Source organism: Streptomyces sp. NPDC059785 (assembly GCF_042732375.1).
Lineage (GTDB): Bacteria > Actinomycetota > Actinomycetes > Streptomycetales > Streptomycetaceae > Streptomyces.
In genome coordinates, this window is sequence record NZ_JBHWHV010000006.1 from 111087 (window position 1) to 168757 (window position 57671).

Below are 57671 nucleotides of genomic sequence, written 5' to 3' on the forward strand. Positions count from 1 at the left end.
GCTGGAACTCCAGCGGCGTACCGCGGTTCCAGGAGGCGTCGAACTCCTCGCCGGTGGAGAAGGCCACGCCCACGTAGTGCACCTTGACCTTGTCACCGGCCTTGGCGACCGGCCCGTCGCCCTCCCAGATGTCCTTGATCTCGAGGTCCGCCGGGGGCTCGCCACCCGGGAAGTCGACCTCGGGCTTGTCGATGCTCACTCAATACTCCTTGTTGCGCGGCTTGGTCCCGGACGGTGTCGCTATGACACCTGTGTCAGACCGTTCCGAGGATATCCACTACGAAGACCAGCGTGTTCTTGGCCAGCTCACTGCTGGGGGACGAGCCGTAACCGAGCGAGGGCGGGATCACCAGCAGAACCCGGTCACCCACCTTCTTGCCGACCAGACCCTTGTCCCAGCCGGGCACCACGGCACCGGTACCGATCTGGAAGGCGGTCGCACCGTTGTGGTTCCAGGAGGAGTCGAACGTCTTGCCGTCCTCCCACTTGACCCCGGTGTACTGGGCGATCAGCCCCTGACCCGCCTCGACCTTCTTCCCGTCACCCTCGATCAGCACCTGCTGCTTCAGCTCTTTGGGAGCCTTCTCGCCCTTGGGAATGGTGATGGTCGCCGCCTTCTGCGACTGGGCCTTCACCTCCGGCATGCCCGACGCGGACGCGGCCTGCTTCCCCTCGGCCTCCGCCTTGGAGTCCACGGAAGCGGCACCGACCGCGTCGACCACCCAGACCAGCACATCCGTCTTGGCGATACCCGAGGACGTGTTCAGGTTCTCCCCGATCAGATCGCCCGCGGTGCCCTGCACCAGGACCCGGCTGCCCACCTTCTTGCCCTTGACACCGTTCAGCACCTTGTCGGGCAACTGCTGGCTCTGCTGGCCGATCTGCTCAACAGCCTGCTGACGGGGCGTGGAACCGCTGCTCGCCGACGTCCAGGTGGACCCGAGCTCCTTGGCGCCGTCCCACTTCTCCACCGCCCAGTCCAGGCGCACGAAGTCCGACTTCTTGATCACCTCTCCGTCGCCCTCGGCCACCGTCTTGGTGACCGTGGTCTCGGACGGGTCGTCCTTGGGAAGGGCGATCTTCGGCTTCTCGCCCACCTTCCCCTTGACCGTGGCGACCGCGCCGGCACCGCCTTCGCTGTCGTCGCCGTCAGACCCGCACGCGGCGGCGGTGAACAGCAGGGCGGGCACGGCCAGCAGCGCCACGGCACGGCGCTTCACGTAGTAGTTCATCAGTCCAACTGGGGGATCGGAAGCGGGGCAATGGCCGCCACTCTACGACGTACGCACAGCCGCGCACGGAATACCGCGACACACGGCGCTCCCGGCCGCGTCCGGCCACCGCCCGCCGAACCCCTCCATCAGGCCCCCGGCACACGACGACGCCCGGCGCCCCGGGGCAACCGCACCCCCGGAAGCACCGGGCGTCCCGACGACACCGCCGGCTCACATACCAGCGATCAGCTTCTCCACCCTGTCGTCGACCGAACGGAACGGGTCCTTGCACAGCACCGTGCGCTGCGCCTGGTCGTTCAGCTTCAGATGCACCCAGTCGACCGTGAAGTCACGGCGCTGCTCCTGGGCCCGCCGGATGAAGTCGCCGCGCAGCCGCGCACGCGTGGTCTGCGGCGGCACCGACTTGCCCTCGAAGATCTTCAAATCGTTGCAGATCCGGGTCGCTTGACCCTTCTTCTCCAGCAGGTAGTACAGCCCACGACGACGGTGGATGTCGTGGTACGCCAGGTCTATCTGCGCGACCCGCGGATGCGACATCGTCATGTTGTGCTTGGCCCGGTACCGCTCGATGAGCTTGTACTTCATCACCCAGTCGATCTCGGTACCGATCCGGTCCAGGTCCTCCGACTCGATCGCGTCGAGCGCCCGGCCCCACAGCTCGAGGACCTGCTCCACCGTGCCGGTGCGGATGCCCCGGCGCTCACAGAAGTCCACGGCCTTCTCGTAGTACTCGCGCTGCACCTCCAGCGCCGACGCCTCACGACCACTGGCGAGACGAACCTTGCGACGGCCCGTGATGTCATGGCTGACCTCACGGATCGCCCGGATCGGATTCTCCAGCGTCAGATCACGCATCACCGTGCCCGCCTCGATCATGCGCAGCACCAGATCCGTGGCACCGACCTTCAGCAGCATCGTCGTCTCGGACATGTTCGAGTCACCGACGATCACATGCAGCCTGCGGTAACGCTCCGCGTCCGCGTGCGGCTCGTCACGCGTGTTGATGATCGGCCGGGAACGGGTCGTCGCGGAGCTGACACCCTCCCAGATGTGCTCGGCACGCTGACTCACGCAGTACACGGCACCGCGCGGCGTCTGAAGCACCTTCCCCGCCCCGCACAGCAACTGCCGCGTGACCAGGAACGGAATCAGGATGTCCGCCAGCCGGGAGAACTCCCCGTGCCGGGCCACCAGATAGTTCTCGTGGCACCCGTAGGAGTTGCCCGCCGAGTCGGTGTTGTTCTTGAACAGATATACGTCGCCCGCGATTCCTTCCTCGTGCAGGCGCCGTTCGGCGTCGACCAGGAGTCCTTCCAGAATGCGCTCGCCGGCCTTGTCGTGGGTGACCAGCTCGGTCACGTTGTCACATTCCGGTGTCGCGTACTCCGGATGTGATCCCACGTCGAGATAAAGGCGGGCACCGTTCCGCAGAAAGACATTGCTGCTGCGGCCCCATGACACGACACGGCGGAAGAGGTACCGCGCCACCTCGTCGGGAGACAGGCGGCGCTGTCCCCTGAACGTACACGTGACGCCGTACTCGTTCTCCAGCCCGAAAATGCGGCGGTCCATGACTGAACATTACGCCCGATCCCCGGAGCTGAAACGGGGTTCGGCAGCACGGTTTGGATCATTTTCCGATGAACTCGCAACCACCCCTCCCCCGGCGGGAGCTGCGAGGACCCGCCCCGTCACCAGCAGAACCAGCAACGACACCGCACCCGCCGCGCCCGGCACCGCGAACCCCCACAGCGCCCCGCCCCGCTCCACGACCGGCCCCGCCAGACCCGTCCCCACCGACGCACCCACCGTGAACGTCGTCACAAGCCAGGAGAAAGCCTCGGTGACCGTGCCGCGCGGCGCGTGCCGGTCCACGATCACGAACGCACACGCGATGCACGGCGCCAGGAACACCCCCGCGAGCGCCGTCAGCGCCGTCATCGCCACCGCACCCGGCATCAGCGTCAACGGCAGGTAGCACACCGCCAGAAGCGCCACCAGCGCGCGCAGCCGCCGCTCCGGCGCACCGCTCCACTGCCGCGCCCCGTACACCGACCCGCCCACCAGAGCACCGAGCCCCAGCGCCGCCATCAGCCACCCGTACACCGCGTCCCCGCCGTGATCGTCCGCGTACGGCACCGCAGCCACCGTGATCGAACCCAGCGCCACCCCCACGAACAGGAACGCGCCCAGCAGCGCCAGCAGACCCGGCGAACGCAGCGCGCCCAGCCAGTGCGCCTCACGCGGCGCCGAACGCCACGCCCGCGAAGGCGGCGAGACCACCACCCACAACGCACCCAGGACCCCGATGACGTTCAGCACCAGCAGCGCCGCCCGCGCCGACCACAGCGACACGCACAGCGTCACCAGCAACGGCCCGACGGTGAACATCACTTCCTGCGCCACCGCGTCCATCGCGTACGCCGTGTGCACCCGCTCCTCCCCGCGCAGTACAGAGGGCCACAGAGCACGCAGACCGCCCTCCAGAGGAGGCGTGAAAAGACCCGCCACGGCCATCGACGCGTACGCGGGCGGCAGCGAATCCGTACCGGCCAGGGCGAACACCGTCATCCCCAGCGCGGACACCAGCGCAGCGGGAAGCTGCACACGCGGCTGCCCGTACAGGTCCACGAGCCGGCCCAGCAGCGGCTGACCGACCGCGTTCGCCACCCCGTAGACCGCCGCCAGCGCCCCGGCCAGGCTGTACGTGCCGCCCTCCGCACGCACGAAGAGCACCACGGCGATCGCCGCCGTCGCGTTCGGCAGCCGCCCCACCAGGGTCCCGGCGAGCAGCCGCGCCGCATGCCTCGCCCTGAGGATCTCCAGGTAACCCGCGGCCATTCTCCCTGCCTCCCGAACCGGCGGAGACCGCCTTCAGCGGCCAAAGTTTTACGTATAACGTCGCCGCCCATACGTACCATGAGCCCAGCCCACAGGTCCAGCAGAAAGACAGGTCGACGGTGGCAGCAGGCAGCACCCGCCCCACGAGCCGGGACGTCGCCCAGGCCGCCGGCGTCTCCCAGGCCGCGGTCTCCCTCGTACTCGGCGACAAATGGCGCGGACGCGTCTCCGAAACCACCGCCGACCGCGTCCGCCGCGCCGCCACCGAACTCGGCTACCGCCCCAACCTCGCCGCCCGCAACCTCCGCCTCGGCCGCACCCGCACCGTCCTCCTCGTCGTCCCCGCCCTCACCACCGAATTCTTCGCCGGCGTCTACACCGGCGCCGCCCGCATCGCCGCCCGCCACGGCTTCGGCGTCGTCCTCTACCCCTCCCCCGAAGGCATCGGCCCCGCCCGCGACCCCTTCGGCTCCGCCCCCGCCGCCCTCGACGGCGTCCTCGCCTCCTCCATGGCCGCCGACGCCCTCACCGCCCTCCGCGGCGACCAACTCCCCCTCGTCATGCTCGACAGCGACCCCGAAGGCAGCCTCGGCGCCGCCACCGTCAACCTCGACATCGCCGACGGAGTACGCCAGGTCACCGACCACCTCCTCACCCTCGGCCACCGCCACTTCCTCCACCTCGCCGCCGACATCGCCTCCTGGACCTTCGACGTCCGCGCCCGCGAACTCGCCACCCGCCTCGCCCGCGTCCCCGGCACCCGGCTGCGCACCGCCCCCGCCCCCATCACCATCGACGACGCCCGCGCCGCCGCCGAAACCGCCCTCGCCACCCCCCACGACCGCCCCACCGCCGTCGTCTGCGACGACGACAAACTCGCCGCCGGCGCCTACAAAGCCGCCCGCCGCCTCGGCCTGCGCGTCCCCGACGACCTCTCCGTCACCGGCCTCGACGACCTCGCCCTCGCCACCGCCATCGACCCCGAACTCACCACCGTCCGCCTCGACGCCGAACTCTTCGGCGAACGCGGCATGGCAGCCCTCCTCGCCGTCCTCGAAGGCCACACCCCGACCGGCGGCGACATCCCCGTCCAACTCGTCGTACGCGGCTCCACGGCCCCGCCGAGGCAGCACTGAACACCCAGCACCGAACACCGCCGGAAAAGGCGAGTGCCCCGGCCGGGACGGCCGGGGCACAGCAACAAACATGTGAAGCGCAGAGGAAAGACCGGAAAGACTCCTACTCGTCGTCCTTCGAGATCCCGCCGCTCTCCGCTTCCTCGGCGTCCTCCGCCTCGGTCGCCGTCGACGCGCCACCCGCCTCAAGCAGCCGCCCCAGCTGACCACCCGTGATCCGCTTGAACTTGCGCTGCTGCGGACGCGTACGATCCAGCACCGCGACCTCCAGGCGCTCCGCGGGAATCTCCCGCTCACCGCCGTTCGGCTCCCGCGACAGCGACTGCACCGCCAGCTTCAGCGCCTCCGCGAGCGACATACCGTCCTGATGACGCTGGTCCAGATAACTGCTGATCTGCTCCGCATTACCACCGACCGCCACCGAACCGTGCTCGTCCACGATCGAACCGTCATGCGGCAGCCGATAGATCTGATCACCCTCCGGGGTCTCACCGACCTCGGCCACCACCAGCTCCACCTCGTACGGCTTCTCGGCCGCCGAGGAGAAGATCGTGCCCAGCGTCTGCGCGTAGACATTGGCGAGACCGCGCGCGGTCACGTCGTCCCGGTCATAGGTGTAACCCCGCAGATCGGCATAGCGCACACCACCGATCCGCAGATTCTCGTACTCGTTGTACTTGCCGGCCGCGGCGAAGCCGATCCGGTCGTAGATCTCGCTGAACTTGTGCAGCGCACGGGACGGGTTCTCGCCGACGAAGACGATGCCGTCGGCGTACTGCAACACGACCAGACTGCGGCCGCGGGCAATGCCCTTACGGGCGTACTCCGCCCGGTCGGCCATGGCCTGCTGGGGGGAGACATAGAACGGCGTCGACACCGGTTATCCGTCCCTTTCTGTCGAAGTCACTGGGTCACCAACAAGAGGACATCAGAGCAGCGGGGCCCGCGGGCCGTCCGGCTCCTCCAGACGGCGCTCCAGGATCGCGCGGGCGATGTCCGCCGACTCCGCGTCCGTCAGCCTGCGGAAGCCCTCCTCGGTGATCACCGTGACGATCGGGTAGATCCGGCGGGCGACATCCGGGCCACCCGTCGCCGAGTCGTCGTCGGCCGCGTCGTACAACGCCTGCACGACGAGCGTCGTGGCCTGCTCCTCCGTCAGATCCTCGCGGTACAGCTTCTTGATCGCACCGCGCGCGAAGAGCGAACCCGAACCGGTGGCGGCGTATCCGTGCTCCTCGGAACGGCCACCGGTGACGTCGTACGAGAAGATCCGGCCACGCTCGCGGTCCACGTCGTACCCCGCGAACAGCGGCACCACGGCCAGGCCCTGCATGGCCATGCCCAGGTTGGAACGGATCATCGTGGACAGGCGGTTCGCCTTGCCCTCCAGCGAGAGCGTGGTGCCCTCGACCTTCTCGAAGTGCTCCAGCTCGAGCTGGAACAGCTTCACCATCTCCACAGCCAGACCGGCCGTACCCGCGATGCCCACCGCCGAGTACTCGTCGGCCGGGAACACCTTCTCGATGTCGCGCTGCGCGATGACGTTGCCCATCGTGGCCCGCCGGTCGCCGGCCAGGACCACGCCGCCGGGAAAGGTGACGGACACGATCGTCGTGCCGTGCGGTGCCTCGATCACTCCCTGCACGGGCGGCAGTTGCCGCTTGCCCGGCAGCATCTCCGGCTGGTGATCGGACAGGAAGTCCATGAACGAGGACGACCCGGGCGTCAGGAAGGCAGCCGGTAGACGCCCGGTGCTACGAGTGTTGGCTTCCACGGGGTTCCTTCCAGGTAGGCGGCAGCCCGACGAACAGCATCGGGATCGTCTCCCAACTTGCCGATGGCCGAATTGCAGTTGAAGCACAGTACGCCACGGACCTTACCCGTCTCGTGGCAGTGATCCACATGTACGGCCGGAGCTTTCAGGCAGATAACACAGAGACCCTTTTGAGCAGCGACCATCTCGTCGCGCTGGGCTTCGGTCATGCCGTATTGGCGCTTGAGGTGGCCCGCGCGCCCCTCGGCGGCCCGACACGCCTTGCAGCGCGTCGAAAGCCCGTCCGAGGCCGTTGCATTGCGGTGCCACTCGCTCCACGGCTTGACCTCGCCACAGACCCGGCAGAGCTTGTGCCCGGCCGGAACGTCCACCTTCTCCCGTACCAGCTTTCCCATGGCCTCCCGGCGGCGCCGATAGTGCGCGGCGCTGTACTCCGCCACGCACTCCCGGCACCGCACCTGGAGACCATCACGCCGATTCGCGTCTCGCGCGAAGGCCGCGACGGGCAGCTGCCGCTTGCAGCCCGAGCATCGCTTCGCTTCTGATTCGCCAGCCATCCCAATCCCCCCGAAGCCTTCGAATCAAAGGCGAATGCAAGCCCACACCCGTCACTCGCCGCCTTTTTGCACGAAGCTTCGCACGAAGTCCTCGGCGTTCTCCTCGAGTACGTCATCGATTTCATCGAGGACGGAGTCCACGTCGTCGCTCAGTTTCTCCTGGCGCTCCTTGAGGTCCTCGGAAGCCTGGGCGTCCTGTGCCTGCTCCTCGACCTCCTCGGTAGAGCGCGTGGCCTTCTGCTGTCCGCCGCCGGTGTCCTTGGTCGCCATAACCCTCACCCCGCTCGGTTCGACGTTCTTGATCAGACCCTACAAGCAGGGTCCGACATCGGCCCCGCAGTTGCTACAACGTCCGGGGACCACCTCGATGATTCCCGGACGGCGCCTTTTTCCACCCCGTTCGGCCGCCCCTGGACAGCGGGCGGCTGAGCGGCCGCTCAGCCGCCCGACAGGACCCTGACCAGGTCTTCTGCCGTGCGACAGCGGTCCAGGAGCTCTTTCACGTGATTACGCGTTCCGCGTAGCGGCTCCAGGGTTGGGACGCGCTGGAGGGAGTCGCGGCCGGGGAGGTCGAAGATGACCGAGTCCCAGGAGGCCGCGGCCACGTCGTCGGCGTACTGCTCCAGGCAGCGGCCGCGGAAGTAGGCGCGGGTGTCCTCGGGGGGCTTGGTCCTGGCGCGTTCGACATCGGTCTCGTCGAGCAGCCGTTTGATCTTGCCGCGGGCCGCGAGACGGTTGTAGAGGCCCTTCTCGGCCCGTACGTCGGCGTACTGGAGGTCGACGAGGTGGAGCCGGGCCGCGTCCCAGTCGAGATTGTCGCGGCGCCGGTAGCCCTCCATGAGCTCTCGTTTGGCGACCCAGTCGAGCTCTCCTGACAGGCTCATGGGGTCGTTCTCGAGGCGGTTGAGGGTGTCTTCCCAGCGGGCGAGGACGTCCTTGGTCTGGTCGTCGGCGTCGGCTCCGTAGCGCTCCTCGACGTATTTGCGGGAGAGCTCGTAGTACTCCATCTGGAGCTGTACGGCGGTGAGTGTACGGCCGCTGCGGAGCGTGACGAGGTGCTTGAGGGAGGGGTCGTGGGAGACCTGGTGGAGGGCGCGTACGGGCTGGTCGACGGCGAGGTCGACGGCGATGAAGCCGTCCTCGATCATGGACAGGACCAGGGCGGTCGTGCCCAGCTTGAGGTAGGTCGAGATCTCGGAGAGGTTCGCGTCGCCGATGATCACGTGCAGGCGGCGGTACTTCTCAGCGTCCGCGTGTGGTTCGTCGCGGGTGTTGATGATCGGGCGCTTGAGGGTGGTCTCCAGGCCCACCTCGACCTCGAAGTAGTCGGCGCGCTGGCTGAGCTGGAAGCCGTGTTCGTGGCCGTCCTGGCCGATGCCGACGCGTCCCGCGCCGGTGACGACCTGGCGGGAGACGAAGAACGGGGTGAGGTGGCGCACGATGTCCGAGAACGGGGTCTCCCGTTTCATCAGGTAGTTCTCGTGCGTGCCGTAGGAGGCGCCTTTGTTGTCGGTGTTGTTCTTGTAGAGGTGGATCGGCTGGGCGCCGGGGAGCTGGGCGGCGCGTTCGGCGGCTTCTGCCATGATGCGTTCGCCGGCCTTGTCCCAGAGGACGGCGTCGAGGGGGTTGGTGACCTCCGGGGCGCTGTACTCGGGGTGTGCGTGGTCGACGTAGAGCCGTGCTCCGTTGGTGAGGATGACGTTGGCGAGGCCGATGTCCTCGTCGGTGAGCTGGCTGGAGTCGGCGGCCTCGCGGGCGAGGTCGAAGCCTCGCGCGTCGCGCAGCGGGTTCTCCTCCTCGAAGTCCCAGCGGGCGCGTCGGGCCCGGTGCATCGCCGCCGCGTAGGCGTTGACGATCTGGGACGAGGTGAGCATGGCATTGGCATTGGGGTGGCCGGGGACGGAGATTCCGTACTCCGTCTCGATGCCCATTACTCGCCGTACGGTCATGCGGCCCTCCTTGCCCGGCGGCGTCCTCGGTCGGGGACGCTGCTCAAGTACCGCTGGTGCTCCGGTGCGTGTGCGGTGCCCGTCCCCGCACTGCGCGACTCGGCGGTACGAAAGAGCCTAGAACGCCTTTGCGCTGGTGGGGAGATCATTTGCGTCATTGCCTTGCTCCGGGTGTGCCCTGGAAAGCAGTCGGCTGCGGGTACCCGTTGTGGGCACCCGCAGCCGCCCTGTTTTTTACAGGTACTGACCGGTGTTCGCCACCGTGTCGATGGAGCGTCCGGTGTCGGCGCCCTGCTTTCCGGTGACGAGGGTACGGATGTACACGATCCGTTCGCCCTTCTTGCCGGAGATGCGGGCCCAGTCGTCGGGGTTGGTGGTGTTGGGCAGGTCTTCGTTCTCCTTGAACTCGTCCACGCATGCCTGGAGGAGGTGGGAGACGCGCAGGCCCTTCTGGTTCTGTTCGAGGAAGGCCTTGATGGCCATCTTCTTGGCGCGGCCGACGATGTTTTCGATCATGGCGCCGGAGTTGAAGTCCTTGAAGTAGAGGACTTCCTTGTCGCCGTTGGCGTAGGTGACCTCGAGGAAGCGGTTTTCCTCGGATTCGGCGTACATCTGTTCCACGGCAGTCTGGATCATGCCGTGGACGGTGGCGGCGCGGTCGCCTCCGTGTTCGCCGAGGTCGTCGGTGTGCAGCGGGAGCCGTTCGGTGAGGTACTTGCCGAAGATGTCCTTGGCGGCCTCGGCGTCCGGGCGCTCGATCTTGATTTTCACGTCGAGCCGGCCGGGGCGCAGGATGGCGGGGTCGATCATGTCCTCGCGGTTGGAGGCGCCGATGACGACCACGTTCTCCAGGCCTTCGACGCCGTCGATCTCGGCGAGGAGCTGGGGGACGATGGTGTTCTCCACGTCCGAGCTGACGCCGGATCCGCGGGTGCGGAAGAGGGATTCCATCTCGTCGAAGAAGACGATGACGGGGGTGCCCTCGCTGGCCTTTTCGCGGGCGCGCTGGAAGACGAGGCGGATCTGCCGCTCGGTCTCGCCGACGTATTTGTTGAGGAGCTCGGGGCCCTTGATGTTGAGGAAGAAGCTCTTGCCCGCGGCCTGGCCGGTGACTTCGGCGACCTTCTTGGCCAGCGAGTTGGCGACGGCCTTGGCGATGAGCGTCTTGCCGCATCCGGGGGGTCCGTAGAGCAGTACGCCCTTGGGCGGGCGCAGTTCGTGCTCCCTGAACAGGTCGGGGTAGAGGTAGGGGAGTTCTACGGCGTCGCGGATCAGTTCGATCTGGTTGCCCAGGCCGCCGATCTGTTCGTAGCCGATGTCCGGGACCTCTTCGAGGACGAGTTCTTCGACCTCGCTCTTGGGGACGACCTCGTAGACGTAGCCGGAGCGGGGTTCGAGCAGGAGGGCGTCGCCGGGCCGGATGGTGACGTCCAGCAGGGGCTCGGCGAGCCGTACGACTCGTTCCTCGTCGGTGTGTCCCACTACGAGGGCGCGCTCGCCGTCCTCGAGGATCTCCTTGAGGGTGACGATGTCGCCGACGCTCTCGTACTCCATGGCTTCGACCACGTTGAGTGCTTCGTTGAGCATCACTTCCTGGCCGCGCCTGAGTTCTTCGAGCTCGACGCTGGGGCTGACGTTCACCCGGAGCTTGCGGCCGCCGGTGAAGATGTCGGCCGTGCCGTCCTCGTTCGCCGTGAGGAAGACACCGAAGCCGGCCGGTGGCTGTGCGAGCCGGTCGACTTCTTCCTTGAGGGCCACGATCTGGTCGCGGGCCTCGCGGAGTGTGTTGGCGAGCCGCTCGTTCTGTGCGGACACGCCGGCCAGATTGGTCTGCAGCTCGACGATCCGCTCTTCGAGAATCCTCGTATGCCGCGGAGAGTCGGCGAGCTTGCGCCGCAGGACGGCGATCTCCTGCTCAAGGTAGGCAATCTGCCCGGCGGGGTCGTCGGACCCTCGTCCCGGGCGGATGCCGCGGTTCATGTCGTCGTCGTGGGCTGCCACGGTCCTCACCTCCTCCAAGGGGAGCTGGACGCTTCCAGACCCTACCTGGGTGGGTGTCGATTAAAACCCCTAGATCACAAAGACTGTCGGGGTGTGTCCGATCTTCACCCTTGCGCTCTCCCTCACGCCAGGGGAATACCCACCCATCATGATTGGAAAGCGGGCGGAGGTAGGGTCGAAGTGTTCAACACCCGTCAGAGCTGGCCCGACTTGTCCGCGAATCGGAGCGCTCGACGCAGGAAACGGCAGGAGAATGACCGTGCAGCAGGAGGCAGGAGCCGACGCCGAGGCGCTCGAGGTCTGGATCGATCAGGATCTCTGTACCGGCGACGGCATCTGTGCCCAGTACGCTCCCGAGGTCTTTGAGCTGGACATCGACGGTCTGGCGTATGTGAAGGGCTCGGACGACGAGCTGTTGCAGACGCCGGGGGCCACAACGCCGGTGCCCCTGCCGCTTCTGCGGGATGTCACCGACTCGGCGAAGGAGTGCCCGGGCGACTGCATCCATGTACGGCGGGTTTCGGACAGGGTCGAGGTGTACGGACCAGACGCGGAGTGAGCCGAGTGGCCCGGCGGGCGGTCGGCGCCGGGGCGGCGAGTGGTCTTCCTCACGTGCATGACCTTCCTCACGCGCGCGGGCCGCTTCATGTGTGCGGGCCGCTCCACGCGCGCGCGGGTCGTGTCACACGCTGTGGGCCTGGGGCGCCGTGGAGCGGACGAACGCGCCGTTCTTCCACTGCCACTTGGCGTGATCGGTGACGTCGGGGCAGCAACTGGGCACGTCGGCCGAGGAGTAGCCGAGCACGGTCGCGGTGACGGCGCCGTCGCGGACGGCGAAGTCCGTGACGTTCTGCCGGTCCTTGGGGTCGATGAGGGTGGCGACCACGCGGGGCTTGGCCGCGCCGGGTGCCTGGGTGAGGACGTAGACGCCGTTGGGCGGGGTGCCCATGCCGGCGTCGCAGCGGACGACGGCCACGGTCTCGGGGCTGCCGTCGCCGTCGAGGTCGCCGGATGCCTTTTTCTGCACGACCAGCTTCACGGGTCCGCAGTCGAGCGGGAAGTCGGCGCGGGCCGGGTCGGGGGCCGCGGCGGCGGTCTGAGTGTGGGTCTTCGCGCCGGTCCCGGGCTGGGCGGCCGTGGCCGCGTCGGGCTGGAGGAACGAGGACAGCGCGACGACTCCCGCCAGGGCGGTGGCGGTGGCGAGCCAGTGCAAGGGGCTGGTGTGCGTGTGCGCCAGTTCCGGAACCGGGGATTGCTGCACGAGGAGCGTCTCCTGTGAGGACTGTGCCGGTGGGGGTGGCCAGCATGGTGCCACACGTCACACCGGGGCGGAACGGCGGGGTCGTCTCTTGTGGCGGTGAGCCGGGGCGGAGCGGGGGAAAAGTGCTGTGGCCGAGTTCCCGGGGGCGTCCGGGAACTCGGCCACAGTCGTGGTGCGTTGGAGGATCAGCGGGCGGTGCCGCCGTCGGCGTTCGGGCCGGCGTAGTCCTCGCCGTAGGCGCCCTTGGCGGGGCGGCGGCGGCGCATGGGCGGTTCGACGCCGTCCGCGAGGCGGCGGGCGGTGAGCAGGAAGCCGGTGTGGCCGATCATCCTGTGGTCCGGGCGGACGGCCAGGCCCTCGATGTGCCAGTTGCGGATCATCGTCTCCCAGGAGGTGGGCTCGTTGAAGCAGCCGATCTCCCGGATGGACTCGACGGTCCGGGCGAGCTGGGTGGTGGTCGCCACGTAGCAGCACAGGATGCCGCCGGGGACGAGCGCCTTGGAGACGGCCTCCAGGCACTCCCAGGGGGCCAGCATGTCGAGGATGACCCGGTCGACGTCGGTGTCGGAGAGGTTGTCCTGGAGGTCGCCGACGGTGAGCTGCCAGGCGGGGTGCGGGCCGCCGAAGTAGCGCTCGACGTTGGCCTGCGCGATCTCGGCGAAGTCCGCGCGGCGCTCGTAGCTGTGCAGCATGCCCTGGTCGCCGATGGCGCGCAGCAGGAAGCTGCTGAGCGAGCCGGAGCCGACGCCGGCCTCCACGACGCGGGCGCCGGGGAAGATGTCGGCGAAGGCGAGGATCTGCCCCGCGTCCTTGGGGTAGACCACGGCGGCGCCGCGGGGCATGGACAGGACGTAGTCGGGGAGCAGGGGGCGCAGCGCGAGGTAGGCGACGTTCCCCGTGGTGCGGACAACGCTGCCCTCGGGTGCGCCGATCAGTTCGTCGTGCGGGAAGGAACCCTTGTGGGTGTGGAAGTTCTTCCCGGCCTCGAGCGTGAACGTGTAGTGGCGGCCCTTGGGGTCGGTCAGCTGAACCTGGTCCCCGACCTTGAAGGGCCCGCGTCTGCGGGCGGCACCGGTCGGTTCGGACATGTGACCAGCCTACCGGTCCCGGCGGAAGCCGCAGACCACGGGCGCCGGGGGCGGGTTTCTACGTGGAGGGGCGGGCCATGGCTTTGACGAAGGCGCGCTCGACGTCGGCCGCGGAGAGGACGCCGTAGATCTCGCCGGAGTCCTCGACGACCAGGTACTCGGTGGCGGGGGTGGCGCGCAGGACGTCGAGGAGCTGTTCGCCGGCGAGTTCGGCGGAGACGCGCATGCCCTCGGTGAGGTCCTGGGCGAGGCCGCTGACCGCGACCCAGGGGCGGCGGTGTTCGGGGACGCCGACGATGGCGGCCTCGCGGACCAGGGAGAGCGGTTCGCCGTCGGCGTCGACGACGACGAGGGCGCGGGCGCCGACCTCGTTGGCGCGGCGCAGCGCCTCGGAGAGCGGGGTGCTGGTCTCCACGGGGACGGCGCGGCGGGTGAGTGAGCGGGCGCGTAGTTCGGGCAGGTGTTCGCGGAGCCGGGCCATGCGCAGACTGTTCCCGGCGCCGGTCCAGATGATCGCGGCGAGGATCGCGGCGAGCAGGGCGTCCATGACGGTGTCCATGCCGCCGATGTCCTCGGGGGCGTCGCCGAGCGCGCCGGACTGGGTGAGCAGGGGCAGTCCGATGAGTACGGAGACGGCGAGGGCGCGGCCGACCCAGGCGGCGGCGACGGTGCCGCTCATGGGCTTGCCGGTGATCTTCCAGACGACCGCGCGGAGCATGCGGCCGCCGTCGAGGGGCAGGCCCGGCAGCAGGTTGAAGGCGGCGACGATGAGGTTGGAGATCATCAGGCCTGCGAGCAGGACGCCGGGGACGGTGCCCGGTTCGACGGTCTGCATGGCGAGGTAGAAGACGCCCGCGAGGACGAGGGAGAGCAGGGGGCCGACGAAGGCCAGCACGAATTCGCGGCCCGGGGTGTCGGACTCCTTCTCGATCTCCGAGACGCCGCCGAAGAACTGGAGCTGGATCCGGCGGACCGGCAGTTTGAAGCGGAGGGCTGCGACGGTGTGGGCGAGCTCGTGGACGAGGACGGAGGCGTAGAAGGCGACGGCGAAGAAGAGGGAGACGAGGTAGCGCAGGCCGCCGAGTTCCGGCAGTACGCGGTCGAGCTGGCCGCCGAAGACCCAGGTGATCAGTGCGGCTACGAGGAACCAGCTCGGTGCGACGTACACGGGTACGCCGAAGGGGCGGCCCATGAGCAGCCCGCCCCCGGGTTCCCGGGACCGCCGCGCAGGCCTCCGGCCCGGCCCGGCCCCGTGCCCACCGGCCCCGACCCCGGCGGACGCCTCGGCACGGTGCTCGGCGGGCCGGGGGCCGGGGGCGCCGTGGGCGGATGGGGCGACCGGGGACGGGGGCGCGTCGGGGGGCGGGGGCTGGGGGGTGTCGTGCGTCGCGGGGGCCGGTGCGGCCGGCTGGGAGTCGGGGGCGGGCTCGCTCGGAGAGGGCCGGCTCGGGACGGCTTCACCGGCGGGTGCACTCGGAGAGGGCCGGCTCGACTCGGGGTGCAGGGACCGGGGGGCGTCGCCGTCGGCGGGGCCCGTGGGCTGGGGGGAGGTCTTCTGGCCCGCCGGGCCAGGGGGCTGCGAGGAGGTGTCCTGGCCCGCCGAGCCAGGGGGCTGGGCGGAGTCTGGGTCCTTCGGGGCCGCGGTACGGGTGCCGCTGTCGCCCTCCGGGCTGGTGCGCTGGGAGGGGTGCTGGTCCCGCGAGCCCGCGGAACGGACGCTGCCGTCACCCTCCGAGCCCGCCGAACCAGCGCTGCCGTCGCTCTCTGAGCCCGTCGGCCGGGAGGTGTCCTGGCCCTGCGAGCCGGCAAGCCGAGCGGGGTCGTGGCCTTCCGGGCCCGCCGAACCAGCGCCGCCGTCGTCCTCCGGGCTCGTCGGCCGAGCGGTGTCCTGGTCCTTCGGGCCCGCGGAACGGACGCTTCCGTCGTCCTCCGAGCCCGTCAGCCGGGACGGGCTCTGGCCCTCCGGACCCACGGTACGAGCGCTGCCGTTGCCCTCCGAGCCCGTCGGCCGGGACGTGCTCTGGGCCTCCGGGCCCGCGGAACCGGCGCTGGCGTCCTTCTCCGAGCCGGTCGGGCCCGGCGGCCGGGGCGGGTTCTGGCCGTCCGAGGTCGGAGGGGCGGCCGGGTCGTGGTGGTTCGGGTTCGGTGCCGTCGGCGCCGTGGGGGCGTCGTGCTGGTCCGTGAGGGGACGCGTGGTGTCCGTGGCCGGAGGTGCCGTAGGGCCCGTCCGGCGCCCGGCCGCCGCGTCGTTGCCGGACCGCGGCTTCCCGCTCCCGCCGCTCTCGTCCACGATGTCCCCTCGTTCGAAGCGTCTGCCCGCTCCCGGTCACGCAGGGCGGGAGGGTCTCTGGTCGATGGTATGCGGCCGTCGCGGTACGTTCCGCCCCGGCACCCCTTCTGTTTCCCCAGCCGTCCCGGCCGCCTCACGCGCGGCGGACGGAGGGCCGGGCCTACGGCGCGGCTGCGTCGATGTCAGTGTCCGGCCGTAAGGTCTGTGGTCATGGAGACGAGCACCGAGGACACGGCGGGCACCGGCGCCGGCGGTTCCGCACGGACGGCCGCGGCCGACCGGACCGGCGTGACAGGCGTGCCTGCCGTGGCAGGCACGCCCGGCGTGACAAGCGTGCCCGACACGGCAGCCGTGCCCGACGCGGCAGGCACCGAAGACGGCTGCACCCCCGCCACCACCACGGCCGCCGCCTCCACCCCCGCCACCGCCGAGCCCATAGATACGCAGGGCACGACGCCCGCCACCGCACCCGACCCGGCCGCCGCCTCCACGCCCGACGCCTCCGCACCCGACCCGGCCGTGGCCGCAGCCACCCCGTCAACCCCCGCCAACCGTACGAGCCCCTCCCCCGCTCCCCCCTCCTCGCTCTCGCCCTCGCGGGCCAGTGACTTCATGCAGTGTCCGTTGCTGTACCGCTTCCGGGTGATCGACAAGCTTCCCGAGAAGCCCAGCGAGGCCGCCACGCGGGGCACGCTGGTGCACTCGGTGCTCGAGCGGCTCTTCGACGCGCCGGCCACGGAGCGCACCGCGCCGCGGGCCAAGTCCCTGATCCCCGGCCAGTGGGACCGGTTGCGGGAGACCCGGCCCGAGGTGACCGAGCTGTTCGCCGACGATCCCGAGGGCGAGCGGATGGCGCGCTGGCTGGGCGAGGCGGAGCGGCTGGTGGAGCGCTGGTTCACGCTGGAGGACCCGACCCGTCTGGAGCCCGCCGAGCGGGAGCTGTTCGTGGAGGCCAGTCTCGATTCGGGGCTGAAGCTGCGCGGCATCATCGACCGGGTCGACGTCGCGCCGACGGGCGAGGTCCGGATCGTCGACTACAAGACGGGCAAAGCCCCCCGCCCCGAGTACGCCGAAGGGGCCCTGTTCCAGATGAGGTTCTACGCCCTGGTCGTCTGGCGGCTGAAGCGGGTGGTGCCGCGCCGGCTCCAGCTCGTCTATCTCGGCAGCGGCGACGTGCTGACGTACGACCCGGTCGTCGCGGACCTGGAGCGGGTGGAGCGCAAGCTGCTGGCGCTGTGGGAAGCGATCCGGCTGGCGACCGAGACGGGTGACTGGCGGCCGCGGCCGACCAAGCTCTGCGGCTGGTGCGACCACCAGGCGGTCTGTCCGGAATTCGGGGGTACGCCCCCGCCGTATCCGCTGCCGGTCAGGGCACCCGGGGCCGCTGTGGCCGAGCAGGGCAGAATGGGGCCGGACTAGCGAAGGAGACTTACGTGGCCATCCGCGTCCTACTGGTCGACGACCAGCCCCTGCTGCGTACCGGCTTCCGGATGATCCTGGAGGCCGAGCAGGACCTTGCGGTCGTCGGCGAGGCCGGAGACGGCCTCCAGGCCCTCGATCAAGTACGTGCGCTCCAGCCCGATGTGGTCCTGATGGACATCCGCATGCCGCGGATGGACGGGGTCGAGGCGACCCGGCAGATCACCGGCCCTGGCCGGGACGGACCGGCGAAGGTGCTCGTGCTGACCACCTTCGACCTCGACGAGTACGTGGTGGAGGCGCTGCGCGCGGGTGCCAGCGGTTTCCTGCTGAAGGACGCGCCGGCCAACGAGCTGGTGCAGGCGATCCGGGTGGTCGCGGCGGGCGAGGCGATGCTCGCGCCGAGCATCACGCGCCGCCTCCTGGACAAGTACGCGGGGCATCTGCCCTCGGGTGACGAGCCCGTTCCGGACACGCTGCACACACTGACCGAGCGCGAGGTCGAGGTGCTGAAGCTGGTGGCACGCGGGCTGTCGAACGCGGAGATCGCGGCCGATCTGTTCGTCAGCGAGACCACGGTGAAGACACATGTGGGGCACGTGCTGACCAAGCTGGGGCTGCGCGACCGGGTGCAGGCGGCGGTGTACGCGTACGAGAGCGGGCTGGTGCGGCCCGGCGCGCAGTAGCCAACCCGCCCCACCCGTTGTCCACGCACGGAACGCGCGCCGATACGCCGAGGGCGCCCCAGCCCGCTGTCGGGAGGGGGCGCCCTCGGCGTATCGGCGGGGTTTCGCTGCCCGCCCGGCTCCGTTCAGCCGGTCACAGGCCCCGGCCCAGTTCCCAGAGCTGGAGAGTGGAGGAGGAGTTGATCGCCCACTCGGCACCCGTGATGTCGTCCCGGGCCGCGATGTACTGCTTGCCCTGCCAGACGGGGAGCAGCGGTACGTCCGCGGCGACGATGTCCTGGGCCGTGGTGAGGCTCTTCGCGGCGTTCAGCCGGTCGGCCTCGCGACGGGACTCGGGGATCAGCGTCTTGCGGATCTCGTTGTTCACGTACGGGGAGTTGAGGGTGTTGTCCGCGTCGAGGAACGGGGTCAGGTAGTTCTCGGCGTCGGGGAAGTCGGGGAACCAGCCGAGGCCGTAGATGTCGTACTTGCCCTCGCGCTGCGCCGGCCGGTAGGTCTCCCAGGCGGTGCCCTTGATGTCGACGTCGAACAGGCCGCTGTCGTTGAGCTGCTTCTTGAGGATCTCGAACTCGGACTTGGTGGCCGAACCGTAGTGGTCGGTCGTGTAGTTGAGGGTGAGCTTCACCGGGGTGGTGATGCCCGCCCGGTCCAGGATGTCGGCGGCCTTGGTCTTGCTCGGGTCCCCGTACTTGTTGAAGAACGAGTTGGAGTGGCCGGTGACGCCCGCCGGGACCATCGAGAACAGCGGCTGGGCCTGGCTGCCGTAGACCTCGGAGACGAGTTCGCCGCGGTCGATGACCTGGGCGAACGCCTGCCGGACGGCCTTGGACTTGACCGACGGCTTGGAGGTGTCGAAGCCGATGTAGCGGATTTCGAGTCCGGCCATCTCGACCAGGTTGATGTCGCCGCCGGATTCCTTGGAGAGCTTGTCGATCTGCTCCGGGGACATCGAGCGGGTCATCAGGTCGATGTCGCCCTTCTTCAGGGCGGTGCCCATGGTGTCCGCGTCGGCGAAGGAGCGCAGTTCGACCTTCTCGTTCTTCGGTTCCAGGAGCCCCTTGTAGTTGGGGTTCTTGGTGAAGACGGCCTTGACGAGCTCGTTGTTCTTGACCTCGGACTCGAGCGTGTAGGGGCCCGAGCCGTCGATCTGGAAGCCCTCGCGGAGCTTGCCCTTGTTGTAGTCGTCGGGGTTGACGATGCCGGCGACCGGGGTCGACAGCTTGAAGGGGAAGGTGGCGTCGGCCGTGTTGAGGTGGAAGATCACCTCGCGGTCGCCCTGCGTCTCGACGGTGTCGATGGTGGAGAGCAGCGCGAAGACACCGCTGTCGGCCTTGATGGACCGGGCGCGGTCGATGGAGAACTTGACGTCCTTGGCGGTGACGGGGTCGCCGCTGGCGAACTTCAGGTCCTTGCGGAGCGTGCAGGCGTAGCGCTCATTGCCGGTGTCCGTGAAGCCGCACTGCTGGGCGGCTTCCGGCTGCGGCTCGCCGTCGCCGCGGGGCTGGGCCATCAGGGTCTGCACCGTCTGGCGCAGGATGTTCCAGGCGCCGACGTCGTAGGCGTACGCGGGGTCCAGCGGCGCGGGCGTCTCGCTGGTGGCCGTGAACCGGTCCGTGGTGCCGACGACGATCGCTTCGCCGCTCTTGCCCCCGCTGTCCGACCCGCCACAGGCGGCGAGCACCGGGCCGAGCAGGCCGACGATCGCCGGCAGCACCAAAGTCTTGCGGTTCATGCTCGAGTTTCTCCAGAGCTGTCGAGTCCGTGTACCCGGCATGCAGGGGTGGGTGCCGCGGATCACGGGGGTGTTGTGGCGATGTTCTCCCGAGGAGATTAGTCCGCGCTCGCGAGGCGGTTCACAGGCAGTGCGAGGACCGTGCCATCACGCTGCGAAACCGGGCGTGGACACACCGAAAACCCGACAGAGGAAGGATTAGTGCAGCCTTTCACCAATCGGTACACAAGGGCACACCGAACCCCCGTGAAAACCGGGGTTCGGCACACGACCGCCACCATGTCGACCCCCGCGCAAGTGGGGAACGTCACATGTCCAACTCGGCGGGTGGTCAACGGAATTCGGCCATCCGTCCGAGATCCCGAATACCCGGGTCCCGGACGGACAACCGGTCCGGTCGCGTCGACCGTTCGTACACGCTGAGTGATCGTTCCGGGGGCGTCCGTCAGGTGGCGTCCGTCGTCATCAGACCGTGCAGGAACGGCAGATCGACCTCTTCCAGCGAGGTGACCACGGTCCGCCGGGCCGCGGGGGCGATGGGTGCCACGGAGGGCACGGCGACGACCCGGCAGCCCGCGGCCTCGGCGGCGGCGACGCCGGTCGCGGTGTCCTCGATGACCGCGCACCTGGCCGGGTCCGCGCCGAGCCCGGAGGCCGCCAGGAGGTAGGGGTCGGGGAACGGCTTGGTGCGCTCCACCTCGTCGCCCGCGACGGTCAGCGCGAAGTGCTGCGGGCCGAGAAAGGCCAGCACGCGGTCGATGATGCGCCGGTGCGAGGCGGAGACGAGGGCGGTGGGGACCTCGTGCGCGGCGAGTTCGGCGAGCAGCCGGGCGGCGCCCGGCATCAGCGGCAGTGCCCGTCCGATGCGGTCCTCGAACCCGTCGTTGAGCAGGACGGACAGCTCGGCCAGGGTGATGTCGGCGCCGGTGGCCTCGATGAGGAAGCCGGCGCTGCGGGCCATGGGGCCGCCGACCACCACGTGCCGCCAGGCGTCGTCGAGGGTGTGCCCGAGGGATGCGAAGACCTCGGCCTCGACGTCCCACCAGAAGCCCTCGGTGTCCACCAGGGTTCCGTCCATGTCGAGGAGTACGGCCTGGAGGGCTGAGCCTTCGGCCGTACCGATACTGAGCGCGGGGACCGTACTGGTCATCCTGGCGCACCTCCTTGAGGGACGATCAGGCCGGCTGCCCGCTCCGTCACGGAGGGGCAGCCGGCCTGCAGTGGACCGACCAGTGTACGACTTGTCCGACCAGAGTGCCTGGAGATGCCGCCGGGCCTGCTCTGACGCATTCCCGGGGGTGCTGCGGCGCCGGTCAGCGTGCGTTGAAGTATTTGGCCTCGGGGTGGTGGATCACGATGGCGTCCGTGGACTGTTCGGGGTGGAGCTGGAACTCCTCGGAGAGGTGGACGCCGATGCGTTCCGGCTCCAGGAGGGTGGCGATCTTGGCGCGGTCCTCCAGGTTGGGGCAGGCGCCGTAGCCCAGGGAGAAGCGGGCGCCGCGGTACTTGAGGTCGAACATGTCCTCGATGGCGGTGGGGTCCTCGCCTGCGAAGCCGAGTTCGGCGCGGACGCGCGCGTGCCAGTACTCGGCGAGGGCCTCGGCGAGCTGTACGGACAGGCCGTGCAGCTCCAGGTAGTCGCGGTAGGCGTTGGCCTCGAAGAGTTCGGCGGTGCGCTCGCCGATCTTCGAGCCGACGGTGACGACCTGGAAGCCGACGACGTCGGTGTCGCCGGACTCCTCGGGCCGGAAGAAGTCGGCGAGGCAGAGCCGGCGGCCGCGGCGCTGGCGGGGGAAGGTGAAGCGGGTGCGTTCGTTGCCCTGTTCGTCCAGGACGATCAGGTCGTCGTCCTTGGAGACGCAGGGGAAGTAGCCGTGGATGACGGCGGCTTCGAGGAGGTTCTCGGTCTGGAGCCGGTCGAGAAGGCCGCGCAGCCGGGGCCGGCCGTCGGTCTCGACCAGTTCCTCGTAGGTCGGTCCGTCGCCGGTGCGGGCCTGCTTCAGGCCCCACTGGCCCTTGAACAGGGCGCCCTCGTCCAGCCAGGAGGCGTACTCCTTGAGCTGGATGCCCTTGCTGACGCGGGTGCCCCAGAACGGCGGGGCGGGGACGGGGTTGTCGGTGGCGACGTCGGAGCGGACGTGGCCTTCCTCGGGGCGCTCTTCTACGACGGTGGCGGCCGTGGCCCGTACCCGGCGCTGCTTGAGTTCGGGCAGGGCGGCTCCGGGGACGCCGCGCTTGACGGCGATCAGGGCGTCCATCAGGCGCAGGCCCTCGAAGGCGTCGCGGGCGTAGCGGACCTCGCCCTCGTAGATCTCGTGCAGGTCCTGTTCGACGTAGGCGCGGGTGAGGGCGGCGCCGCCGAGGATGACCGGGTAGTCGGCGGCCAGCTTGCGCTGGTTGAGCTCCTCCAGGTTCTCCTTCATGATCACGGTGGACTTGACCAGGAGTCCGGACATGCCGATGACGTCGGCGGCGTGCTCCTGGGCGGCCTCCAGGATCGCGGAGACGGGCTGCTTGATGCCGAGGTTGACGACGTTGTAGCCGTTGTTGGACAGGATGATGTCGACGAGGTTCTTGCCGATGTCGTGGACGTCGCCGCGGACGGTGGCGAGCACGATGGTGCCCTTGCCCTCGGCGTCGGACTTCTCCATGTGCGGTTCGAGGTGGGCCACGGCCGACTTCATGACCTCGGCGGACTGGAGCACGAACGGGAGCTGCATCTGGCCGGAGCCGAAGAGTTCGCCGACCACCTTCATGCCGTCGAGGAGGGTCTCGTTGACGATGTCGAGGGCGGGGCGCTCTTCGAGGGCGGTGTCGAGGTCGGCTTCGAGGCCGTTCTTCTCGCCGTCGATGATGCGCCGCTTGAGGCGCTCCTCCAGGGGCAGCGCGGCCAGTTCCTCGGCCTTGCCGGCCTTGAGGGACTTGGCGGTGGCGCCCTCGAAGAGCGCCATCAGCTTCTGGAGGGGGTCGTAGCCCTCGGCGCGCCGGTCGTGGATGAGGTCGAGGGCGGTGGTGACCTCCTCCTCGCTGAACCGGGCGATCGGCAGGATCTTGCTGGCGTGCACGATCGCCGAGTCCAGGCCCGCCTTGACGCATTCGTCGAGGAAGACGGAGTTGAGCAGGATGCGGGCGGCCGGGTTGAGGCCGAAGGAGATGTTCGACAGGCCCAGCGTGGTCTGGACGTCGGGGTGGCGGCGCTTGAGTTCGCGGATCGCCTCGATGGTGGCGACGCCGTCCCGGCGGGATTCCTCCTGGCCGGTGCAGATGGTGAAGGTCAGGCAGTCGATGAGGATGTCGGACTCGTGGATGCCCCAGTTCTCCGTCAGGTCCTCGATGAGCCGTTCGGCGATGGCGACCTTGGTCTCGACGGTGCGGGCCTGGCCCTCCTCGTCGATGGTCAGCGCGATGAGCGCGGCGCCGTGTTCCTGCGCGAGCCGGGTGACCTTGGCGAAGCGGGAGTCGGGGCCGGCGCCGTCCTCGTAGTTGACCGAGTTGATGACGGCGCGCCCGCCGAGCTTCTCGAGCCCTGCGCGCAGGACGTCGACCTCGGTGGAGTCCAGGACGATGGGCAGGGTGGAGGCGGTGGCGAAGCGGCCGGCCAGTTCCTCCATGTCGGCGACGCCGTCGCGGCCCACGTAGTCGACGCACAGGTCGAGCATGTGGGCGCCTTCGCGGATCTGGTCGCGGGCCATCTCGACGCAGTCGTCCCAGCGGCCTTCGAGCATGGCCTCGCGGAACTTCTTGGAGCCGTTGGCGTTGGTGCGCTCGCCGATCGCCAGGTAGGAGGTGTCCTGGCGGAAGGGAACGGTCTGGTAGAGGCTCGCGGCGCCGGGCTCGGGGCGCGGTTCGCGCGGGGTGGGGGCGAGGTCGCGGACGCGCTCGACGACCTGTCGCAGGTGTTCGGGGGTGGTGCCGCAGCAGCCGCCGACCAGGGACAGGCCGTACTCCTGGACGAAGGTCTCCTGCGCGTCGGCGAGCTCCGGGGCCGTCAGCGGGTAGTGCGCGCCGTCCTTGCCGAGGACGGGGAGGCCGGCGTTCGGCATGCAGGACAGCGGGATGCGCGAGTGCCGGGCCAGATAGCGCAGGTGCTCGCTCATCTCGGCGGGGCCGGTGGCGCAGTTCAGGCCGATCATGTCGATGCCGAGCGGTTCGAGCGCGGTGAGCGCGGCGCCGATCTCGGAGCCGAGCAGCATGGTGCCGGTGGTCTCGACGGTCACGGAGACGACGAGCGGCAGGTCGTGCCCGGTGGCGTCCAGGGCGCGGCGGGCGCCGAGGACGGCGGCCTTGGTCTGGAGCAGGTCCTGCGTGGTCTCGACGAGCAGCGCGTCGGCGCCGCCGGCGATCATGCCTTCGGCGTTGCGCTGGTAGGCGTCGCGCAGGGTGGTGTACGGGGCGTGGCCGAGGGTGGGCAGCTTGGTGCCGGGGCCCATGGAGCCGAGTACCCAGCGCTGCTGTCCGGTGGAGGCGGTGAACTCGTCGGCGACCTCGCGGGCGATGCGGGCGCCGGCCTCGGACAGCTCGTACACGCGCTCGGGGATGTCGTACTCGCCGAGTGCGGAGTGGTTGGCGCCGAAGGTGTTGGTCTCGACGCAGTCGACGCCGACGGAGAAGTACGCCTCGTGGACGGAGCGGACGATGTCGGGGCGGGTCAGGTTCAGGATCTCGTTGCAGCCTTCGAGGTTCTGGAAGTCCTCGAGGGTGGGGTCCTGTGCCTGGAGCATCGTGCCCATCGCGCCGTCGGCGACCACGACGCGGCTGGCGAGGGCCTGGCGGAGGGCGTCGGTTCGGCTTCTGCTGTCGGCGGCTGCGGACGACACGGATGACGGGTTCGGCAACGAGGCCATGGAAGATGCTCCCTGGGGTGCGACGGCTGTCGGCTTTGCGCTTCTCATGGAAGGCGCACGTCGCCAGGGTAGCCCGGGGCACCGCGGATCGGTCAGAGGCGTCCACAGGACGGACGGGTGTGGCGGGTGCGGCGGTGCCCGGCACCGGCGGACGTCGGGGGCGCGCGATGGCGGAAACACGCGCCGACCACCATTAGCGGTGGGTCGGCAACGACCGGTAGTGTTCGACATTGCCGAACGGCGGCAGTGAGGACGCTCGCCGGCGGCTGATGGGGACGGAGGGCAGGACGGCGATGGCACGGAACATCCAGTCGCTCGAACGGGCGGCCGCGATGCTGCGGCTGCTCGCGGGCGGGGAACGGCGGCTCGGCCTGTCGGACATCGCCTCGTCGCTGGGCCTCGCCAAGGGCACGGCCCACGGCATACTGCGCACCCTCCAGCAGGAGGGCTTCGTCGAGCAGGACCAGGCGTCGGGGCGCTACCAGCTCGGCGCGGAGCTGCTGCGCCTGGGCACCACCTATCTCGATGTGCACGAGCTGCGGGCGCGGGCCCTGGTGTGGACGGACGACCTGGCGCGCTCCAGCGGCGAGAGCGTCTATCTCGGGGTGCTGCACCAGCAGGGGGTGCTGATCGTGCACCACGTCTTCCGTCCGGACGACAGCCGCCAGGTGCTGGAGGTGGGGGCCATGCAGCCGCTGCACTCCACGGCGCTCGGCAAGGTCCTCACGGCGTACGACCCGGTGGCGCACAGCGAGGCCCTGGAGGCCGAGCGCAAGGTGTTCACGCCCCGTACGGTCGCGGACCTGGAGGACTTCGAGGGCGTCCTGGACCTGACCCGGGCCCGGGGGTACGCGGCCGACGTCGAGGAGACCTGGACGGGTGTCGCCTCCCTCGCCGCGCCCATCCACGACCGGCGGCGGATGCCGGTCGGCGCGGTGGGCATCACCGGGGCGGTGGAGCGGTTCTGCCGGGACGGCGAGGTGCGTCCCGAGCTGATCGCGGCGGTCCGTGACTGTGCCCGCGCGGTGTCGCGGGACCTGGGCGCGGGGCGGTTCTGAACCACGGATTCTTGAGGCCGGGAGCCGGGCGGTTCCCGCACGGGGGCCGGGGCGCCGCGGGGCGTCCCGGCCCCCATGCATGTTTACGCCTCCGGCCGGGCAGCTCGATCGATAGCCCGCGCCGATCAATAACGATCGTGGTTTCGATTACAGAACCCTTGACGAGCTGGTGAACCCGGAGCAAGACTCCCGTCCATCGGTCGGCATTGTCGAACACCTGACGGCAATAGGAGTTAGAGTGTGACAACGCCAGAGGCCGGCCACGCTCTCGATTCCCGAGAGCACGAACCACCGGAGGGACCCGGGGTTCGGCTTCCCCTGGACGAAGGACAAAGGAGTCGCGGGTGTCCAGCTCCGACATCTTCATCGGCGAGACGATCGGTACCGCCGTACTCATCCTGCTCGGCGGCGGCGTGTGCGCCGCCGTCACCCTGAAGCGCTCGAAGGCGTTCAACGCCGGCTGGGTGGCGATCACCTTCGGGTGGGGCTTCGCGGTCCTGACCGGCGCCTACCTCGCGGGCGGCGTCTCCGGCGCGCACCTCAACCCGGCGGTCACCATCGGTCTCGCCATCGAGGGCGGCACCAAGTGGAGCGACGTGCCGCTGTACCTGGCCTCGCAGCTCCTCGGCGCGATGATCGGCGCCGTGCTCGTGTGGGTCACGTACTACGGACAGTTCCACGCCCACCTCACCGACCCCGAGGTGCTGGCCGCGCAGCCGGTCGAGGAGGGCCTGGTCGACCAGAAGACCGCGCCCGCCGCAGGCCCCGTGCTCGGCGTCTTCTCCACCGGCCCCGAGATCCGCAACGCCGTGCAGAACCTGGCCACGGAGATCGTCGCGACCGTCGTCCTGGTGCTCGCCATCCTCACCCAGGGCCTGAACAACGACGGCAACGGGCTCGGTGTCCTCGGCGCCATGGTGACCGCGTTCGTCGTGGTGGGCATCGGCCTCTCGCTCGGCGGTCCGACCGGGTACGCCATCAACCCCGTCCGCGACCTGGGCCCGCGCATCGTGCACGCGCTGCTGCCGCTGCCGAACAAGGGCGGCTCCGACTGGGGCTACGCCTGGATCCCGGTGGTGGGGCCGCTCATCGGCGGCGCCATAGCCGGCGGCCTGTACAACGTGGCCTTCAAGTGAGCCACCGGCCGACCACCCAGTCCCCACGCACCGACGCCACCCGAGACCTCCAGGAGCACACCGTGACCGACGCACACACCGCCGGCCCGTTCATCGCCGCGATCGACCAGGGCACCACGTCCAGCCGCTGCATCGTCTTCGACCGGGACGGCCGCATCGTCTCCGTCGACCAGAAGGAGCACGAGCAGATCTTCCCCAAGCCGGGCTGGGTCGAGCACGACGCGGCCGAGATCTGGACCAACGTCCAGGAGGTCGTCGCCTCGGCGGTCGAGAAGGCCGGCATCACCCGCGACGACATCAAGGCCATCGGCATCACCAACCAGCGTGAGACCACGCTGCTCTGGGACAAGAACACCGGCGAGCCCGTCCACAACGCGATCGTCTGGCAGGACACCCGTACCGACGCGCTCTGCAAGGAGCTCGGCCGCAACGTCGGCCAGGACCGCTTCCGGCGCGAGACGGGCCTGCCCCTGGCCTCGTACTTCGCGGGTCCGAAGGCCCGCTGGCTGCTCGACAACGTCGACGGGCTGCGCGAGCGCGCCGAGGCCGGAGACATCCTCTTCGGCACCATGGACAGCTGGGTCATCTGGAACCTGACGGGCGGGGTGAACGGCGGCAAGCACGTCACCGACGTCACCAACGCCTCCCGCACGATGCTGATGAACCTGCACACCATGCAGTGGGACGAGAAGATCTGCGAGTCCATCGGCGTCCCGACGCAGATGCTGCCCGAGATCCGCTCCTCCGCCGAGGTGTACGGCGAGATCACCGGCGGCCGGCTGGGCGACCTGCTCGGCGGCATCCCGGTCGCCTCGGCGCTCGGCGACCAGCAGGCGGCCCTGTTCGGCCAGACCTGTTTCGCCGAGGGCGAGGCCAAGTCCACCTACGGCACCGGCACCTTCCTGCTGATGAACACCGGTGACAAGCCGGTCAACTCCTACAACGGCCTGCTGACCACGGTCGGCTACCGCATCGGCGACCAGAAGGCGGTCTACGCCCTGGAGGGCTCGATCGCGGTCACCGGCTCGCTCGTGCAGTGGATGCGCGACCAGATGGGCCTGATCAAGTCCGCCGCCGAGATCGAGACGCTCGCGTCCTCGGTCGAGGACAACGGCGGCGCCTACTTCGTACCGGCCTTCTCCGGCCTGTTCGCCCCGTACTGGCGCTCCGACGCCCGCGGTGTGATCGCCGGTCTGACCCGGTACGTCACCAAGGCGCACATCGCGCGCGCCGTGCTGGAGGCCACGGCCTGGCAGACCCGTGAGATCACGGACGCCATGACCAAGGACTCCGGCGTCGAGCTCACCGCCCTCAAGGTCGACGGCGGCATGACCTCCAACAACCTGCTGATGCAGACGCTCGCCGACTTCCTGGACGCGCCGGTGGTGCGCCCGATGGTCGCCGAGACCACCTGCCTCGGCGCCGCCTACGCCGCCGGCCTGGCCGTCGGCTTCTGGTCGAGCACCGACGACCTGCGCGCCAACTGGCGCCGGGCCGCCGAGTGGACCCCCAACATGGCCGCGGACACCCGCGACCGTGAGTACAAGAGCTGGCTCAAGGCCGTCGAGCGGACCATGGGCTGGATCGAAGACGACGAGAACTGACAAGAACCGAACGAGGAGCACAACCCTCCATGACCAGCCAGTCCACCCTGCAGTCCGTGCCTGCCCTCGGTACGCACCCGGCCTCCGGCTCCCTCCCGAGCCGCGCCGAGACCCGGGAGCAGCTCTCCAAGGCGACGTACGACCTCCTCGTCATCGGCGGCGGCATCCTGGGCATCTCCACCGCCTGGCATGCCGCGCAGTCGGGGCTGCGGGTGGCCCTGGTCGACGCCGGCGACTTCGCCGGCGCCACCTCCTCCGCCTCCTCCAAGCTGCTCCACGGCGGTCTGCGCTATCTGCAGACCGGCGCGGTGAAGCTGGTGGCGGAGAACCACTTCGAGCGCCGTGCGGTCTCCCGCCAGGTGGCCCCCCACCTGGCGAACCCGCTCACCTTCTACCTCCCCGTGTACAAGGGCGGGCCGCACGGCGCGGCGAAGCTCGGCGCGGGCGTCTTCGCCTACTCCGCCCTGTCGGCGTTCGGCGACGGCGTCGGCCACCTGCTCTCCCCCGGCAAGGCCCAGCGGGACGTCCCGGAGCTGCGCACAGAGAACCTGAAGGCCGTGGCCGTGTACGGCGACGACCAGATGAACGACGCGCGGATGGCGCTGATGACGGTCCGCGCGGCCGTCGACTCCGGCGCCGTGGTGCTCAACCACGCCGAGGTGACGGGCCTGCGCTTCACCCGGGGCCGGGTCACCGGCGCGGAGCTGAAGGACCGCACCGACGGCACGGAGTTCGGGGTCGACGCCCGGCTCGTGCTCAACGCGACCGGCCCGTGGGTCGACCACCTGCGCCGGATGGAGAACCCGGACGCGGCGCCGTCGATCCGGCTGTCCAAGGGCGCGCACCTGGTCCTCAAGCGCACCTCCCCCTGGAAGGCCGCGCTCGCCACCCCCATCGACAAGTACCGCATCACCTTCGCCCTCCCCTGGGAGGACATGCTGCTGCTCGGCACCACCGACGAGGAGTACGAGGGCGACCCGGCCGAGGTCGCGGTCACCGAGAAGGACACCGCCCAGATCCTGGACGAGGCCGCCTTCTCCATCCGCGACCAGCAGCTGTCCCGTGACCTGATCACGTACGCGTTCGCGGGTCTGCGGGTGCTGCCGGGCGGTCCCGGTGACACCTCGAAGGCCAAGCGCGAGACGGTCGTCACCGAGGGCCGCGGCGGCATGCTGTCCGTCGCGGGCGGCAAGTGGACCACCTTCCGGCACATCGGCCGTACGGTCATGCAGAAGCTGGAGACGCTGCCGGGCCGGCCGCTCGGCGACGACTTCGAGCCGATCAGGGAACTGCCGAAGAAGCTGCCGCTGCCCGGTGTCGCCAACCCGCGCGCGGTCGCGCACCGGCTGCTGGTCGACGCTCCGGCGCCCGGCCCGCGGATGGGCGCCGACACCGCCAAGCACCTGGCCACCCACTACGGTTCGCTGGCCTTCGACATCGCCCGCCTGGCGAACGAGAACCCGGAGCTCGGCGAGCGCGTGCACCCCGACGCCCCGGAGATCTGGGCGCAGGTGGTGTACGCCCGTGACCACGAGTGGGCCGAGACGGCGGACGACGTGCTGCGCCGCCGTACGACGCTGACGATCCGCGGCCTCGCCACGGACGAGGTCCGCGGCAAGGTGCAGGACCTGCTCGACAAGAAGTAGGAGCCGGCCCGCCGAGCGGGTACGGGCAGGTGAGGGGCGGCTCCCGGAGGGGCCGCCCCTCACGTGTGTGGGCCCGCCTCACGGGGCAGTGATCCGTTCACTCCCCCGTGCAAGGGGGCTGCGGGCGCCCCCTGCGCACGCCGTAAGGTTGGGACGTACGCGAGGGCACGTCGGAAGGAGGCGCTGGGTGATCGAGCTCGAGGGGGTTCCCGAGCTGATCGACCCGGTCATGGTGGCCGCGTTCGAGGGCTGGAACGACGCCGGGGACGCGGCATCGGCCGCGGTCGCGCATCTGGACAGGGAGTGGAAGGGCGAGGTGTTCGCGGCGCTCGACGCCGAGGACTACTACGACTTCCAGGTCAACCGTCCCACCGTGTGGCTGGACAGCGGCGTACGCAAGATCACTTGGCCGACGACGCGTCTGTCGGTGGTCCGCGTCGGCGGCGAGAAGCCGCGCGACCTGGTGCTGGTCCGGGGCATCGAGCCGTCGATGCGCTGGCGCTCGTTCTGCAACGAGCTGCTGGGCTTTGCGCACGAACTGGGCGTGGAGCTGGTGGTGATCCTGGGCGCGCTGCTCGGCGACACCCCGCACACCCGCCCGGTCCCGGTCAGCGGGGTGACGTCCGATCCGGACCTGGCCCGCACCATGGACCTGGAGGAGACCAAGTACGAGGGCCCGACGGGCATCGTCGGCATCCTCCAGGAGGCGTGCACGCACGCGGGCGTGCCCGCGGTGTCGCTGTGGGCGGCGGTCCCGCACTACGTGTCGCAGCCGCCGAACCCGAAGGCGACGCTGGCCCTCCTCAACCGTCTCGAGGACCTGATCGACCTGCGCATTCCGCTGGGCGAGCTGCCGGAGGACGCGCGTGCCTGGCAGTTGGGCGTGGACCAGCTCGCCGCGGAGGACAGCGAGGTCGCCGAGTACGTGCAGACGCTGGAGGAGGCCCGGGACACCGCCGAGCTGCCGGAGGCGTCGGGCGAGGCGATCGCCCGGGAGTTCGAGCGTTATCTGCGGCGCAGGGACGGCGGCGGCCCCGCGGCCCAGGCCGGCGGGCACGCGACGGAGAGCGGTGACTCCCCCACGTTCCTGCGGGACGCGCCCAGCGGCCGGACCCGGCCGCCCAAGCCGCAGCGTCCGGAGCCCGGCCCCGCGGCCGGGGACGACGACGCAAAGGACGACGCCAAGGGCGACGACCCGGCGGAGGGGCCCGACTCTCCGGAGGACTGACGGCCTGTGCCGGACATGAAGGGGCGGTGCGCACGCGGCGCACCGCCCCTCGGCGTTCGTGTGCCCTGCGCATCGCCCTGTGGCGTTCTCGCATCCTGCGTATCTCGCAGCCTTTGGCCGGAATGCTACGTGACACTCGTTTCAGGTCGGATTGCACGGGGTTCCCCTTTCAACTTGTTCCTAAACCAAGTTGGCCGATGTGGGGTGGACGAGTCGCCGTGGGCGTGCCAGGTTGGGCCCCGAAGACGCGGCCCGGGGACGGGACATGGCACCCCGTCATGCCGCTGTTCCGAGCACCCGCACGGACCGAAGGGAGCGGTACCCGATGACCGACCAGGTACAGCCGACGCAAGGCCCGGGAGCGTCCGGTCCGGGACCCGACGGAGCGGGATTCACCTACCGAGGAGCCGAACCGGAACTGATCGTCGTGGCGCGCCCCGAGGCTCGGCTGAGGGCCGGCACGGAGGGTGTCCGCTCGGCGGCGGGGTCGGACGTATCGGCCCTCAACATGTTCCTCACCGACGAACAGCTCGCCCTGGAACCGCTGTTCGGCAGCGAGGAGCGGCTCCAGCAGTCCTCGTCCGCGGGCGCGGAGAGCTCACCCGAGCTCGCGCTGTACTACCGGGTGCGCGGCGTCCAGAGCCGCGCGCAGGAGTTACGGGCCCGGATCGCGGCGCTGCCGGAGATCGACACGGCGTATGTGAAGCCGGGCGCGGTGCCCGCCTCGCTGGGGCCGATCGGGCAGAGCGGGGACGAGAACGGACGGCTGAAGGAGGGCGCTCCGGTGACGCCCGACTTCAGCGGCCGCCAGGGCTATCTGCGTCCGGCGCCCGAGGGCATCGACGCGCAGTGGGCCTGGCAGCGGCCCGGCGGCGCGGGGCACGGCGTGACGGTGATCGACGTGGAGGGCGCCTGGCAGCTCGGCCACGAGGACCTGGCCGCCAAGCTGGCCGGCGTCGTCGTGGGCACCCCGCTGACCGACCTGGCCTGGCGCAACCACGGCACCGCCGTGATCGGTGTGATCGGCGGCGACCGCAACGAGTACGGCATCACCGGGATCGTCCCGGACACGGTGACCGCGGCCGCGTCCTTCCAGGGCATCGGCACCGCCTCCGCGATCCACGCGGCGGCCGACCGGCTGGGCCCCGGTGACATCGTCCTGATCGAACTCCACCGGCCGGGACCGCGCTTCGACTTCGAGGGGCGCGACGACCAGCGGGGCTACATCGGGATCGAGTGGTGGCCGGACGACCTGGCGGCGATCCGGTACGCGACGTCCCGGGGCGTCGTCGTGGTGGCGGCCGCGGGCAACGGCGGCGAGTCGCTGGACGACGCGCGGTACGAGCGCCGCCCCGACGAATTCCCCGAGTGGTGGCGCAATCCCTTCAACCCCTCCAACCGGTCCTCCGGCGCGATCATGGTCGGCGCGGGCGCACCGCCGCCCGGTACGCACGGCCGCGACCACGGCCCGGACCGCTCGCGCCTGGCGTTCTCCAACTACGGGGCACGCGTGGACGCGCAGGGCTGGGGACGGGAGGTCACGACCACCGGCGGCTCCTGGGACCGGCCCGGCGATCTTCAGGGCGGACCCGAGGAGATCGCCTGGTACACGGACACATTCTCCGGGACCTCCTCAGCCTCCCCGCTGGTGGTCGGCGCACTGGCCTCCCTTCAGGGCATGCTGAAGGCGGCGGGGCAGCAGCCGATGTCCCCGGAGCGGGCCCGCGCGGTGCTGCGGGCCACGGGTTCCCCGCAGCAGGACGCGCCGGGCCGGCCCGCTTCGCAGCGGATCGGCAACCGGCCCGACATCAAGGCGGCAGTCACTCATCTGCTGCCGGGCGCGGTCGGCTCGGGCCAGGCCGAACGGTACTGGGACGAGCTGCTGCCGTATCCGCGCGAACTACCGCCCAGGCTCCGCCTGTTCGTGGCCGGCGCCTGGCGCAACCTCAACAACCCCTCCCCCGAGATGCGGCAGGCGGTGCACACCGCCTTCGCGGGGGGACACCCCGACGTCCGTGTCTGGTTCTCGGACGACGAGGTCGTCGGCCTGGTGATCACGGGCTGAGGATCTGGCCGTCACGGACCGACGGACCGCAACCAACCATTGATGGAAGGTGGCACCCGCATGAGCATCACCCCGCAGATGAGCCAGCAGGGGCAGCAGTACCCGAGCACGTCGCCGTACCAGCAGCAGGGCCAGGGCATGCAGCAGCAGCCCTTCGGGCAGCAGTCCCCCTTCGGGCAGCAGCAGTCGCCCTTCGGCCAGCAGCAGTCGCCGTTCGGCCAGCAGCAGCCGATGGGCATGGGCGGGTCGCTCGAGCAGCTCCAGCAGCTCGGCCAGCAGCAGCCCTACCAGCAACTGCTCCAGCAGCTCGGCCAGCAGCAGGGGTACGGCCAGCAGCAGGGCTACGGGCAGCAGCAGGGTTACGGTCAGCAGCAGGACCAGCAGGAGGAGCAGGTCCAGCAGCACCTCCAGCAGGTCACCCAGCAGGCGGTGCAGCAGGTCTCGACGCGTCAGCTGGTCGCCGGCCAGGCGAACGGCTACATCGACATCGTGCACCCGCTTCCGGGCCAGCCGCGGCAGATCTTCCTGCGGATCCACAACCAGCTGCGGGTTCTCAACAACCCGACCCCGCAGGCGCACGACGAGATCCAGGAAGCCTTCGCCTTCGGTCACCAGGTCATCGGTATCTGGGACAGCCAGTCCCCGACGATCCTGCGCAGCGTCCGGGTGCAGAAGTTCCTCTGACCGTCGGTCCGTGACCGGCAGAGAACCGAACAGCACGGCAGTGCACAGCACGTCAACGACAAGCGCTTCAGCGACAAGCACGTCAGTGACACCGGCGAGAGAAACGCGGGGCGCCTCCTCCCCTCCGGGAGGGAGCGCCCCGCTCCTGTGTTCCGCGGTCCGGCTGTCGCCGGATCAGCTCAGAGGGCCACGCCCAGCAGCGCGTCCACGGCGCGCGACACCAGGCCGGGGGCGCCCTCGTCCGTGCCGCCGTGCTCGTTCTGAAGGGCGGCCCAGCGGTCCACGGCGGCCAGCGCGGCCGGCGCGTCCAGGTCGCTCGCGAGGGCGGTACGGATCTCCTCGACGAGTTCGTCCGCGGGCGGTCCGTCCGGGCGGGACACCGCGGCGCGCCAGGTGCCGAGGCGGGCGACGGCCTCGGCGAGCACGGCGTCCGTGTACTCCCAGTCGGACCGGTAGTGGCGGGAGTGCAGGGCGAGCCGGACGGCCGCCGGGTCCACGCCGTCGTGCCGGAGCCGGGAGACGAAGACCAGGTTGCCCTTGGACTTCGACATCTTCTCCCCGTCGAGGGCGACCATGCCGGCGTGCACGTACGCCTTGGCCATGGGGAACTCGCCGGTCAGCACCTGGGCGTGGGAAGCGCCCATCTCGTGGTGCGGGAAGGCGAGGTCGGAGCCGCCGCCCTGGACGTCGAAGCCCATGCCGAGGTGGTCGAGGGCGATGGCCACGCACTCGATGTGCCAGCCGGGCCGGCCGCGGCCGAGCGAGCCGCCGTCCCAGCTCGGCTCGCCCTCGCGGGCGGCCAGCCAGAGCATCGGGTCGAGCGGGTTCTTCTTGCCCGGCCGGTCCGGGTCGCCGCCGCGCTCGGCGGACAGCAGCCGCATCGCGGCCGCGTCCAGGTGGGAGACGTGCCCGAAGTGCGGGTCGGACTCCACGGAGAAGTAGATGTCGCCGTCGAGCTCGTACGCGGCGCCGGCGTCGCGCAGCCGCTCGACCAGCGGGACGATGCCCGGTATCGCCTCGACGGCGCCGATGTAGTGCTTCGGGGGCAGCATCCTGAGGGCGGTCATGTCCTCGCGGAAGAGGGCGGTCTCCTGCTCGGCGAGCCGCTCCCAGTCGACGCCGTCGCGCTCGGCCCGCTCCAGGAGCGGGTCGTCGATGTCGGTGACGTTCTGGACGTAGTGAACCTGCCGCTTGGTGTCGAGCCACACGCGCTGCACGAGGTCGAACGCGTTGTAGGTCGCCGCGTGACCCAGGTGGGTGGCGTCGTACGGCGTGATGCCGCATACGTAGATACGGGCGACGGGACCGGGGTCGAGGGTGACGAGCCCACCGGTCGCGGTGTCGTGGATCCTCAGGTCGCGGCCCTGACCGGGCAGGGCGGGGACCTCAGAAGCGGGCCAGGCATACATGTCTTGAGCCTAACCGGACGGATGTTCCGTATACGAACCGGACCGGCCCTGATGGCCGAGAAGGCCGCCTTGCGCGAAACCTGCCGGTGTGCTGAGGCCCGGCCGTGCGGGCCACCGGCCCGCAGGGGCCCACCGCCCCGACCGGACCGCAGGGGCCCACAGAACCGCATGAGACGGACGAGCCGCCCCTCCGGCAACCACGCCGGCACGACGCCCGGCCCGCCCGGCACGACGCTGATCCCGTACGGCAAGACGCCCGTCCCGCCAGTCAGGACGCCGCCCCCGTGGCACGGGATTCCCGGTCCAGCACGGACGCCCGCGATCCGGCCCGGAGGCCGGGCGCCGGACGCCCCGCCAAGGCGTCCGCCCGCGGCTGTCCGGCCCCGAGCCGCGACAGCACGACGCCGTCCCGCCTGGCGGGATACCCGTCTCGTCCGGCAAGATGCCCCGCCGTGTCGGCCGCCCCCGGCCGTCCGGTCCCCAGCCGTGGACTCACACCGGTGGCCACGGGATGGCCGGCCACTCGCCGGTCGGTTCGGGGTGTCTGCCGGAGGTGAGCATCGCCGCCACGCGGGTGCGGGTGGCGTCCACCTCGGCGGGCGTGATCAGTTCGGCCAGGCGGGTGGCGAGCGGGGCGTCGGGGGCCAGTCCGTCCCGCAGGCCGGTGAGAACCTCGACCGCCTCCGTGGTCAGCGGCTCGCCCGCCCAGCCCCACAGCAGCGTCCGCAGCTTGTTCTCGGCGTTGAAGGTGACGCCGTGGTCGATGCCGTAGAGCCGGCCCCCGCCGCCGGGCAGCAGGTGCCCGCCCTTGCGGTCGGCGTTGTTGATCACGGCGTCGAGCACGGCGAGCCGCCGCAGCCGCGCGTCGTCGGCGTGCACGAGGAGCGCCGTGCGCCCCTCGCCGACCTCGGCGAACCCGATGGCCTTCCAGCCCTCCGCGGGTTCCTCGTCGTCCACCAGGGCGAGCAGTTCGGTCTCGGGCTCGCCCTCGATCCACAGCTGGCACATGCCCTCGCCGTACGGCCCGTCACGCAGCACGGTCGGCGGCACCAGGCCCCAGCCGGTCGCCTCGGAGACCTCGTAGGCCGCGACCTCGCGCTGCGCGAGCGTGCCGTCGGGGAAGTCCCACAGGGGCCGCTCCCCGGCGACCGGTTTGTAGACGCAGTGCGCCTCGCGGCCCTCGTGGGAGACGGAGCAGTACAGCACGGCGTTCGACGCCTCACGGATCTGTCCGCTCACCGTCAGCTCGCCCTCGGCGAGCAGTTCGGCGGTGGTCACGCTCCGCGGCGGTATCCGTTCTGGCGCGGACATACGTGTCCCTCCGGGTCGAGCGGCAGGCTGCACAGCGGGCACGGCGGCCGGCCCGCGTTGACGACGTCGAGGGCGCGCTTGGCGAAGGCCCTGGCCTGCGCGCCGGTGAGGCGGACCCGGAGCATCGGCGGACCGTTCTCCTCGTCCTGGAGCAGCCGCTCCTCGGCCTCGGCGAGGTCCTCCTCGGATTCCGCGTCCAGCTCGACCAGCGCCTGCGCCTCGACGATCATCCGCTGCTCGTCGCCGTCCCAGGCCAGTGCCATGGTGCCGACGCGGAACTCCTCCTCCACCGGGGTGTCCAGCGGGGCGGTGTCCGCGACCTCGGCGGAGGCCACGGCCGGTACCGGCGCGCTGCCGCCGGTCCGCCGTACGACCTCGTCGAGCAGTTCTTCCATGCGCTCGGCGAGCGCGGCCACCTGGGTCTTCTCCAGGGCCACGCTGGTCACCCGGGGGCCCGCGGTGGCCTGGAGGAAGAAGGTACGGCGTCCGGGCAGCCCGACCGTACCGGCCACGAAGCGGTCCGGTGGGTCGTAGAGGAACACCTGACGGGACACGTCCTGTCTCCATTGGATCGGGGCCGGGCGGCCGGGTCTCGGCCGTCACCGGTCCGCATCGGTTGCTGACAACTGCTGCGCCGCTTGGACCGCTTCACCCTACTGCGGCCGACGATCACGGTGCGCCCGCACCGCCCCCGACCGGGGCGTCGCCGCCCGCGGACTCCTCCCGCGGCGCCAGCGAGGCGAAATCACCGGTGTCGCCGAGGCGAACGAGAAACGGCCGCATTCGTGTGTAACGGATCGCGGTGATGGAACACGGTTCCACAGAGATCCGCTGGAAGAGGTCGAGATGAAGTCCGAGTGCGTCCGCCACGAGCGACTTGATGATGTCGCCGTGCGAACACATCAGATACACCGCGTCACCGCCGTGCTCGCGCTCCACGCGCGCGTTCCACTCGCGTACGGCCTCCGCGGCCCGGGTCTGCATGGCCCGCATCGACTCGCCGCCCGGGAACGCCGCCGCGGACGGGTGCGCCTGCACGACCTGCATCAGCGGCTCGTCGTTCAGCTCGGCGAGCTTGCGGCCGGACCAGTCGCCGTAGTGGCACTCCCCGATGCGGTCGTCGGTGTGCGGGACCAGGCCGGGGCGGGCGTCGAGCAGCGGCGCGACGGTCTCCTGGCAGCGCTGGAGCGGACTGGTGACGACCTCGGCGAGGGGCAGCCCGGCGAGCCTGCCGGGCAGGGCGGCGGCCTGTGCGGCGCCGCGCTCGTCGAGGGCGACACCGGGGGTCCAGCCGGCGAGGAGGCCCGCGGTGTTGGCGGTGGAGCGTCCGTGCCGGACGAGGATCAGCGTGGGCATGCCGCCCAGCCTAGGCTGCTCCCGGCCATGGTCCGCGGGCGGACGAAAGGGGAACACGTTCTGTGATCGCCGACTGTGCCATCTACCGGGGCGGCCACCGTTCGGGGAGTTCGGAGGACCTGTCCGACGCGCTGGAGAAGGCGCGCGCCGAGGACGACGCCTTCCTCTGGATCGGCCTGCACGAGCCGACGGAGGACGAGTTCGACCACGTCACCCGGGAGTTCGGGCTGCATCCGCTGGCCGTCGAGGACGCCTTGAAGGCGCACCAGCGGCCCAAGCTCGAGGTGTACGACGACTCGCTGTTCATGGTCCTGAAGCCGGTGACGTACGAGCCGGACAGCGACACCGTCTCCTCCGGCGAGGTGATGATCTTCCTCGGCGACTCCTTCGTGGTCACCGTGCGCCACGGCGAGGGCTCGTCGCTGAGCGGGGTGCGCAAGCGCCTGGAGCAGCACCCGGACATGCTCCGGCAGGGCCCCACGACCGTGCTGTACGCGATCGCGGACGCGACGGTCGACCACTATCTGGACGTCGCGACCGAACTCCAGACGGACCTGGAGGAGCTGGAGACGGAGGTCTTCTCCCCGGCCGCCGGCGGTTCCCGGCACACGGCGTCCCGGATCTACACCTTCAAGCGGCAGGTCCTGGAGTTCCGCAGGGCGACGGGGCCGCTGGCGCTGCCGCTGGCCCGGCTCGCGGGCACCGGCACGCTCGGCCCCGGGGTGCCCTTCGTGGACGCCGACGCGCATCCCTTCTTCCGCGACGTCAACGACCATCTGACCCGGGTGAACGAGTCGGTGGAAGGCCTGGACCGGCTGGTGTCCGACATCCTCTCCGCGCACCTGGCGCAGATGAGCGTCCGGCAGAACGACGACATGCGGAAGATCTCCGCCTGGGCGGCCATGGCCGCGGTCCCGACCATGATCGCGGGCATCTACGGCATGAACTTCGACCACATGCCGGAGCTGCACTGGATCTGGTCGTACCCGGCGGCGATCTCGCTCATGGCGGTCCTGGAGGTCGTGCTCTACCGCCTGTTCAAGCGGCGAGGGTGGCTCTGAGGCCACGCCCTTCGGGGAGGCGGGGTGTCAGGCGGACTCAGGTGGCGGGCGAAGGCGGTCTCAGGCGAACTCGGGGGCCGTCGTGGCCGGCCCTCCCAGGGCGTCACGGCGCTCGGGCATCTCCAGGGAGACCATCCGCCGCCAGCCGCCCAGCCGCTCGTAGGCGTACACGGCGTGGATGCCCGCGGCGAGCAGGGCCGCCCTGGCCCCCGTCCAGCCGAGGATGCGTCCCATGTGGTCCATGACCGCGAGGCTGACGTCCCGGTAGACCCGGATCTCGGCGAGCGCGCACGCCCGCAGCGTCCGCTGGATGTCGCGGCCGTGTCCCGCGTACGCGAAGCGCAGCAGTTCCTCGTGGCAGTAGGCGAGGTGGTTGTCCTCGTCCCGGGAGATCATCCGGACCGCGCGGCCGATGCCGGGGTCGTCGCCGAAGTGCTTGCGCAGCAGTTCCATCTGTTCGGCGGCGCGCTGTTCGGTGACCCTGCTGTGCGCGAGGTAGGTGACGATGTCCTGGACGGTGAGCGGCCGGTCGGCCCGGAGCCTGTCGTGGGGGAGCCCGATCCCGTGCCGCTCCAGGAGCATCGTGTAGTCGGTCTCGGGAGGTACCTCGACGGGCCGCAGACCGCGCTTCTTCAGCAGTGCGTGGAAGATCCGCCCGTGCTTGTCCTCGTCGGCGCCGTGCCGGGCGATCCGGGGCGCGAGCGCGCGCTGGCTCGCGGGCACCAGCGCGGCGATGCGCCCGTTCTCCCAGCCGCCCTGCGACTCGCCGCCGGCGGCGATGGAGCAGAAGAGCCGGAACGACTCGTCGTTGTCGAGGATTTCCCTGAAGAGACTCCTGGCCGAAAGCATCACTGCCCACCTCTCTGCGCACGGCTGTCGCAAAGAACGAGTCAAAGGCGGCCGGGGCGGGGCGGCAACACCTGCGCCGGACAACTCGGCCGAACGGCGGAGGACCGGGTTGCGGCGGGACGCCTCCAGGGCGTAACCGACGGGGCGGGTGAGGCGTTGTCCCGGTGACGGCCGTGGCGGGGAAGACCCCCGAGCCCCCACCACGGCCGCGAAAACCTCCCCCGCCCGGCGTCCTCACGGGCTGTGCGTCACGCGAGTCCGGCCCGTTCCAGGGCCTCGGACCCGGCCCGCAGCGAGGCGATCCGCTCCTCCAGCGTGAAGCCCGCGGGTGCCAGCGTGAGCGTGGTGACCCCGGCCGCCGCGTAGGCGTTCATCCGGTCCGCGACGCGGTCCACGGAACCCAGCAGCGTCGTCCGGTCGATCAGCTCGTGCGGTACGGCGGCGGCCGCGCCCTCCTTGTCACCGGACAGGTACTTGTCCTGGATCTCGGCGGCCTCCTTCTCGTACCCCATGCGCTGGGCGAGCCGGTTGTAGAAGTTCTGCTTGCGGCTGCCCATGCCGCCCACGTACAGGGCCGTGTACGGGCGGAAGGTGTCGGCGAGCGCGGCCAGGTCCTTGTCCTCGCCGACCGCGAGCGGCAGCGTCGGGCAGACGTCGAAGCCCTCCATGGTGCGGCCGGCCCTCTCCCGGCCCGCGCGCAGATGCCGGACCGCGGTGTCCTCCAGGTGCTCGGCCGAGGGGAAGATCAGCAGGGCGCCGTCGGCGATCTCGCCGGTCTGCTCCAGGTTCTTCGGGCCGATCGCGGCGATGTACAGCGGGATGTGCTCGCGCTGCGGGTGCACGGTCAGCTTGATGGGCTTGCCGGGACCGTCCGGCAGCGGCAGCGTCCAGTGCTCGCCCTCGTAGGACAAGCGCTCACGGCTCATCGCCCGGCGGACGATCTCCACGTACTCGCGGGTGCGGGCCAGCGGCTTGTCGAACTTCACCCCGTACCAGCCCTCGGAGACCTGCGGGCCCGAGACGCCGAGGCCGAGGCGGAACCGGCCGCCGGAGAGCGAATCCAGGGTCGCGGCGGTCATCGCCGTCATCGCGGGCTGGCGGGCGGGGATCTGGAAGATGGCCGAGCCGACGTCGATGCGCTCGGTCTGCGCGGCGACCCAGCTCAGCACGGTCGCCGCGTCGGAGCCGTACGCCTCGGCCGCCCAGCAGACGGCGTATCCCAGCCGGTCGGCCTCCTGGGCCACGGCGAGATTGTCCGCGTCCATTCCCGCGCCCCAGTAGCCGAGGTTGATCCCGAGCTGCATGGCCGATACCCCTTACCGATCAGTAACGTCGCTTCCGCCGCAGACACTAGCGCGCCGTCCGGCGCGGCGGCAGGGACGGGTTCAGGACCGCGTCGCGCCGGTTGTCCACAGGGTCACGACGCGGCGAGTTCAGGCCAGTAATCTCGGCGTTCATGGAGCAGAGGCATCTCGGCCGTACCGGCCTGCGCGTGTCCCGGATCGGACTCGGCACCCTGACGTGGGGCCGGGACACCGACGAGCACGACGCCGCGGACCTGTTGAAGGCGTTCTGGGAAGCGGGCGGGACCCTCGTCGACACCGCGGACGTGTACGGGGACGGCGAGGCCGAGTACGTGCTGGGACAGCTCATAGAAGCCCTGGTGCCGAGGCGCGACCTGGTCATCTCGACCAAGGCGGGGAGCGTGCCGGACCCGGACCGGCGCTTCGACGGCTCGCGCGGGCACCTGCTGTCCGCCCTCGACGCCTCGCTCAAGCGCCTCGGCACCGACTACGTGGACCTGTGGCACGTGCACGCCTTCGACCCGCTGACCCCGCTGGACGAGACCCTGCACGCGCTGGACCTGGCGGTCAGCAGCGGCCGCGCGCGGTACGCGGGCGTGTCCGACTTCTGCGGCTGGCAGCTCGCCAAGGCCGCCACCTGGCAGCTCGCCGCCCCGGGCACCCGCACCCGTATCGCCGGTACGCAGCTCGAGTACTCCCTGCTCCAGCGCGGGGTGGAGCGCGAGGTGCTGCCCGCCGCCCTCGATCTGGGGGTCGGGCTGCTGCCCTCCTCACCGCTCGGCCGCGGCGTGCTCACCGGCAAGTACCGGCACGGCACGCCCGCCGACTCCCGGGGCGGCTCGGAGACGCTGGCGCCCTTCGTCGCGCCGTACCTGGACGAGGCGGCCGGGCACATCGTCGACGCGGTGGCGACCGCCGCCGACGGGCTCGCCGTGACCCCGCTCCAGGTCGCCCTGGCCTGGGTCCGCGACCGGCCGGGGGTCGCCGCCCCGGTCATCGGCCCGCGCAACCTGCACCAGCTCACGGAGGCGTTGTCAGTGGAGACCCTTAGTCTTCCTGACGAGATCTGCCGGGCGCTCGACGACGTGTCGGCACCGGTGCACCACTATCCCGATCACGACTGGAGCACGCTGTGACCACGGAGCCCGAGACCACGGAGGAAGCCGAGCCGGGGACCCCGGGCGCGGGCTCACGGGACGGCGCCGCCGACGACACCGCGCCCCCGGCGGAGGGAGCCGCGGACACGGACGCATCGGACACGGACACGCCGGACTCCGACGCAAGGGACGGCCAGGAGAGTACGGAGGGCACGGACGGTACGGAGGGCACGGACGGTACCGAGGGCGCGGGGGGTACCGAGGGCGCGGGCGACGCGGAAGGCGCGGCCGAGCTGTCCGAGGCCGAGGCCGAGCTGGCGGCCCAGCGCGAGCTGCGGGAGCGGATCGAGCGGCGCAAGGCCGGGAAGCAGGGGCCGATCGCGGCCGGCGGCAAGCTCAGCGGGACGGCCGCCGACCTGCTGGCCGCGGTGCGCGCGGTGGAGAGCGGCGAGAAGCCGGTGGCCACGGCGTTCACCGAGCCGGCGCCGGCGCCGCGCAGGTCGGCCCCCGAGCCCGTGCGCCGCCCCGAGCCCGTGGCACCGGCGGCGAGCGCGCCCGCCGCCGAGACGGTCGGCGCCGTGCGGGCCGTCCTGGCGGAGGGCGGCGCCCCCGAGGCGCTGGCGCCGCAGGCCGCCGCCGTGCTCGGCGAGGGCGCCGACGCCGAACTGCGCGCGGATCCCTGGCAGTTGCTGCGGGTCGCCGGGGTGCGGCCCGAGCAGGCCGACGGATTCGCGCGGGCGCTGCTCGGCGCGGAGTGCCGCCCTGACGACGAGCGGCGCGGCCGGGCGGTCACGGTGTGGCTCCTGGAGCAGGCGGCCCTCGCCGGACACACGGCCCTCGAGGCCCCGGCGCTCACGGCGGCGCTGGCCCAGCGGTCGGTGCCCGACCCGGACGCGGCCGTGCAGGACACCGTCGCCGAGGGCGAGGCCCTGGTCTTCCAGGACGCTCTCGAAGCGACGGCGCCCGCCTCCCCTTCCCCCTCCAGGGCGCAGGACGACTCGGAGGACGGCGAGGAGCGCCCGGTCCGCGTCCTGATCGGCCTGGAGCGGTACGCGCTCGCCGAGGAGAGCCTCGCCGACGGTCTCGCCCGCGTGATCAACTCCCTCGCCAAGGAGTCCGCCGTCACCTGGGAGCCCGTCGTCGCGTCGGCGTCCCGCTCCGCCGCCGAGCTGTTCCGCGCCGTCGCGGACCACGGGCTCGTACTGCACACGGGCGGCGAGGCCGCGCGCGCGGAACCGGCGGAGCTGCTGACCGCGGCCCGCGCCGCGGGACTGCGGGCCTACGCGGCCGCGCACACCGCGGACGGCCGCGACCGCTTCGCCGCGCTGCTCACGGCCCCGCGCGAGGCCGCGGCCGAGGCCGTCGCCACCGTCGCCGGTCTGCTCTCCGGTACGGAGGGGCCGGGCCGGGACCCGGAGGGCGCCCTCGCGCTCGACCTGCTGATCCTGCCGGACGCGCCCCAGCTCGACGTCGAGGCGGCGGCCGTGCTCGCCGAGTCGCTGCCCGACGGTGCCCGGCTGGTGCTGAGCGGGGACCCGGGGGTGCTGTGGTCCGCCGGGCCCGGCCGGGTCTTCGCCGACCTGCTCGCCGCCCGCGTCGGCCCGCAGATCGCCTCGCGCACCCCGGACCCGGGGCCGCTCGGCGAGCTGGTCTCGGGCATCGGCATCGGCGAGCTGAACCAGGTCGAGGCGCCGGGCAAGGAGGTCGTCATCGTCCCGGTGCGGGACGCCGGGGAGGCCGTGCACCGGACCGTGCAGCTCGTCGCGGACTCGGTGCCCCGGGCGATCGGCATCCCGGCCGAGCAGACCCAGGTGATCACACCGGGGCACGGCGGCGCGGCCGGCACCCGCGCGCTGAACGCCGCGCTCAAGGACCGGCTCAACCCGGGCCCGGGCCGCTTCGGCGGCTTCGACCCGGGCGACCGGATCGTGTACTCGGCCGCCCCCGGGCGTACGGCGCCGGGCCGGGTGGTGAAGGCCGACGCCGACGGGCTGCATCTGGAGTGCGCCGGGGAGGCCGTCGTCGTACCCAGGGAGCGGGTGGAGCGGACGGTGCGGCACGGCTGGGCGGTCACCGCGCACCAGGCGGTGGGGCACCGCTGGCCCGCGGCGGTCGTCGTCCTGCCGGGCGACGCGGCGGGAGCCCTGACCCGCCCCTGGGTGTACACGGCCTTCGGCCGGGCCGCACGCCATCTGTCGGTCGTCCACGGCGTGGAGCAGGCCCTGCCCCGGGCCGTGGCGGAGCTCCCCCAGAAGCCCCGGACGACCCGCCTGCCGGCCCTGCTCAGAACGCAGGTCCCGGCGGCCGGCTGACCGCGGCCACGGGCGCGGCCGGCCCGCGCGCACGACCGCCCGCACAGCACGCGCGGCCGCCCGCAGGCCGCGCTCGGCCCCGCCCGTCACGCACAGTCGCCCGCACACCGCGCGCAGCAGCCCGCACACCGCGCACGGCCGCCGACAAGTGTGGCGGCCACCGGAGCTCCGGTGGCCGCCATCAGGTTCCGTCGCGGCGTCCTTGGTTCATCCGGTCCGGCGCCCTCGGTTCACCCGCCGCGGCGTCCTTGGTTCATCCGGTCCGGCGTCCTCGGTTCACCCGCCGCGGCGTCCGCGGTTCATCCGGTCCGGCGCCCTCGGTTCATCTGGTCCGGCGTCCCCGGTTCAGCGGTCCGCGTCCAGCCGCTCCAGGTCCTCGTCGTCCAGGTCGCCGTCGTCCAGGTCCTCGTCGTCGAGGTCCGCGTCGTCGTCCGGGTCCCCGGCGAGCCCGCGGCGGGGGGCGAGGCCGTCCTCGATCCCGTCGTCGTCCGCCTCGTCGTCGAAGACGGCGCTGACGTCGAAGCGGCAGACCACGCGCTGCGCGTCGGCCTGCTCGAAGGGCGCCTCCAGCCATTCACCCGGTTCGGCCGGCTCGTCCGCCGCCGTCACCCACAGCGTGGAGTCGCCCTCCTCCAGTCCGAACTCCTTGTGCCGGGAGGCGATCTCGTCCGGTTCGAACTCACCGAAGAGCAGACCGAGGGCACCGTGCACCGTGCCCGAGGCCGTGGTCTCCACGCCGTCGTCCTCCACCGCCTCGATGCGCTGTGCCTGTGCCAGCAGGCGCTGCGGCTCCACCACCGCGTAGTCCCGGCGGATCAGCACGCTCAGCGCGTTCGGCTCCTCGGGGCCCGTGTACGGGGGCAGGCTGTCCTCCGTACCGGGAATCTCGAACGGTGTGACCTCGTCGTACCGGTCGTAGAGCAGTTCGTCGTACTCCTCGGCCGCGGCGGCCAGTTCGTTGAACGCCTCGTAAACGGCCGGGTCGTCCTCACCCGTCCTGCGCTCGACCGCGGCCAGGTGGCGGTCGAGCGCGGTCTTGACCGCCTCGGCGGCGGCGCGTACCTCGGCAGCGGTGGGCTGCGCAGCATCAGACATAGTGCAGACGCTATCCGTACCGGGCCGCTGCCCGCACAATAGATGCGATGCCGGAATACGAATTTGTCGACGTGTACGTACCGCGCGGGGTCTCCCGCAAGGAAACGACACGCTTGCTGACGGACCACGCGGAGTACGGACACTGGGAGCTGGACCGCCTGAGTCTGCATCCCGACGGCAGCCGCAGAGTGCGGCTGCGCCGACGGATCATTCGCCAGGTGCGCGCCACGTGGTGAACGGAGGCGACTGAAACGGAGCGGGCCCCGCACCGGCGGGACCCGCTCCGTTCCGTGCCCGCCCCCTGGAACCCGGTGGCTCAGCGTCCGGCGTGCCGCGACTCACGCTGCCGCGCGCGCCCTGCGGTAGAGCAGCGCGCCGCCCAGCAGCGCCGTCGCGCCCGCGGGCACGAGCATGCCCAGCGGCAGGTCACTGCCGGTGTGGGCGAGCTGCGCCGCGCCCTGCGGCTCGGCGACAGACTGCGCGCCCGGCCCCGACTGACCGCCACCCGGAGCGCCCGGCGTACCCGGCGTACCCGGAGTGCCCGGATTGCCCGGATTGCCGCCGGGGTTCTCGTTCCCCCCACCGGGCGGCGTGCCCGGCTGCCCCGGCTCCCCGGGCTGACCCGGTTGCCCCGGCTCCCCCGGGTTGCCCGGATTCCCCGGCTGACCGGGCGGATTCGTCGGCGGTGTCTCGCCACCACCGGGCGGCGTTTCGTCGCCACCACCGGGCGGCGTCTCATGGCCACCACCGGGCGGCGTGCCCGGGTGGCCGCCGCCGGAGCCGTTCCCGCACGCGTTGCCGACCGCGGCGTTGCCGACGCCGCCCACGTTCACGCTGTTTCCGCAGATGTTGACCGGGACCTCGACCGGCGCCTCCACGTGGTTGCCCGAGCCGACACCCGGCGAGTCACTGCTGTGACCTCCCGTGTGCGACCCGCTGCCGTGACCGCCGTGGCCGTCGCCGGACGAACCGCCGCCGCCCTGATTGCCGCAGCCGTTGCCCGTCGCCGGGTTGAACAGACCGACCACGTTCACGGTGTTGCCGCAGGCGTTGACCGGGACGTGCACCGGTGCCTGCACCGTGTTGCCCGACAGCACGCCGGGCGAGTCCGAAGCGGAGCCGTGCGCAGCCGAGTCGGCGTGCGCATGGCCGCCCGCGACGGCGAGTAAGCCGGTCGCGGCGGCCACGGTCATCAGGCCCTTGCGGGTGACCTGTCGCATTGCTGATACCTGCCTTCGACGTTGTCCGCGGACGTTGTGGAACGCGCCCGCACCGAGCGGGCGGGCGCGCAGAGCCCGGTCGGCCCCGGGGCGCGGATGCGCGCTCCGGGGCCGACGCGGACTCAGGCCCTCATGAACAGAGGCACAACGTCACTGGTTGACGCAGGTGTTGCCGAAGGCGGGGTTCAGCAGCCCGATCACAGAGACCGTGTTGCCGCAGACGTTCACCGGGACGTGCACCGGCACCTGCACGACGTTGCCGGAAAGGACGCCCGGGGAGTGCACCGCCGCACCCTGAGCACCGGAGTCGGCGACCGCCAGGCCCGCACCCGCGAGAACCAGGCCACCGGTGGCAGCCGCAGCAGCGACGATCTTCTTGATCATTATTCCTCCTCGTTGGCAAAGCGGTCCAAGCCTCGGACCGCACTACCTGTAACGAGGAAGGAGTAATGGAGCTACGAGCTTATGGTCGCATTCACTCTTCTCAGTCCGTCCCGCACGCGCTGGCGATTATGCGAGTTTCCTTTTACCGGCCCGGCGCTCAGGACGCGTCGATGAAGCGGTCGAGCACCCGCACGCCGAACTTGAGGCCGTCCACCGGCACCCGCTCGTCGACGCCGTGGAACATCCCCGCGAAGTCCAGCTCCGGGGGCAGCTTCAGCGGCGCGAAGCCGAAGCCGCGGATACCGAGGTCGTCGAAGGACTTGGCGTCCGTACCGCCGGAGAGCATGTACGGGATCGCCTTCGCGGCCGGGTCCTCGGCGACCAGCGCGGACTGCATGGCGTCCACCAGCGCCCCGTCGAACGTGGTCTCCACGGCCTTGTCGGCGTGCACGTCCTCGCGCCGCACCTTCGGGCCGAGGATCCGGTCGAGGTCGGCGAGGAACTCCTCCTCGTGGCCCGGCAGGAACCGCCCGTCGACGTGCGCGGTGGCCTCGCCGGGGATGACGTTGACCTTGTAACCGGCGCCGAGCTGGGTGGGGTTGGCGGTGTTGCTCAGGGTGGCGCCGATCAGCTTGGCGATGCCGCCGAGCTTGGCCAGCGTGCCCTCCATGTTCTCCGGGTCCAGCTCGGTGCCGAGCGCGTCGCCGAGCTCGTCGAGGAAGGCGCGGGTCGTCTTGGTGACGCGGACCGGGAACTCGTGCCGGCCGAGGCGGGCGACCGCGTCCGACAGTTCGGTGATGGCGTTGTTCCGGTGGATCATCGAGCCGTGTCCGGCGGTGCCGGCCACGGTCAGCTTCATCCAGTGCATGCCCTTCTCGGCCGTCTGGATCAGATAGAGCCGGCGCTGCTCGTTCACCGTGAAGGAGAAGCCGCCGACCTCGCTGATCGCCTCGGTGACGCCCTCGAAGAGGTCGGGGTGGTTGTCGACCAGGTACCGGGCGCCGTACGTGCCGCCCGCCTCCTCGTCGGCGAGGAAGGCGAGGACGATGTCGCGCGGGGGCCTGCGCCCGCTGCGCAGCCGGTCGCGGACGACCGCCAGGGTCATCGCGTCCATGTCCTTCATGTCGACCGCGCCCCTGCCCCACACGCAGCCGTCGGCGATCTCGCCGGAGAACGGGTGGTGGGTCCAGTCCTGGGCGTTGGCCGGTACGACGTCGGTGTGGCCGTGGATCAGCAGCGCGGGCCGCGAGGGGTCCTCGCCCTGGATGCGCGCCACCGTCGAGGCGCGTCCCTGGTGCGACTCGAAGATCTGCGGTTCGAGCCCGACCTCGGCGAGCTTCTCGGCCACGTACTCGGCGGCCTTGCGCTCGCCCGGCCCGGAGTGGTCCCCGTAATTGCTGGTGTCGATCCGGATCAGCTCGCGACAGAGGTCGACGACCTCGTCCTCGCCGGTGACGCTCCCGGCCGTGTTCGACTCGCTCACGCTGCTTCCTCCCACTGTCACTGCTGGTGCTGTCACTGCTGGTGGTAGTCCCTCACATCCTCTCTCCGGCACCCGGCGCGCCCCAAGGGCGGTCGCGGTCCGTCACACGCCGTTCACGCCGGGACGGGGTGTGATCGGGCGCCCCCGGAAGCCTGGTAATGTTTCCTCTGTCGCCGCGAGGGAAACCCCGCACGACAGACACCTTGTCCGGGTGGCGGAATGGCAGACGCGCTAGCTTGAGGTGCTAGTGCCCTTTATCGGGCGTGGGGGTTCAAGTCCCCCCTCGGACACACAGCGAACAGCCCCTTTCGAGGGGCTGTTTTCGTTGTGGGCCCGTACTCCCGCCGGTCACCCCCTCCCGGTGGTGACGGAGAATGACCCCCATGGCCCGACGAACCTCACGACCCTCCCGCAAGACCGCCGCCGGTGTCCCCGCCGTCTGCCCCTGCGGGTCGGCGCGGCCGTACGCCGAGTGCTGCGGCCGCTTCCACCGGGGCGAGGCCGCGGCGCCCACCGCCGAGGCGCTGATGCGGTCGCGCTACAGCGCCTTCGTCAAGCGGGACGAGGGGTATCTGCTGCGGACCTGGCACCCGGCCACGCGGCCGCCGCGGGTGGAGTTCGAGCCGGGGATGCGGTGGACCGGCCTTGAGATCGTCGCCGTGACCGAGGGGTCGGCGTTCCACTCGACGGGGACCGTGACCTTCCGGGCGAACCATGCCGGGGGCGTGCTGCACGAGCGGAGCCGGTTCGAACGGATCGGCGGGGCGTGGGTGTACGTGGACGGGGACTTCGTCGAGTAACCCGCCCGGCCCGCGCACCCGTTACGGTGCCAGGATGTCCAGTTCCTGGAGGGCGCCGACCGTGATCTCGCGGGTGAGCTCTTCGGCGCGGGCCGCGTCGCGGGCCCGTACCGCCTCCGCGACCTGTACGTGGAGGGTGACGGCGGCCGGGTCGGGGTCCTCGAACATGATCTCGTGCTCGGTGCGGCCCGTGAGGACCTCGGCGACGACGTCGCCGAGCCGGGCGAACATCTCGTTGCCCGACGCGTTCAGGATCACGCGGTGGAAGGCGACGTCGTGGAAGAGATAGCCCTCGAGCTGGTGGCCGCGGGAGTTGGCGACCATGCCGAGGGCGCACTCGGTGAGCTCGGCACACTGCTCGGGTGAGGCGTGCCGGGCGGCGAGGCCGGCGGCGACGGGCTCGACGGCCGAGCGCAGCACGGTGAGCGAGCGGAGCTGGTAGGGGCGGTCGGCGCCGGCCAGCCGCCAGCGGATGACCTGCGGGTCGTAGACGTTCCACTCGGCCTTCGGGCGGACGGTGACGCCGACGCGGCGGCGCGACTCGACCAGGTGCATGGACTCCAGTACGCGGACGGCCTCGCGCATCACGGAGCGTGACACCTCGAAACGCTGGGCGAGCTCGTCGGTGCGCAGGACGCTGCCCGGCGGGTATTCGCCCGCCGTGATGGCCGGCCCCAGGGCCTCCAGTACGTGCCCGTGCAGCCCCCGGCCCGGTGTGGTCATGGGCTCAGCGTACGAGGTGATCGCTGGAACAAAAAGTCAGACTTATTCATCACAGACTCTTGAATTCGTCGTACCTAATGGGTTTCAGTGGCGTCGACATCAGATGTCGACGAAGACAGCGAGAGCACGATGCAGCAGACGCGTACCCCCCACGTGGTCGTGGTCATGGGCGTGGCAGGCACCGGGAAGACCACGATCGGTCCCCTGCTTGCCGCACGGCTCGGCGTTCCCTACGCCGAGGGCGACGACTTCCACCCGCAGGCCAACATCGCCAAGATGACGGCGGGGACGCCCCTGACCGACGACGACCGCCGGCCGTGGCTCGACGCGATCGGCGCCTGGGCGCACGACCGGGCCGGACTCGGCGGCGTGGTCAGCAGCTCGGCGCTGAAGCGGAGCTACCGCGACCGGCTGCGCGCGGCCGCTCCCGATCTCGTCTTCGTCCACCTCACCGGCGAGCGCGCGCTGATCGAGGACCGGATGTCGCACCGGCAGGGGCACTTCATGCCGACGGCCCTGCTGGACTCCCAGTTCGCCACCCTCCAGCCGCTCGAGGCGGACGAGGCGGGTGTCGCGGTGGACGTCTCCGGCGACCCCGGCGAGATCACCGAACGGGCCGTGGCCGCGCTGGACGCGCTGCCCGGGCCCACGCAGTAACCCTCACGGCTCCGCTCGGAGCCCCGAGGCCCCTCCCCACCCGATCACCCGTACACGCAAGGGACACACCGTGACCAGACTCAGCGTCGAGATGCTGGCAGCGGACACCGTCGAACCGATCACCTCGGCGGGCCACGCTCAGCTGGGCATAGCCGTACTGGCGGGCATCGCCGTCATCGTGCTGCTCATCACCAAGTTCAAGCTGCACGCCTTCCTGGCCCTGACCATCGGCTCGCTCGCGCTCGGCGCCTTCGCCGGGGCCCCGCTCGACAAGGCCATCACCAGCTTCACCAGCGGGCTCGGCTCGACCGTGGCCGGTGTCGGCGTCCTGATCGCGCTGGGCGCGATCCTCGGCAAGCTGCTCGCCGACTCGGGCGGCGCGGACCAGATCGTCGACACGATCCTCGCCAAGGCGGGCGGGCGCGCCATGCCGTGGGCGATGGTGCTGATCGCCTCGGTGATCGGGCTGCCGCTGTTCTTCGAGGTCGGCATCGTGCTGCTGATCCCCGTGGTGCTGATGGTCGCCAAGCGCGGCAACTACTCGCTCATGCGCATCGGCATCCCGGCGCTCGCCGGTCTGTCCGTGATGCACGGGCTGATCCCGCCGCACCCCGGCCCGCTGGTCGCCATCGACGCGGTCAAGGCCAACCTCGGCATCACGCTGGCGCTCGGCGTCCTGGTCGCCGTCCCGACGGTGATCATCGCGGGTCCGGTCTTCTCCCGGTACGCCGCCCGCTGGGTGGACGTCCCGGCGCCCGACCGCATGATCCCGGCGCGCGCCTCCGACGACCTGAAGAAGCGTCCCGGCTTCGGCGCCACCCTGGCCACCGTGCTGCTGCCGGTCGTGCTGATGCTGGCCAAGGCGCTGGTGGACATCGTCGTGGACGACCCCGAGCACCAGGTCCAGCGGGTCTTCGACGTCATCGGCTCGCCGCTGATCGCGCTGCTCGCCGCGGTGATCGTGGGCATCTTCACGCTCGGCCGTCCCGCCGGGTTCACCAGGGAGCGGATCTCCTCGACCGTCGAGAAGTCCCTCGCGCCGATCGCGGGCATCCTGCTGATCGTCGGCGCGGGCGGCGGCTTCAAGCAGACGCTGATCGACTGCGGGGTGGGCCAGATGATCCTGGACATCTCCGAGGACTGGTCGATCCCGGCGCTGCTGCTCGCCTGGCTGATCGCGGTGGTGATCCGGCTCGCGACCGGTTCGGCGACCGTGGCGACCGTCTCGGCGGCCGGTCTCGTCGCGCCGCTGGCGGCCGACATGTCGACCACGCACACCTCGCTGCTCGTCCTGGCGATCGGCGCGGGCTCGCTCTTCTTCAGCCATGTCAACGACGCCGGGTTCTGGCTGGTCAAGGAGTACTTCGGGCTGAACGTCGGCCAGACGGTCAAGACCTGGTCGGTCATGGAGACGATCATCTCCGTGGTCGGCGGCGCGCTGGTGCTCCTGCTGTCCCTGGTGATCTAGTGCCCCGGCAGGCAACGTTTGCCCGTCAAGGAGCGGCGTCCGGTGCGTGCTCTCGGCGTGCCGGGCGCAAGCCCTCGTACTGGACGTACTTGGGTTTGTGCCCGGTGCGGCGAGAGTGCGTGCCGGGCGTCGCGACGGGGCGAACGTTGCCTGTTGGGGCACTAGCGGTTCCGGCTCTTCCCGGGAGTGGGCGGAGCGGGAGTCACGGCCGCCAGAGGCTGTGCTCCCGCTCCGCCCACTCGCGGCTCACCTCGCCCGTACGCAGGCCGCGGCGGGCCTCCGGGTCGGCGAGCGCCATCCCGATGTGACCGGCGAGGACGATCCCGATGGTCAGGGCGAGCCAGTCGTGCACGAAGGTCGCCGAGGTGCGCCACAGCAGCGGGGTGAGGTGGGTGAACCACATCAGCAGCCCGGTGCCGAGCATCACCAGGGCGGCCCCGGCGATCCAGGCGGCGTAGGTCTTCTGGCCCGCGTTGAACTTGCCCGCGGGCCGGGCGGAGTGCCGCCGGTCGCGGCGCAGCGCGGCGCGCAGCCACGTACGGTCGTGCGGGCCCCAGCGGTTGAGGCGGCCGAGGTCGGCGCGGAAGGCGCGGGAGGCGAGGCCCGCGAGGACGGGGACCGGCAGCAGCAGGCCGGCCCATTCGTGGACCCGGACCACCAGCTCACGGCGGCCGACGAGCTGGGCGAACTCCGGGAGGTAGAGGCAGGCGGCACTCGCCACGCACAGGCCCATGAGCACGGCGGCGGCGCGGTGCACCCAGCGTTCGGCGGGGGTGAAGCGCGCCACCCGGGCGGCGCGGGCGGGGGCGGGGGCGTCAGCTGGTGGGGTCATCGTCGCGTCCGTTCGAGCGGCCGACCCAGGCGTCGACGTCGTAGCCGCGGTCCTCCCAGTAGCCGGGGCGGACGTCCTCGGTGACGGTGATGCCGGAGAGCCACTTGGCGGACTTGTAGAAGTACATGGGGGCGACGTAGAGGCGGACCGGGCCGCCGTGGTCGTGGCCGAGGTTCTTGTCCTGCATGCGCAGGGCCACCAGGACGTCGGCGCGGCGGGCCTGGTCGAGCGTGAGGCTCTCGGTGTACGCCCCGTCGAAGCAGGTGAAGCGGACCGCCCCGGCCGAAGGACGCACTCCCGCGGCGTCCAGCAGCCGGGACAGGCGTACCCCCTCGAAGGGCGTGCCGGGCACCCGCCAGCCGGTGACGCACTGCACGTCGCGCACCATCCGGGTCTGCGGCAGGGCGCGCAGGTCGGCCAGGGTGTAGCTGCCGGGGCGGTCGACGAGGCCGTCGACGGTGAGGCGGTAGTCGGTGGCGTCCTTGCGCGGGACGGAGGACGTCACCGAGTAGTAGCGGAAGCCGCCGCCGTTGGGCAGGAGGCCGGTGAGTCCGGTGGGGTCCTTGTCGGCGGCGCCGCCGAGGAAGTTCTCCAGGCCGCGCTGGAGGACGGGTGCGGTCAGCACGCCGAGTGCGCCGAGGCCGAGGGTGCCGAGCAGGACCCGCCGTCCGACGGGGGTGCCCGGTTCGCCGGGCCGTTCTTGGGTCACGTACCGATTCGAACACCCGTGACCCCTGCCGGGCCAGGGATTACGGGGGTCCGTCCGTATTCCGTAATGGAATCCCCGTGGGTGCGCGGCCCGATGGCCGGGTCAGGGGGCCCGGTGGCGGGGGCCGGGCGCGGATCCGGCCGCCTTGTCGAGCTGGAACGCCTCGTTGCCGAGGCCGATCCGGGCGTGCGCCTCGGGCCTGCGGGAGTGCAGCACGAGCCCCTGGACCAGTCCGGCGATCAGGGCGAGGCCGATGACGGCGGGCAGCGCCCAGCTCAGCGCGGAGTCCGGGTCGGCGCCGAGGAGCACGTCGAAGTCCTTGACCGTGCAGACGGCGATGAAGAGCAGGGCGGCGCCCGCGAGGGCGGACGCGGCCAGCCGCCAGAACTGGGCGCGGGCGGCGCCGCGCCGGGCGAAGAAGACGATCACCGAGAGGGATGCGGCGGCCATGAGCAGGATGACGCCGAGCGCGCCGACGTTGCCGCCCCAGGTGAACAGGTGCAGGACGGGTGCGGTCGGGTCGCCGGCCGGTGCGTCGTCGGTGAGCGCGAAGGCGGCGACGACGATCGCGGAGACGGCGGTCTGGAGCAGTGAGCCGGTGCCCGGGGCGCCGCTCGTGCCGGTGGTGCGGCTGAAGGCGGCGGGCAGCAGGCCCTCGCGGCCCATGGCGAAGGCGTAGCGCGCGACGACGTTGTGGAAGCTGAGCGTCGCGGCGAACATGCCGGTCACGAAGAGCACGTGCATGACGTCGGTGAAGGTGGTGCCGAGCCGGGGTTCGGTGAGGAAGAACAGCAGTCCGGCGCTCTGTTCCCGGGCGACGGGGACGATCGCGTGGGGTCCGGCGGCGACGGTGAGCGCCCAGGAGCTGAGGGCGAAGAAGACGGCGACGAAGCCGATGGCCAGGAACATCACGCGCGGTACGAGGACGGCCGGGCGGCTGGTCTCCTCGGCGTAGACCGGGGCCTGTTCGAAGCCGGTGAAGGCGGCGATGCAGTAGCACAGGGCGGTGCCGACGCCCGCGCCGGTGAGGGTGGCGGGGCTGAAGGCGTGCAGGGACAGGCCCTCGCGGCCGGGGTCGGTGACGGCGGCGACGTCGAAGACGACGACCAGCGCGACCTCGATCAGCAGCAGGACGCCGAGCACGCGCGCGTTGACGTCGATCTTCAGCCAGCCGAGCGCGCCGACGACGAGGACGCAGGCGAGCGCCGGTATCCACCAGGCGACGTCGGCGTCCAGATAGGTGTCGAGGAGCCCGGAGACCTCGAAGCCGAAGATGCCGTAGATGCCGACCTGGAGCGCGCTGTAGGCGACGAGCGCGACCAGGGCGGCGCCCGCTCCGGCGGTGCCGCCGAGGCCGCGGGAGATGTACGCGTAGAAGGCGCCGGCGTTGTGGACGTGGCGGCTCATCTCGGCGTAGCCGACGGAGAACAGGGCGAGCACCACGCCGAGGGCGACGAAGAGCAGGGGCTGTCCGACGATCCCCATCACCCCGAATGTGGTGGGCATGACACCCGCGACGACCATGAGGGGCGCGGTCGCGGCGAGCACGGACAGCAGCAGGCCCGCCGTGCCGAGCCGGTCGGCGCGCAGCGCGCGGTCCTGCCCCTTGAACGTGCTGATGCCGGAGCGGGGATCCCGCCGGCTCTCGCTCGTGCTCGAACTGCCCGTCGTCATGGCCGAGTCGTCCTCTCAGATAGCGGTGAGGTCGGGTGAACCACTCAGGTGATCCGGTCGCAAGGACCGGTCAGCCGGTGCCCAGCGCGCTCGCGCGTGCGGTACGGAACGCCGTGCCCGGATCCCGGTCCGGATACGACCACGGGGCCGGGGTCGCGTACGGGCCGATGCGCTGGAAGAGGGCGGCGGCCTCGGCGCCGCGGCCCTCGCAGTGCATGGCGTGGGCCAGGAAGTTGAGGTCGATGAAGCGCCGGGGATGGTCGTCGCGCTCCCACTCGAGCCACCAGTCGAAGGCGGCCTTCATCACCTGCCGGGCCCGCCGGCCCACCCAGTGCCCGGAGGCGGCCGGGTCGGCGGGCTCCAGGCCCGCCGAGGCCAGCACCCGGTAGCGCTCGGCGTGCGCGACGACCGGCAGCACGGCGAGCGGGGAGTCGGCGGGCGCCTGCTCGGCGGCCCAGCCGGCGAAGTCGTAGACCTCGTGCAGCGGGTCCTGGCCCGCGTCGGCCCGGCGTTCGGCGAGCCGGGCGACCATCAGGTGGTGGGCGTGGTGGTGGTCGGGGTAGCGGTGGCGCACCTCGTCGAAGAGCTGGACGACGTCCTCCTCGCTGCCCACGGATCGCTCCAGCATCAGCAGGCACAGCCAGGGGGTGGGGTCGTCGGGGGCGAGCGCGGCGGCGGTGCGGCAGGCCTCGCGGGCCGGGTCCGGGCGCTCCCTGCCGTCCAGCACGCGGTGCACCAGGGCGCAGGCCAGCAGTACCGAGGCGCACGACGACTCGGGTTCGGCGAGCAGCCAGTCGCCGGCCCAGGCGAGCGCGGCGGGTGCCTGGGAGAGGACGGTGACGCGGTGGCCGCGGCGGTCCCAGTCGTCGCCGGTGCCGGCCAGCAGGGCGCGGACCGTGGCCCACCGTCCCCGGGTCAGCTCGGCGCGGGCGACGACGAGTTCGGCGTCGTCCAGCGCGGCGTCGAAGACCTGCGGGGCGCGTCTGCGGCCGCGGCCGAGGGGTGGCGGAGGTGGGGGCACCGCTGGCGGTCCTTTGGCGGGTGGTCCGTACGGAGCGGGGCCCGGCAGGGCCTGATCACGGACAGCAAACCGTCACCCATAGCTTGACGTCAAGAGTCTTCGGTCCTACTACACGTTTCAACAAGGCCCAGTGATACGGGAGTTGAGCCCTGCGGCGCCATCGATACGCGCCGTAACCGCAGGCCAGCCGCCGCCCCCGGGCGCTGCTCCCGGCGCCCCCGCCGCAACTCGGCAACCGCCCCTGCCGCAGCTGGGCAACCGCTCCGCCGCCGCTCGGCGAGCGCCCCCGCCGCCGCTCAGCCCACCGCCTTCGCCGCCGCCCGGCCCGCGGTCCGCCCGGAGAACAGGCAGCCGCCGAGGAAGGTGCCCTCCAGGGAGCGGTAGCCGTGCACACCGCCGCCGCCGAACCCGGCCGCCTCCCCCGCCGCGTACACCCCGGCCAGCGGGTCGCCGCCCTCCGTGAGGACCCGCGAGGACAGGTCCGTCTCCAGGCCGCCGAGCGTCTTGCGGGTGAGGATGTTCAGCCGCACCGCGATCAGCGGACCGGCCTTGGGATCGAGGATGCGGTGCGGGGCCGCCGTACGGATCAGCCGGTCGCCCAGGTACCTGCGGGCCCCGTGGATCGCCGTGACCTGGAGATCCTTGGTGAAGGGGTTGGCGATCTCCCGGTCG

50 protein-coding genes and 1 tRNA gene (2 of these 51 cut by a window edge) are annotated in these 57671 nt (G+C 71.2%); 19 read left to right on the forward strand and 32 right to left on the reverse strand.

The features are described 5' to 3' along the window. The 4 genes from ACFV6E_RS06575 to ACFV6E_RS06590 all read right to left on the reverse strand — a co-directional run. A protein-coding gene (locus ACFV6E_RS06575) for an FKBP-type peptidyl-prolyl cis-trans isomerase (protein ID WP_385172124.1) crosses the window boundary here: on the reverse strand, positions 1 to 199 show its 5' portion. 176 nt of this gene lie to the left of the window's left edge; the window shows 199 of its 375 coding nt (coding positions 1-199); the start codon lies at positions 197 to 199; the stop codon falls past the left edge of the window. A 55-nt stretch (positions 200 to 254) separates the two neighbouring features. Next, positions 255 to 1232 carry an FKBP-type peptidyl-prolyl cis-trans isomerase gene (locus tag ACFV6E_RS06580; RefSeq protein WP_385459696.1) on the reverse strand — a complete coding sequence of 326 codons (978 nt, stop codon included), beginning with the start codon at positions 1230 to 1232 and terminating at the stop codon, positions 255 to 257. Between the two features lie 213 nt (positions 1233 to 1445). Continuing rightward, a complete protein-coding gene (gene pafA, locus ACFV6E_RS06585; RefSeq protein ID WP_385172129.1) occupies positions 1446 to 2807 on the reverse strand; it encodes a Pup--protein ligase in 1362 nt (453 codons plus the stop codon). Between the two features lie 9 nt (positions 2808 to 2816). Next, positions 2817 to 4076 (reverse strand): MFS transporter, encoded by a 1260-nt coding sequence (locus ACFV6E_RS06590; protein WP_385172131.1) that lies wholly within the window; start codon positions 4074 to 4076, stop codon positions 2817 to 2819. A 119-nt stretch (positions 4077 to 4195) separates the two neighbouring features. On the opposite strand from ACFV6E_RS06590, the gene ACFV6E_RS06595 reads away from it, so the two are divergent. Then, positions 4196 to 5212 (forward strand): LacI family DNA-binding transcriptional regulator, encoded by a 1017-nt coding sequence (locus ACFV6E_RS06595; protein WP_385172133.1) that lies wholly within the window; start codon positions 4196 to 4198, stop codon positions 5210 to 5212. Between the two features lie 103 nt (positions 5213 to 5315). Here ACFV6E_RS06595 and prcA read toward each other — a convergent pair whose 3' ends face one another. The 6 genes from prcA to arc form a co-directional block, all read right to left on the reverse strand. Further along, entirely contained in the window at positions 5316 to 6089 is a 774-nt protein-coding gene (gene prcA / locus ACFV6E_RS06600) for a proteasome subunit alpha (protein ID WP_385172136.1), read from the reverse strand. Positions 6090 to 6140: 51 nt separating this feature from the next. Continuing rightward, entirely contained in the window at positions 6141 to 6986 is an 846-nt protein-coding gene (gene prcB, locus ACFV6E_RS06605; protein ID WP_385172139.1) for a proteasome subunit beta, read from the reverse strand. Further along, on the reverse strand, positions 6938 to 7543 hold the full coding sequence (locus ACFV6E_RS06610) for an endonuclease VII domain-containing protein (RefSeq protein ID WP_385459698.1): 606 nt from the start codon (positions 7541 to 7543) through the stop codon (positions 6938 to 6940). The genes prcB and ACFV6E_RS06610 overlap by 49 nt, the downstream gene beginning before the upstream one ends. A 51-nt stretch (positions 7544 to 7594) precedes the next feature. Continuing rightward, a complete protein-coding gene (locus tag ACFV6E_RS06615) occupies positions 7595 to 7813 on the reverse strand; it encodes a ubiquitin-like protein Pup (protein ID WP_011027899.1) in 219 nt (72 codons plus the stop codon). Positions 7814 to 7980: 167 nt separating this feature from the next. Continuing rightward, a complete protein-coding gene (gene dop / locus ACFV6E_RS06620; protein ID WP_385172142.1) occupies positions 7981 to 9492 on the reverse strand; it encodes a depupylase/deamidase Dop in 1512 nt (503 codons plus the stop codon). A gap of 234 nt (positions 9493 to 9726) precedes the next feature. Further along, a complete protein-coding gene (gene arc, locus ACFV6E_RS06625) occupies positions 9727 to 11493 on the reverse strand; it encodes a proteasome ATPase (RefSeq protein ID WP_385172144.1) in 1767 nt (588 codons plus the stop codon). Between the two features lie 253 nt (positions 11494 to 11746). Here arc and ACFV6E_RS06630 point away from each other — a divergent pair, with 253 nt between their 5' ends. Further along, positions 11747 to 12052: a ferredoxin gene (locus ACFV6E_RS06630; protein ID WP_385172147.1), complete on the forward strand. Its 306-nt coding sequence runs from the start codon at positions 11747 to 11749 to the stop codon at positions 12050 to 12052. 123 nt (positions 12053 to 12175) lie between these two features. Here ACFV6E_RS06630 and ACFV6E_RS06635 read toward each other — a convergent pair whose 3' ends face one another. From ACFV6E_RS06635 to ACFV6E_RS06645, 3 genes are all read right to left on the reverse strand, one after another. Then, complete coding sequence (locus ACFV6E_RS06635; protein ID WP_385172149.1) at positions 12176 to 12754, reverse strand: hypothetical protein; 579 nt, start codon at positions 12752 to 12754, stop codon at positions 12176 to 12178. Positions 12755 to 12939: 185 nt separating this feature from the next. Further along, entirely contained in the window at positions 12940 to 13842 is a 903-nt protein-coding gene (locus ACFV6E_RS06640; protein WP_031114607.1) for a tRNA (adenine-N1)-methyltransferase, read from the reverse strand. 58 nt (positions 13843 to 13900) lie between these two features. After that, positions 13901 to 15346 carry a site-2 protease family protein gene (locus tag ACFV6E_RS06645; protein ID WP_385459775.1) on the reverse strand — a complete coding sequence of 482 codons (1446 nt, stop codon included), beginning with the start codon at positions 15344 to 15346 and terminating at the stop codon, positions 13901 to 13903. Between the two features lie 1305 nt (positions 15347 to 16651). On the opposite strand from ACFV6E_RS06645, the gene ACFV6E_RS06650 reads away from it, so the two are divergent. Continuing rightward, positions 16652 to 17551, forward strand: coding sequence for a RecB family exonuclease (locus ACFV6E_RS06650; protein ID WP_385459777.1), 900 nt, complete (start codon positions 16652 to 16654; stop codon positions 17549 to 17551). A 14-nt stretch (positions 17552 to 17565) separates the two neighbouring features. Next, positions 17566 to 18237 (forward strand): response regulator transcription factor, encoded by a 672-nt coding sequence (locus ACFV6E_RS06655; RefSeq protein ID WP_010988071.1) that lies wholly within the window; start codon positions 17566 to 17568, stop codon positions 18235 to 18237. A gap of 133 nt (positions 18238 to 18370) precedes the next feature. Here ACFV6E_RS06655 and ACFV6E_RS06660 read toward each other — a convergent pair whose 3' ends face one another. From ACFV6E_RS06660 to metH, 3 genes are all read right to left on the reverse strand, one after another. Continuing rightward, positions 18371 to 19969 carry an ABC transporter substrate-binding protein gene (locus tag ACFV6E_RS06660; RefSeq protein WP_385170751.1) on the reverse strand — a complete coding sequence of 533 codons (1599 nt, stop codon included), beginning with the start codon at positions 19967 to 19969 and terminating at the stop codon, positions 18371 to 18373. Positions 19970 to 20414: 445 nt separating this feature from the next. Beyond that, a complete protein-coding gene (locus ACFV6E_RS06665; RefSeq protein WP_385170754.1) occupies positions 20415 to 21119 on the reverse strand; it encodes an HAD family hydrolase in 705 nt (234 codons plus the stop codon). A gap of 163 nt (positions 21120 to 21282) precedes the next feature. Further along, on the reverse strand, positions 21283 to 24813 hold the full coding sequence (metH, locus tag ACFV6E_RS06670) for a methionine synthase (RefSeq protein WP_385459700.1): 3531 nt from the start codon (positions 24811 to 24813) through the stop codon (positions 21283 to 21285). Between the two features lie 293 nt (positions 24814 to 25106). On the opposite strand from metH, the gene ACFV6E_RS06675 reads away from it, so the two are divergent. The 7 genes from ACFV6E_RS06675 (at position 25107) to ACFV6E_RS06705 (ending at position 34234) form a co-directional block, all read left to right on the forward strand. After that, a complete protein-coding gene (locus tag ACFV6E_RS06675; RefSeq protein WP_385170759.1) occupies positions 25107 to 25871 on the forward strand; it encodes an IclR family transcriptional regulator in 765 nt (254 codons plus the stop codon). Positions 25872 to 26215: 344 nt separating this feature from the next. Then, positions 26216 to 27007: an MIP/aquaporin family protein gene (locus ACFV6E_RS06680; protein WP_385170762.1), complete on the forward strand. Its 792-nt coding sequence runs from the start codon at positions 26216 to 26218 to the stop codon at positions 27005 to 27007. A 62-nt stretch (positions 27008 to 27069) separates the two neighbouring features. Beyond that, positions 27070 to 28611 (forward strand): glycerol kinase GlpK, encoded by a 1542-nt coding sequence (glpK, locus tag ACFV6E_RS06685; RefSeq protein ID WP_385170765.1) that lies wholly within the window; start codon positions 27070 to 27072, stop codon positions 28609 to 28611. Positions 28612 to 28640: 29 nt separating this feature from the next. Then, on the forward strand, positions 28641 to 30257 hold the full coding sequence (locus ACFV6E_RS06690) for an FAD-dependent oxidoreductase (RefSeq protein WP_385170767.1): 1617 nt from the start codon (positions 28641 to 28643) through the stop codon (positions 30255 to 30257). Between the two features lie 187 nt (positions 30258 to 30444). Beyond that, the gene (locus ACFV6E_RS06695) at positions 30445 to 31485 is read left to right on the forward strand and encodes a PAC2 family protein (RefSeq protein ID WP_385170770.1); all 1041 of its coding nucleotides are present in this window, start codon (positions 30445 to 30447) and stop codon (positions 31483 to 31485) included. 325 nt (positions 31486 to 31810) lie between these two features. Next, positions 31811 to 33550 carry a S8 family peptidase gene (locus tag ACFV6E_RS06700; RefSeq protein WP_385170773.1) on the forward strand — a complete coding sequence of 580 codons (1740 nt, stop codon included), beginning with the start codon at positions 31811 to 31813 and terminating at the stop codon, positions 33548 to 33550. 60 nt (positions 33551 to 33610) lie between these two features. After that, on the forward strand, positions 33611 to 34234 hold the full coding sequence (locus ACFV6E_RS06705) for a hypothetical protein (protein ID WP_385170776.1): 624 nt from the start codon (positions 33611 to 33613) through the stop codon (positions 34232 to 34234). Between the two features lie 179 nt (positions 34235 to 34413). Here the strand turns inward: ACFV6E_RS06705 and mshC are convergent, their stop codons facing one another. The 4 genes from mshC to ACFV6E_RS06725 form a co-directional block, all read right to left on the reverse strand. After that, positions 34414 to 35643: a cysteine--1-D-myo-inosityl 2-amino-2-deoxy-alpha-D-glucopyranoside ligase gene (mshC, locus tag ACFV6E_RS06710; protein WP_385459702.1), complete on the reverse strand. Its 1230-nt coding sequence runs from the start codon at positions 35641 to 35643 to the stop codon at positions 34414 to 34416. Positions 35644 to 36135: 492 nt separating this feature from the next. After that, positions 36136 to 36954, reverse strand: coding sequence for an SCO1664 family protein (locus ACFV6E_RS06715; protein ID WP_385170781.1), 819 nt, complete (start codon positions 36952 to 36954; stop codon positions 36136 to 36138). Then, positions 36918 to 37508, reverse strand: coding sequence for a DUF3090 domain-containing protein (locus ACFV6E_RS06720; protein ID WP_385459704.1), 591 nt, complete (start codon positions 37506 to 37508; stop codon positions 36918 to 36920). The genes ACFV6E_RS06715 and ACFV6E_RS06720 overlap by 37 nt, the downstream gene beginning before the upstream one ends. Positions 37509 to 37623: 115 nt before the next feature. Further along, the gene (locus tag ACFV6E_RS06725) at positions 37624 to 38310 is read right to left on the reverse strand and encodes a histidine phosphatase family protein (protein WP_385170785.1); all 687 of its coding nucleotides are present in this window, start codon (positions 38308 to 38310) and stop codon (positions 37624 to 37626) included. A gap of 62 nt (positions 38311 to 38372) precedes the next feature. On the opposite strand from ACFV6E_RS06725, the gene corA reads away from it, so the two are divergent. Beyond that, on the forward strand, positions 38373 to 39371 hold the full coding sequence (gene corA / locus ACFV6E_RS06730; protein ID WP_385170788.1) for a magnesium/cobalt transporter CorA: 999 nt from the start codon (positions 38373 to 38375) through the stop codon (positions 39369 to 39371). Between the two features lie 60 nt (positions 39372 to 39431). Here corA and ACFV6E_RS06735 read toward each other — a convergent pair whose 3' ends face one another. Next, the gene (locus tag ACFV6E_RS06735; RefSeq protein ID WP_385170790.1) at positions 39432 to 40220 is read right to left on the reverse strand and encodes a ferritin-like domain-containing protein; all 789 of its coding nucleotides are present in this window, start codon (positions 40218 to 40220) and stop codon (positions 39432 to 39434) included. Positions 40221 to 40468: 248 nt separating this feature from the next. After that, the gene (locus ACFV6E_RS06740) at positions 40469 to 41524 is read right to left on the reverse strand and encodes an LLM class F420-dependent oxidoreductase (protein ID WP_385170792.1); all 1056 of its coding nucleotides are present in this window, start codon (positions 41522 to 41524) and stop codon (positions 40469 to 40471) included. Positions 41525 to 41676: 152 nt separating this feature from the next. Between ACFV6E_RS06740 and ACFV6E_RS06745 the strand changes: the two genes are divergently transcribed. Further along, on the forward strand, positions 41677 to 42660 hold the full coding sequence (locus ACFV6E_RS06745) for an aldo/keto reductase (RefSeq protein ID WP_385170795.1): 984 nt from the start codon (positions 41677 to 41679) through the stop codon (positions 42658 to 42660). Then, positions 42657 to 44933 (forward strand): helix-hairpin-helix domain-containing protein, encoded by a 2277-nt coding sequence (locus tag ACFV6E_RS06750; RefSeq protein ID WP_385170798.1) that lies wholly within the window; start codon positions 42657 to 42659, stop codon positions 44931 to 44933. Before ACFV6E_RS06745 ends, ACFV6E_RS06750 begins: the two co-directional genes overlap by 4 nt. 345 nt (positions 44934 to 45278) lie before the next feature. Here ACFV6E_RS06750 and ACFV6E_RS06755 read toward each other — a convergent pair whose 3' ends face one another. Further along, complete coding sequence (locus tag ACFV6E_RS06755; RefSeq protein ID WP_385459706.1) at positions 45279 to 46028, reverse strand: hypothetical protein; 750 nt, start codon at positions 46026 to 46028, stop codon at positions 45279 to 45281. 47 nt (positions 46029 to 46075) lie between these two features. Between ACFV6E_RS06755 and ACFV6E_RS06760 the strand changes: the two genes are divergently transcribed. Then, entirely contained in the window at positions 46076 to 46264 is a 189-nt protein-coding gene (locus ACFV6E_RS06760; RefSeq protein WP_033323315.1) for a DUF5703 family protein, read from the forward strand. A 102-nt stretch (positions 46265 to 46366) separates the two neighbouring features. On the opposite strand, the gene ACFV6E_RS06765 is transcribed toward ACFV6E_RS06760, so the two are convergent. The 3 genes from ACFV6E_RS06765 to ACFV6E_RS06775 form a co-directional block, all read right to left on the reverse strand. Next, entirely contained in the window at positions 46367 to 47248 is an 882-nt protein-coding gene (locus tag ACFV6E_RS06765) for a chaplin (RefSeq protein WP_385459709.1), read from the reverse strand. 150 nt (positions 47249 to 47398) lie between these two features. Then, positions 47399 to 47632, reverse strand: coding sequence for a chaplin ChpH (chpH, locus tag ACFV6E_RS06770; protein WP_385165922.1), 234 nt, complete (start codon positions 47630 to 47632; stop codon positions 47399 to 47401). A 157-nt stretch (positions 47633 to 47789) separates the two neighbouring features. Continuing rightward, entirely contained in the window at positions 47790 to 49115 is a 1326-nt protein-coding gene (locus tag ACFV6E_RS06775; RefSeq protein ID WP_385165924.1) for a M20/M25/M40 family metallo-hydrolase, read from the reverse strand. Positions 49116 to 49320: 205 nt separating this feature from the next. Between ACFV6E_RS06775 and ACFV6E_RS06780 the strand changes: the two genes are divergently transcribed. After that, positions 49321 to 49405, forward strand: a tRNA-Leu gene (locus tag ACFV6E_RS06780). A gap of 93 nt (positions 49406 to 49498) precedes the next feature. Then, entirely contained in the window at positions 49499 to 49915 is a 417-nt protein-coding gene (locus ACFV6E_RS06785) for a YchJ family protein (RefSeq protein ID WP_385165926.1), read from the forward strand. 21 nt (positions 49916 to 49936) lie between these two features. Here the strand turns inward: ACFV6E_RS06785 and ACFV6E_RS06790 are convergent, their stop codons facing one another. Next, positions 49937 to 50638, reverse strand: a complete 702-nt coding sequence (locus tag ACFV6E_RS06790) for a FadR/GntR family transcriptional regulator (RefSeq protein ID WP_385165928.1) — start codon at positions 50636 to 50638, stop codon at positions 49937 to 49939. Between the two features lie 129 nt (positions 50639 to 50767). Between ACFV6E_RS06790 and ACFV6E_RS06795 the strand changes: the two genes are divergently transcribed. Further along, the gene (locus tag ACFV6E_RS06795) at positions 50768 to 51295 is read left to right on the forward strand and encodes a gluconokinase (RefSeq protein ID WP_385165929.1); all 528 of its coding nucleotides are present in this window, start codon (positions 50768 to 50770) and stop codon (positions 51293 to 51295) included. Positions 51296 to 51365: 70 nt separating this feature from the next. Next, a complete protein-coding gene (locus ACFV6E_RS06800; protein WP_385165931.1) occupies positions 51366 to 52763 on the forward strand; it encodes a GntP family permease in 1398 nt (465 codons plus the stop codon). 202 nt (positions 52764 to 52965) lie between these two features. On the opposite strand, the gene ACFV6E_RS06805 is transcribed toward ACFV6E_RS06800, so the two are convergent. The 5 genes from ACFV6E_RS06805 to ACFV6E_RS06825 form a co-directional block, all read right to left on the reverse strand. Continuing rightward, positions 52966 to 53595: a cytochrome b/b6 domain-containing protein gene (locus ACFV6E_RS06805; protein ID WP_385459711.1), complete on the reverse strand. Its 630-nt coding sequence runs from the start codon at positions 53593 to 53595 to the stop codon at positions 52966 to 52968. Then, positions 53579 to 54304, reverse strand: coding sequence for a molybdopterin-dependent oxidoreductase (locus ACFV6E_RS06810; protein WP_385165933.1), 726 nt, complete (start codon positions 54302 to 54304; stop codon positions 53579 to 53581). Before ACFV6E_RS06810 ends, ACFV6E_RS06805 begins: the two co-directional genes overlap by 17 nt. Positions 54305 to 54406: 102 nt before the next feature. Further along, the gene (locus tag ACFV6E_RS06815) at positions 54407 to 55978 is read right to left on the reverse strand and encodes an APC family permease (RefSeq protein ID WP_385459713.1); all 1572 of its coding nucleotides are present in this window, start codon (positions 55976 to 55978) and stop codon (positions 54407 to 54409) included. 70 nt (positions 55979 to 56048) lie between these two features. Continuing rightward, entirely contained in the window at positions 56049 to 56999 is a 951-nt protein-coding gene (locus ACFV6E_RS06820; RefSeq protein WP_385165937.1) for a hypothetical protein, read from the reverse strand. Positions 57000 to 57295: 296 nt separating this feature from the next. After that, positions 57296 to 57671: the 3' end of an FAD-binding dehydrogenase gene (locus ACFV6E_RS06825; RefSeq protein ID WP_385165939.1), read on the reverse strand. Its footprint extends 1280 nt past the window's final position; the window shows 376 of its 1656 coding nt (coding positions 1281-1656); its start codon lies off the right edge, out of view; its stop codon occupies positions 57296 to 57298.

Coding starts and splice junctions, on each gene's coding strand:
- ACFV6E_RS06580 (WP_385459696.1), bottom strand. CDS start 1,232: ATGAACTACTACGTGAAGCGCCGTGCCGTGGCGCTGCTGGCCGTGCCC.
- pafA (WP_385172129.1), bottom strand. CDS start 2,807: ATGGACCGCCGCATTTTCGGGCTGGAGAACGAGTACGGCGTCACGTGT.
- ACFV6E_RS06590 (WP_385172131.1), bottom strand. CDS start 4,076: ATGGCCGCGGGTTACCTGGAGATCCTCAGGGCGAGGCATGCGGCGCGG.
- ACFV6E_RS06610 (WP_385459698.1), bottom strand. CDS start 7,543: ATGGCTGGCGAATCAGAAGCGAAGCGATGCTCGGGCTGCAAGCGGCAG.
- ACFV6E_RS06615 (WP_011027899.1), bottom strand. CDS start 7,813: ATGGCGACCAAGGACACCGGCGGCGGACAGCAGAAGGCCACGCGCTCT.
- dop (WP_385172142.1), bottom strand. CDS start 9,492: ATGACCGTACGGCGAGTAATGGGCATCGAGACGGAGTACGGAATCTCC.
- ACFV6E_RS06630 (WP_385172147.1), top strand. CDS start 11,747: ATGACCGTGCAGCAGGAGGCAGGAGCCGACGCCGAGGCGCTCGAGGTC.
- ACFV6E_RS06640 (WP_031114607.1), bottom strand. CDS start 13,842: ATGTCCGAACCGACCGGTGCCGCCCGCAGACGCGGGCCCTTCAAGGTC.
- ACFV6E_RS06660 (WP_385170751.1), bottom strand. CDS start 19,969: ATGAACCGCAAGACTTTGGTGCTGCCGGCGATCGTCGGCCTGCTCGGC.
- ACFV6E_RS06665 (WP_385170754.1), bottom strand. CDS start 21,119: ATGACCAGTACGGTCCCCGCGCTCAGTATCGGTACGGCCGAAGGCTCA.
- metH (WP_385459700.1), bottom strand. CDS start 24,813: ATGGCCTCGTTGCCGAACCCGTCATCCGTGTCGTCCGCAGCCGCCGAC.
- ACFV6E_RS06675 (WP_385170759.1), top strand. CDS start 25,107: ATGGCACGGAACATCCAGTCGCTCGAACGGGCGGCCGCGATGCTGCGG.
- ACFV6E_RS06690 (WP_385170767.1), top strand. CDS start 28,641: ATGACCAGCCAGTCCACCCTGCAGTCCGTGCCTGCCCTCGGTACGCAC.
- ACFV6E_RS06700 (WP_385170773.1), top strand. CDS start 31,811: ATGACCGACCAGGTACAGCCGACGCAAGGCCCGGGAGCGTCCGGTCCG.
- ACFV6E_RS06705 (WP_385170776.1), top strand. CDS start 33,611: ATGAGCATCACCCCGCAGATGAGCCAGCAGGGGCAGCAGTACCCGAGC.
- mshC (WP_385459702.1), bottom strand. CDS start 35,643: ATGTATGCCTGGCCCGCTTCTGAGGTCCCCGCCCTGCCCGGTCAGGGC.
- ACFV6E_RS06715 (WP_385170781.1), bottom strand. CDS start 36,954: ATGTCCGCGCCAGAACGGATACCGCCGCGGAGCGTGACCACCGCCGAA.
- ACFV6E_RS06725 (WP_385170785.1), bottom strand. CDS start 38,310: ATGCCCACGCTGATCCTCGTCCGGCACGGACGCTCCACCGCCAACACC.
- ACFV6E_RS06735 (WP_385170790.1), bottom strand. CDS start 40,220: ATGCTTTCGGCCAGGAGTCTCTTCAGGGAAATCCTCGACAACGACGAG.
- ACFV6E_RS06740 (WP_385170792.1), bottom strand. CDS start 41,524: ATGCAGCTCGGGATCAACCTCGGCTACTGGGGCGCGGGAATGGACGCG.
- ACFV6E_RS06745 (WP_385170795.1), top strand. CDS start 41,677: ATGGAGCAGAGGCATCTCGGCCGTACCGGCCTGCGCGTGTCCCGGATC.
- ACFV6E_RS06755 (WP_385459706.1), bottom strand. CDS start 46,028: ATGTCTGATGCTGCGCAGCCCACCGCTGCCGAGGTACGCGCCGCCGCC.
- ACFV6E_RS06760 (WP_033323315.1), top strand. CDS start 46,076: ATGCCGGAATACGAATTTGTCGACGTGTACGTACCGCGCGGGGTCTCC.
- ACFV6E_RS06765 (WP_385459709.1), bottom strand. CDS start 47,248: ATGCGACAGGTCACCCGCAAGGGCCTGATGACCGTGGCCGCCGCGACC.
- chpH (WP_385165922.1), bottom strand. CDS start 47,632: ATGATCAAGAAGATCGTCGCTGCTGCGGCTGCCACCGGTGGCCTGGTT.
- ACFV6E_RS06785 (WP_385165926.1), top strand. CDS start 49,499: ATGGCCCGACGAACCTCACGACCCTCCCGCAAGACCGCCGCCGGTGTC.
- ACFV6E_RS06790 (WP_385165928.1), bottom strand. CDS start 50,638: ATGACCACACCGGGCCGGGGGCTGCACGGGCACGTACTGGAGGCCCTG.
- ACFV6E_RS06795 (WP_385165929.1), top strand. CDS start 50,768: ATGCAGCAGACGCGTACCCCCCACGTGGTCGTGGTCATGGGCGTGGCA.
- ACFV6E_RS06805 (WP_385459711.1), bottom strand. CDS start 53,595: ATGACCCCACCAGCTGACGCCCCCGCCCCCGCCCGCGCCGCCCGGGTG.
- ACFV6E_RS06815 (WP_385459713.1), bottom strand. CDS start 55,978: ATGACGACGGGCAGTTCGAGCACGAGCGAGAGCCGGCGGGATCCCCGC.